Source organism: Kaistella sp. SH40-3 (assembly GCF_030686865.1).
Classification (GTDB): Bacteria; Bacteroidota; Bacteroidia; order Flavobacteriales; family Weeksellaceae; genus Kaistella.
The window spans coordinates 346,029-402,093 of record NZ_JAQYUS010000001.1 but is presented as its reverse complement, the minus strand read 5'-3'; the positions used below and the strand labels follow the sequence as shown (position 1 = coordinate 402,093).

Sequence of the window (56,065 nt, the reverse complement as noted above, 5' to 3'; positions counted from 1 at the left end):
TGTGTTTTACTAACGGATAAAGAAATGTCGAGTGTTTCCGAAATTTCTTGATGCGAGCAACCTTCGATGACATAAAGGTTAAAAACCATTCGGTAAGCATCCGGAAGTTGGTCTAAAAGATCCTGCGCATTAAAATCACAGTCCGTAATTTCGTTATGAAATTCTTCTAAAAAAGCCGGATTAATATCATCAATATAAAAAACCGTTTTGTGGCTTTTAATAAAATTCAGACATTCGTTCACAACGATTCTTCTGGCCCAACCTTCAAGATTTCCTTCGCTGCGAAAAGTTTCGATACTTTTAAAAATCTTACAAAACGCTTTGATGACACAATCTTCAGCCTGGTAAATATCGCTGACATAACTTTTGCTCACACTTAAGAATCGCTTTACATTTTGTTCATAGAATATTTTCTGCGCAGCCGGTTCCTGTTTTGTCAGGCGACTTAGCAAATCATCTTTTTTATTATTGAACAAAATTTTCATACTTATTCTATTTCTACTTTAAAGACAACAAAATTTTAAAAAGGTTACAGTCAATACTATATTTTAAATATTAAAACTGTAAGTGCTTGATAATGAATTAAAAAATCCATTTTCTTATTGTTGAAAATGGATTATGAAAATAAAATTTAAATTGAAACTTCAACCGAAGTGGTGAAGAAATCTTCCAGTTCCTGTAAAGTTTCTGGTGTAGTAATAATATCTTTTACCATTTCACCTTTGTCCAGCAAAACGATTCTGTTGCTGACTTCGGTCGTATGTGCCAAATCGTGACTCGAAATAAGAAAAGTTACTTGCTCATTTTTCGTCCAGTCTTTAATTAATTTCTTCAATTTAATTTGGGTTGAAGGATCGAGGTTGGCAAATGGTTCATCTAAAACAATAATTTCCGGAGTTCCAATTAAAGCGCCGACAATTCCGACTTTCTTTTGATTTCCTTTTGATAAATCGCGAACGTATTTTTTAGCATTTAAAATTTCACCATTGAAAAAATCTGCGAATTGTTTTAAAAACTCATCAACGTTGGCTTTATTTTGTCCACGAAGTTCGCCCAGGAAATAGAAATATTCTTCCGGTGTCAAATATCCTATTAAAAAAGTGTCGTCAATAAAAGCCGAAACTTTCTTTTTCCAGTTTTCATTTTCGTTGACTTTATTGCCATCGATTTCTATGAAGCCGGTCGTAGGTTCTATCAAATCTAATAAAAGACTGAAAAGCGTGGTTTTTCCGGCACCGTTATTTCCGACCAAACCGAAACTTTCGCCTTTTGGAATGACAAGGTTTTCAATATGAAGAACTTTTTTGGTTCCGTAAACTTTAGATATATTTTGAATTGAAATCATTTGATTAGGTTTTAGATGGTGGGTTTTAGGTGGTAGGAATTAATTACAGTAATTTTTTTTTAACCGCAAAAGATGCAAAAGTTTTATTTTAATGAAAGCCTATTAAAAGATTGCAAAAGAACAATATAAAGTAGTTTTATCATTTTGCATTCTTTTGAAAGTCTTTTTATATCATTTTTCTTTTGTCTCTTTTGCGGTTAAATAATGTAGATTTATATTTTACTCAGGCTTTTTTAAAGGATTCAAGTGTGGAATATTTTTGAGTTTTATAGACTTTAACAATGATGTCGAAGATTTTATCTCGAATCAAAAAACCGATAATTCCCAAAATGGCTAAACTCCCAACCGCTGGATAAATCCCGAAGAAATATTTAGCAACAGCAAAAACGCCCATTGGTAATATCATTTGAGGAAGCATCAACAACATTATTTTCATATTGAAATTATTTCCGCCGCCACCGAAAGATTTGCTTTTCGAATTCAGATCGATTGGTTTTTTATTAAATGCTCCGGCCAAAAGCGTGATGTAAGAATTGACACCCAAATTATACAAACCTGCCGCAAGAACCGTAAGATAAAACTCCCAACTCACCAGAACATAAGCGGAAGATAAAATAATCGAAACAAAAATCCCGATCACAATCAAAGACCATTTTCCTTTCAAATATTCTTTATACGGAACATTGGAAGTCATCATCAACGGATAATAGGAACTGTCCCAACTTGGAACTCTTTGCCCGAACATCAACATAAATCCGCCCGTTATAAAAATCCCCGTGAAGAGTTGCATAAAACTATTTTCATATCCTTTTGTGAAAGTCAGTAAACCGTAAAATAGAAAGAAAATGCTCATTGTTAAAGCCGATTTTGCGGCTTTGCTTCTCTTCAACAAACGAATATCATTATTAATGAAAGTTCCCATCACACCGTATTTATTTAAAAATGCGATGTTTTCAGTTTTCCCTTCAGCAACTTTTAATTCAAGTCCTTTATCTAAATAGAAGTTTTTATAAATTTCCTGGTAAGCAAGATAAGCCACGACGATTGCCAGAATAAGCGGAATCAAAAAGGCGCCGATATATTCGTAAAAACTATAGAAAATAATCTGTGAGTATTTTGAAAGTTCAATGATTTTAAAATATTCTAATCCTCCGAAAATGGTCATTAACCCAAAAACTGAAATCACGATGATATCTTTTCCATTCAATAAAATATTCAGAAAATTATTAAAATAGAAAACGGCAAAAATCCCAATCGTAAACATCAGTACGTGAATGATGGAATATCCACCATCGAAAATAAGCAGTCCGGCAAAGGGTAGAAGGAACAACAAGTTTCCCCAATTGAAGAAGTTAAAAAGGATTTTCAATATGGTATAATTGACCAGTTTTTTCTTCGTAATTCCTAAAGTCAGAAATGGTTTGATATTCTGAGTCGGCATTTGCTGCATAAAATAAAGAATCAGCAAATCGAAAGCCCAATAGTAAATAAAATATTTACTGAAAAGCAGAATGGGATCTGTATGTAATTTGTCTTTAGCAAAAAAGTAGAGCAGGAAAGGCATTGCGGCAAATGCAATACTGAAATACGCCATTCCGAAGAACATCAGAATTTTCATTCCAAGGTTGGCGCCGAATTGCGGATTCCGTATAAAATTTTTGAATTCGAATTGAATGAGTCTGCTGTACATCGTCTTACTTTTAAAGATAAGTCTAAAAATATGTAAAATGTTACAACTTATTTACCGAAACACAAAATAGATTATGAAACCAACAAGAATAGTGAGGATTAAGTACATTTGAAAAAGTTTACCTAAGTCAGCAGGACTTGGAACATTGTACTTTGAAATTTCTTTAATTTCCTTTCTTTTAATCCTTAAAAATAAAAAGAGATAGATAGCAAAAAAAAAGTAAAACAGCCGCGTAGAGGAAATCCATTGCGAAAAGGTTTTACTTCATCAACTCTTTCGCCTGCGAAATTGCTGCCTCGGTAATTTTACTACCTGAAAGAAGTTGGGCGATTTCCTGAAGTTTTTCATCCTGGTTCAAAGAAATAATCGTGGATTGTGTTTTCCCTGAAACTTCTCGTTTGATAACTTTATAATTATCATTTCCTTTAGCAGCGACTTGTGCAAGGTGACTGATGACGATCAACTGCATATTCTCCGACATTTCTTTCATCACATTTCCAATCTCCTCGGCAACTTTTCCGGAAACTCCAGTATCGATTTCATCCAGAATTAATGTTGGAAGTTCTGCATTTTCCGCCATTAGTTTTTTAATGGAAAGCATTACGCGTGAACGTTCACCACCAGAAATTGCAGTTTGAATGGGTTTCAAAGGAAAACCGGAATTCGCCTGAAATAGTAGTTGAATATTTTCTTTTCCGAATGGAGTAAAATGTTGAAGATCTGTTAACTGAACTTCAATCTTCGCTTTTTCTAACCCTAACTGATTCAGTAATTTTTCGGTTTTCTTAATGAAGTTTGGAATTGCTTTCTGACGATTTTCAGATAATTGATTTGCTGACTTTTCTAAATGTTCAGAAGCGACTGCAATTTTCTTTTCCGTTTGGTCAATGAGAAATTCTAATTCTGCAAAACCAGTTTGTTCATTCTGAATTTCATCCCGAATTTCAATTAGTTCTTCAACCGAATTTACTTTATGTTTAAGAAATAAAGAATTAATTTTATTTACTTGCAAAGACAGATCAGAAAGTACTTCCGGATTAGTTTCCATTTTATCGGCTTCGTTCTGAAGGTCGAAAAGGAAATCTTTAAACTCCACAAACTGCTCTTCCAGTCTTTGATTTAGTCTGGAATATTCATGAGATAACGACGCAACTTTTGATAATTTATTTTTAGCATCCAACAAAGAATCGAGAACTCCGATTTCTTCCGCATCCATTTTATTAAAAATCAGGGAAAGATTTTCAATAATCGTCTCCGCATTTTCCTGCTTGCTTAATTGATTCTGGGCTTCTTCTAAATCAAATAAATCCAGATTAACTTCCTGCAACTCTTCTAATAAAAAGACTTTGTAGTCGCTTTCTTTGTTGCCTTCAGACAGTTGCGTTTTATAATTCTCAAGTTCTTTGACCAACTTTTTATAAGTTGAAAAATCTTCTTGATAATTGACAATCAAGGTCTTGTTTTTCGAAAGTCCGTCAATCATCCGGAACTGATATTCTTCATCAAACAAATTTGAAGTTTCAAATTGTGAGTGAATATCAATCAGTTTTTCCGAAAGTTTTTTTAATATTTCTAAAGTAACGGGAACATCATTTACAAAAGCCCGTGATTTTCCGGTTGGTAAGATTTCTCTGCGGATAACCGTATTGATTTCAAAGTCCAAATCATTTTCGTCAAAGAAACTTTTGAAATTTTCATTAACAACGAATTCTGCTTCAACGATACTTTTAGTTTCGGAATTTTGAATTGATTTTACGTCTGCTCTTTCACCTAAAATCAAACGCAAGGCACCCAGAATAATCGATTTTCCCGCACCGGTTTCTCCCGTAATCACCTGTAAACCTTTGTTTAAAGTAATTTCGAGTGAATCTATGAGGGCGAAGTTTTGAATGAATATTCGTGAAAGCATATTTGAAAAATCAATTACGAAGTTTTAAAGCAAACTTCGGGCTGTAAATTTAAGACTTTAAAAGAGATTATGAAATAGATAAGTAAATCGAAAACGGCTAAAACACCGCTGTTAACAGAATTTTAACAATGTAACTCTTGAAAATTATTTTTTAATTAGCGTGAAAATGAAACCGGAAATTATTTCCACTTGTTCCATTTGCTGTCGATATCTTTCGGTGATAAAATGGTGAAAAGGGATTTCAGATCAGCCATGTTTACACTGGCATTACTTCCATTATTAAAAATATCGAAGATTTCCTGTTTTTTGGTATCGATGAAAATGTTAATAGGATAATTCATCTGGAAATTATTTTCATACGCTTTTAACTGCATCAAAGCATCTGCAATAATCTTTTTACCTGAAGTCTGATCCTGTTTACCAAGATTATCTAAACCAGCGCGGTGATAGGTATAGTAAAGGTTTCGCAATGTATTTTGTTCAGGTTTCAGCATGTTGTCAATCAGCGCACCTCTTGTCCGCGTACCTTCCATTACAGACCAGCCCGCGAAATTTTGATTCTGCGCATTATTAGAAATTTTCTGTGCTTTTTCAAACCAGGGTTGTCCGCCACGCACCTTAAAACTGTCGGCGTCATAACCTAGAATGGTGTACACATAAAAGCTGATCACATCGATTAAGTTTTTTCCTGAAAATTGTCTTTCATTAAAAACAAGGTTTTCATTTTCAGTATAATCAAAACTGAAATTGGTATCATTTAAGTTCAAAAGCGGCGATTCATAAGTCGTGTTAAAAACCGGGCGAACTGCCTGCACTACAATGCTCGCTTTGTAATTATTGCTTCCTGCTTTTTCATTAATAATGACGGCGAAATTGCATTTGATCTTTTCGAAGTTCTGCAATTTTTTTCCGGTCCAACTTGTATTGTTGATGAAATCCCGTAGGTTTTTTTCTAAAGTTTTATAAACCTGCACATTGCTCCCCGCTAATTGCTGCGTGTTGATTTGCACATTTGCCAAGAGTTCTTGAGAAAAACTCAAGTTGAAGGTTAATAAAAGGATGAATATCGTAAAAAGTTTCTTCATTATTAATTTAAAGTTTGAAAACGGAAATTTAAGGATATTATTTCAAAATCTGATCTTCCACGAAATTTAAAATATCTTTGGCTACATGCTCTTTTGATTTTAAGGGGAATTCTGTAATGGTAGATTTGGTGAGGATTTTAATTTTATTGGTTGTGCCTTTAAAACCTGCACCTTCATCCCGAAGAGAATTCAGAACAATCATATCCAGATTTTTTTTCTGAAGTTTTCCTTTCGCGTTTTCTTCTTCATTTTGAGTTTCCAGAGCAAAACCTACTAGGAATTGTTTGGTTTTTCTTTCACCCATCGTTTTTAGAATATCTGGATTTTTCACCAATTCTATCGTTAAAGAATCATCATTCTTTTTAATTTTTTCCTGGGCGATTTCTTTTGGAGCATAATCAGCCACAGCAGCGCTTGCAATAGCAATATCTGCATTTTCGTAATATTCAAAAACTTTAGCAAACATTTCCTTCGCCGAAGTTACGCGGTGAACTTCTATATTTTGATGATTGGTTTTTTCAGAACTTGGGCCTGAAATCATAATTACTTTTGCACCTCGATTGGCGGCTTCTTCTGCAAGTGAAAATCCCATTTTCCCGGAAGAATGATTTCCAATAAACCGAACAGGATCTATTGCTTCATAAGTTGGACCAGCGGTAATAAGAACGGTTTTTCCTTCTAAATTTCTATTGGAATTAAAGAAGTCTTCAATGATTTGCGAAATGGTTTCCGGTTCTGCCATTCTTCCTACGCCAGATAATCCGCTGGCTAATTCGCCATCTTCCGCCGGAATTAGATGATGCCCGAAATCTTCAGCCAATTCTAAATTTAGTTTTGTAGATGGATGTTGATACATATCTAAATCCATTGCTGGGGCAATAAACACGGGACATTTCGCAGACATATAAGTTGCTAAAACCAAGTTGTCACACATGCCGTGAACCATCTTCGATAAGGTGTTCGCAGTGCAGGGAGCCATTAAAATAACATCTGCCCAAAGTGCCAGTTTTACATGATTATTCCAGGTTCCATTTTCAGAATAAAAATCGCTGTAAACCGGATTTTTAGAAAGCGTAGAAAGCGTGAGTTTTGAAACAAACTGTTCGGCAGAAGGCGTCATTAAAACTTGAACTTCCGCACCTTTTTTTATGAAATCTCTGATGAGGTAATTTATTTTGTATGCGGCAATTCCACCGGAAATACAGATGAGGATTTTCTTACCTTGAAGTTTCATTAATTAGAATTTTTAAAGTTGAACGAATTTACTTAAATTTTTGCAAACATATTTTAATAACACAAACGATATTAAATATAAAAGTCACAAAAACAAGATGTTCTGTGACTTTTAAAATAATTAAAGAAATAAATAATTAGTTTCTTTCTTCAGTTTTTCTGTAGTAGATTTCTCCGTCTAACCATTCTTGGATCGCAATCGAAGTTGGTTTTGGAAGTTTTTCGTAATGTTTTGAAATCTCGATTTGTTCTTTATTTTCAAAAACTTCTTCTAGCGTTGAATTATGCACTGCAAATTCATCTAGTTTATTGTGAAGTTCAGAGCGAATTTCTGCATTGATCTGCTCTGCTCTTTTACCCATCACCACGATTGCTTCGTAGATAGAACCTACGTTCTCTTCGATTTTATCTCTATCGTAAGTTATTGTACTTAATTCGGCTTTAGAATCTTTTACGCTCATTTTCAGTTGGTTGTTATAATTGGAATTTGCAAATATACGGATTACTTTTTGATTTTGAAAGATGCGTTCGGAGCAGGAGTTGCCATATTAGCACTGTCTCTCTGTAATTTTTCCGATTCACGCTTGTCTTTTTCCAAATTCATATTGGCTTCCGCATCCTGCATTTTTTCTTTAAGTTCTTTATTTCTGGCTTCTACTTTTTTCTCAAGTTCAGCAAAGTTTTCTTTTTCTTTCAATAATTTAGTTCGAAGATCGATAGCCAATTGCGCATTATCGGTTCCAGGAACATCTCTTTCTACTTGTTTGGTAAAGGCTAAAGCACTTTCAATTCGGTCTTTCTTTAAACTATAAACCGAGTTTACTGCTAATTCGTATTTTGATTTTAGCATGTAATCGTAAATTTTAGAACGCAATTTTGTACTTGGAAAATCATCTAATACATTTTCAAATGCGGTACTTGCTGCTTTATACTCAGCCATTTTGAAATACTGCTTCGCGTTTTCGTAGGCTTTAAATTCTAACTTATAGGTTAATTCATCAATTAATTTATCGATGTTTTTTGACCGCTCAGAATCTGGATAGTTATTAAGGAAATTCTGCATTTCATTAATGGCTAACTCTGTACTCGTTTGATCCAGGTTATAATCCATACTTCCTTCGTAGTAGCATAATGCCGACATATATGCTGCTTCTTCTGCACGTTTATCTTGCGGGAAGGTTACCGAGAAATTCTTGAACTGGTGTCCAGCCAACTTGTAATTTCTGTCATAATAGTTTGAGTAGGCTGAATTGAAAACTACATTCGGTGCGTCATCTGTACCAGCAACGAGGTTCGAAAGTCTTTCGTATAACGCCAAGGCATCTTTCCATTTTTTCTTTTCGAATTTTTCGTTGGCTACTTTTAAAATATAGTCTTTGTCTGCACTTTTCAAGGCCAAATCCTGTTGTCTGTTACAGGCAGATAATGCAAAAAATGCGAGAGTAATAATCAAATACTTTTTCATAAATAAATTATTGCAGAAACTAATTGATTTCTAATTTCTGCGGTTTAGGGTGCAAAAATATAACTTTTTTGTCAATAGATTTTTTTTTATGATAATTTAACTAATATTTTAATGCGATTGATACCCTAAAAGCGAAAAAACAGTTACTAATAGGTTGGCTAGAACTTTTTTCTCAGATTCTTCTATATAGTTTTCTTCTTTTCCAGCAACATATAGTTCGTAGAAATTTTTATTTCGAATGACGAATAACGAAGAACCCACAATCAAAGTTAAAATGTCTTCTGGTTTTGGAGCATTGCTGAAAACTCCCGACGCAACTCCTTTTTTAATTACGTCATCTATCTTCGAAGTAAATGTGGTGTAAAACTCCAGTAAATCTTCTTTTAAATGTTCTGTATGTCGAAGTTCTTGCGTTACAAAACCGTGGAAATAATTGAATTTAAATAATTGACTTACCACATATTTTATTAATTCCTTCATTTGCATTTCTGGTTTTCCGTCTCTGATGACTTCTGCAAATTCTGCAAAACTCTCTCTGGTTTTTTGAACGCGATATTGGTAGAGGTAAGACATCATTTTTTCCTTCGAGCCGAAATAATAAGAAATCATGGCAACATTAATGTTGGCATTGGTAGAAATATCTCGCACCGAAGTTCCCTCAAAGCCTTTTTTGGCAATGAGTTTTTCTGCAACATTTAAGATATGGATTTGTTTTTCAGTAAATTTTTTTTTCATGTGTGTGTTAGTTTTTAGTAAAGTTAAATAAAATATAACACAATTTAAAACAAATGTTTAATCACTGCTTCTCTGTTTTTAGTTATTTTTGAGGATGACTTATTTTGATTTTCATCATCATCATTTTCAAAAAACGACAGGAATTTATAATTTGGGTGTCGAAGAAACGCCACCAAATCTTTATTTCTCTGCCGGAATCCATCCTAATTTAACAATGCATTATACTGAACAACAGTTCAATTGGTTAAATGAAATTACGAAACACAAAAATTGTATTGCAATAGGTGAATGTGGTTTAGATGGACTCATCAATATTGCAGATGAACTTCAGGAAGATTTATTTGAAAGACAAATTGAATTGGCAAATGAGCGAAACAAACCATTAATTATTCATTGTGTAAGAAGGTTTCCTCAATTAATTCATTTTCGGAAAAAAGCAAAAGTCCCTATGATTGTGCATGGATTTAATAAAAGAAAAACAATTGGAGAGGAATTAAAAAAACACGATTTTTATTTAAGTTTCGGAAAATCTGTTTTGCAAAATGTAAATTTGCAGGAATTTGTAAAAGAATTCCCAATCGATAAATTATTTCTGGAAACTGATGATTCTGATTTTGATATTCAATTACTCTATCAAAAAGTTTCTGATTTGAAAAATTTGAAAGTGGAAAACCTTATGGAACAAATCCAAGAAAATCTACAAATTTTTAATATTTCTCCTTTAAAATGAAAAAAGACTGGCTCGAAAGAACAGAATTATTGATTAAAGAAAGCGGTTTAGAAAAACTGCAAAAAGCGAACCTGCTGATAATTGGTTTGGGCGGTGTCGGCTCATTTGCTGTCGAATTTTTGGCCAGAGCCGGCGTCGGAAAAATGACAATTGTTGATGGTGATACAGTTGATCTTACCAATATTAATCGGCAATTACCAGCCTTAAAATCTACCTTGGGAAAACCAAAAGTAGAAATCGTTGGTGAGCGGCTTTTAGATATTAATCCAGATTTAAAACTGACGCAACTCAATCAGTTTCTGAATCCAGAAGATATGGAAACAATTTTTGATAATCAGCAGTATGATTATGTTTTGGATTGTATCGACAGTGTTTCGCCAAAGGTTACTTTAATTCTAAATGCCCGAAGAAGAAAAGTGAAAATCGTAAGTTGCATGGGCGCAGGTGGAAAAATGGATCCGTCAAAAGTTTTGGTTCGCGATATCCATAAAACCCAAAGTTGTCATCTTGCCAAACAAGTTCGAAAACGGTTAAAAAAAGAAAATATTGACAAAGGTGTTCGATGTGTTTTTTCAACTGAAATTCAGGATCAGGAAAGTTTAAAAATGACTGATGGAAGTAATTTTAAAAGGTCTTTTTACGGAACCATAAGTTATATTCCTGCTATTTTTGGATTATATGCGGCGGCAGAAGTCATTAATTATTTAATTAAAAAAGATGAGTGATTTCAAACTTCCAAAGGAGGAGAAATTGAAACATAAAAAAGAAATCGGTTTGCTTTTTGAAAAGGGCAAATGGAAAACTTGCGATAATTTACGAATCATCACTTTAAATTTAGATAAAAAACCACAAGAAGATTTTTCTTATGAAAAGCAAAAAGTGGGAGTTTCAGTTTCTAAAAAACATTTTAAAAGAGCGCACGATCGCAATAGAATCAAACGATTGCTGCGTGAATGTTACCGTTTAAACAAAGAGATTTTTGTAGATAAGTTTGGAGCAAATTCTTTATCAATGGTTTTCTGGATTTCTAAAGAAATGCCTCCTCATTTTAAAGTGGTAGAAGAAAATTTTATAAAACTTTGTGAATCAGTGAAATAAAATTTAGAACCATAGCACGGTTTTTGTAAATTTGGGAAAGATATAATTTTAAAAACAGTACAGAAAATGCTTGACAATATTCCATATTTACCTTACGTTCTCAGTGCTTTTATGGGAATTGGTTTGGCCGCCGCAACTGGATTTCGTGTTTTTCTACCGATGTTCGCCGTGAGTCTTGCTTCTTATATGGGTTGGATTCCAATGAACGAAAACTTTCACTGGCTTGCTGGTTTACCCGTTTTAATTACAACTGGAATCGCTACGATTGTTGAAATTCTTGCCTATTATATCCCTTTTGTAGATCACCTTTTAGATACGATGTCGATTCCTTTGGCAACGATTGCTGGCTCAGTTATGTTTGCAAGTCAGTTCGCAGATATGGGAACTTTTCCACAATGGGCTTTGGCTTTAATTGCGGGTGGCGGAACTGCTGCAGCAATCAGTTCAGGGTTTGCAGGAACGCGTGCTGCATCCACGGCAACGACGGGAGGATTGGGGAATTCTGTAGTCGCAACTACGGAAACGGCTGGAGCGGGTGTAATGTCGATTTTAGCTATGGCAGCGCCAATTATCGCTTTTATTGCAACAATTATATTAATTATAATCGTATTGGTTTTGGGCCGCAAACTTTGGCGAAAATTTAGGAATTTTAATACAGACCGAAATTCTAAAACAATCAATGTTGAGGCGGTAGATCGAAAAAATATAGAATAGAAAAAACCCACTTGTTTTAGTGGGTTTCTCTTTATTTGTTTTGGCGTAATTCCTTGACTTCCTTTATTTTATCATTAAAATAGGATTTTTTATCTGGATGTTTTTCAGAAAGTATTCCGAAGGCTTTAATTGCTTTGGCGTACAATTTCTGTTCAATGTAGAGGTTGGCTAAAGTCTCGGTCATCAGATGCGAAATATCATCGTTTCTTTCCTTGATTACGAAATCTGATTCTTCTTTTAATTTCGAAATTCTCGGCTCTTTTTCAATAAAGTTTTCAATGACTTTGTTTTTAATTTCCGTAATCGAAATTTCGATTTTCTCTTTGGTTTCTTCTTTAGTTCGGTCGATTTTTAACCAACTTTGCCAAGTGTTGATAAAGTCCGGAACGTTGCTTTCTTCAATTTTTTCGGCGTTTTTTTCGTCTTCTGATGCTTCTTTAATTTCTTCTTCTTTATTTAAAGCAGATACTTTTTGTGTAAAGAATGAAACATTAAAAATTGGTCTTTCTGTTGCAGGAGTTTCTTCTTTTACTGTTTCTTTTTTTTCTTTATTAATGGAGGTTTTCTGCGTTTGAACTCCTTGTTTTTTGTCAATTAAAGCATCGGGAGTATTTGTAGAAAACGACATTGGTTTCCAATCTGACCTTGTTTCTTGAATAGACTCTGCTTTTATTTCTGTTTGTTCTAACTTAATTTCTGTCACTTTATCTTCTGGCTTCTCAGCGATAATAACTTTTTCTTTCTCAGTAATCGTTTCTAATTCAGTTATTTCTGTTTTAGCTTCTTTTATTTTTGAAATTTCAAAACTTTGAGTCTCAGAGAAATTAACTTCAGCACTCTTTGCAGTTTCCTCTTTTTCTGTGGAAGTTGGTTTTTGTTTTTTGGTTGCTTTTATTTTCGCCTCAACTTCAGCAATAAGGCGTTTCATTTCCTCTTCATGTTTGTTCAAAACAGGTTTTGGCATTTCCTGAACTTCTGCTTTTTCTGGATTTGAAGCGATTTTAACCTCGGGTAAAAAATCAGTTGTCGCATGAAAACTCACCTCGCTTGCATCTTCAATAATAGGTTTTTCCAGAGAAATAAAATCTTCATTCACGATTTTTTCTTTGCTAAAGGTTTCAGCATCATTACTTTCAGTGAATTTTGGAGTTTTTTCCGATTCTATATTTTCAGAAGTAGTTTCAACTTTAACCTCAGGTAAAAAATCTGCCGTTTCGTGAAAACTAAGGTCAGCAGGATTTTCTATTAATTCTTTTTCTTCAGAAATATTTTCCTCTTTCACAATTTCTTCTGTGCTGAAATTTTCAGCATCGTTTGCTTCGGTGAATTCAGGTGATTTTTCAATAACTATTACTGAATCAGGTTTCTGAGTAACAATTTGTCCGGATTCGATTGTAGATTCTATGTCGATTGTTTCGGATTCTTGATCCAGAAAATCTTCTTCGCCTTCAAATAAAATCCTGTTTAATTCTCCATTTACGAAAACCGGTTTTGGCGCATCAATTACTGCTGCTTCAATTTTAGTAAAATTATTAGTGGATTCTTGTGAAACAACTGGTTCCTCAACAATTTTTTTTAACGAACTTTTTACCTCCTGTTTTGTTTCTTCCTTAGAATTAATCAACTGATAAAGTATTTTTTTATCGGTCGTATAGGCTGCGGTAATAGAAAGTTCATTGGCGTAATTTTCTGGTTGCAAACGATGTGTTCCTAAAAGATGTAACGCTCGCAAACTTTGAATATAAGGATGTTTGTTAATCTCACCACTCAATAATTCCAAATCTTTGATTTGAAATAATTCTGGGTTTTTTGCTAATTCTAAAATTCTTCCGTTCATCTTACCAATTGGCTACAATATCATTAAAAATTTTGTTGATTATTCTGTCGTTCACCACTTTAACTTGAGAGGATTCAATGGTATTAATATCTAAATCACTACTGAAAACCGCTTCATCAGAATAGACACGATCGAAACTTTTGTTTTCTTCACCTGCAACTCGATTTTCATAATGAACTTTCACCGTGATGGTCAGTTTATTTTGAGCTGCCTGAATATTTCCACCTGGTGCATTTACCGCACTAGAAATGGTTGTCGGTGTGATAGAGTAATCGGTGATTTCTCCTTCAATGAGAATGTCTGGTTTATCTTTTGTCCCCTTTAAAGTCGTTCGCTGTAGAAACCGATTTTGTATTGCAGTCGAAAATTCCTGTGATAAACTGGCATTCATTAAAGGCGCATTATTTGGGAAGTCTCTAATTTCAATGGTCTTTGTTTCTGGACTTAATGACGATCCAGTGAAACTGTAACAACTTGTTAAAAGAACCAGGGAAAAAGAACCAAGGAAAAAGAGCAAAAGAAAGTTAGTTTTCTTAGTCTGCAATTTTATTTCTGCAATCTGAAATTTCTTCATTAGTCTTCTAAATTATATTGTTTAATCTTTCTGTAAAGGGTTCTTTGAGAAATTCCCAATTCGTCTGCGGCCTTGTTTCTACGGCCTTTGTGTTTCTCTAACGCTTTGACAATCAGTTCTCTCTCGTTGTTTTGAAGGGAGAGAGAATCTTCTTTTGTTTCTTCTATTTCAATATCTTCCACATCTTCATAATCTTCATCTGCTTTAGAGATTACTGGACTTTGATACTGATTTTGGTTTTCAAAATAGAGCATTGAGTTCGGATTCTGCGTTTGAGTTTCCGGCGTGAAAACGCGGTTGATCAGATTTTTTTCATGATGGCTAAAATCACTGTTATCTCGATTTTTTATCAATTCCGAAGTTAAGGATTTTAAATCGTTAAGATCATTTCTCATGTCAAAAAGGATCTTGTACATGATCTCTCTTTCCGAATTAAAATCAGTCGAAGAAATACCACCTCCTTTCTGAATAACCGCTGGAAGTTGCGTCTGCATTGGGATGTATTCTGCTAACTTCACAGAATTCACCGTTCTTTCTTGCTCAACAACAGTCATTTGTTCGACTAAGTTTCTCAACTGACGAATGTTTCCAGGGAATGCATAATTTTCCAAATAATTAATTGCATCATCAGTTAAAACCAATTCCGGCATTCGGTACTTTTCCGCGAAATCGATTGCGAATTTTCTGAAGAGTAAATGAACATCTCCTTTTCGTTCGCGTAAAGGCGGCATGTCGATTTGTACCGTATTTAACCGGTAATATAAATCTTCACGGAATCTTCCGTTATGAATAGCGTTCAGCATGTTAACGTTGGTTGCCGCTACAATTCTTACATTGGTTTTTTGAACTTGAGAAGAGCCCACTTTCATGAATTCTCCGCTTTCTAAAACACGAAGTAAGCGAACCTGCGTTTGCACCGGTAATTCACCAACTTCATCCAGGAAAATAGTTCCACCATCTGCCACTTCGAAATATCCTTTTCGGGTTGAAGTTGCTCCAGTAAACGCGCCTTTTTCATGTCCAAATAATTCGGAATCAATTGTTCCTTCAGGTATTGCTCCACAGTTGACTACTATGTAAGGTTGATGCTTTCTTCTGGATTCGCCATGGATTATTTTAGGAATAAATTCTTTTCCTACACCGCTTTCTCCCATGACCAAAACAGAAATATCAGTCGGCGCGACCTGAATTGCTTTTTGCAAAGCACGGTTAAGGGCCGGATAATTTCCGATAATTCCGAAACGTGTTTTTATGGATTGTAAGTCTGTCATTTTTTTTTCTTTGAATAATATACAGTGTAAAAATTACAATGTGTTATTTAATTATTTTCTAAGATTTTTATAAAATCTTCTTTAAAATAAGTGAGAACGATGGTTTGATTTACAGCCACAACAATTTTCTTCCGCGCGTTTTCCAACAGTTCGGAAATGTTATTGATAATTAGTGTGTTCTGTAAATCTTTCATTTTTTAGCAACTCTTGTTTTATGCGATCATTGCAGCCCGACTTGAACAGAGCTCTTTTTAATTGGGGACTGAGCTTGTCGAAGTCACCAATTAAAAAAGCGGGAGTGGAAGGCGGAAATGTCTGCCCAAATACCTGTTAAACCGTTCTCCCCAAAAGCGTTCCCTGTGTATTTCCATGAACGAAAACAGAGACAATGTCGCCTAATTTCTGACCTTCTAATTTGTCGAAAACGCAAACTGCATTTTGGGAATTACGTCCTTTCCATTGGTTTTCATTTTTTCTGGAAGTTCCTTCAATTAAAATTTCGTGGTTTCTGCCAACGTAGCCTTGCATTCTTTTTCTAGAAAGTTCGCCTTGTAAAGCGATGACTTCTGCCAGTCTTCTTTGTTTAACATCAGCCGGAACATCGTCTTCCATTTTCTTTTCTGCCGGAGTTCCCGGTCGTTCGGAATAGGAGAACATATAACCGTAATCGTATTCTACTTCGCGCATCAGGCTTAAAGTTAATTGGTGATCTTCTTCGGTTTCGCCACAGAATCCGATGATCATATCTTGTGAAAATGAAACGTCGGGAATGAGTTCTTTTGCTTTATTAATTAGAGCCAAATATTCCGCGCGGGTATGCTGACGGTTCATTTTTTCCAACATTCTGTCGCTTCCACTTTGTACGGGAAGGTGAACATACTTACAGATATTGTCGTATTTCGCCATGACTTTGAAAACATCAATACTCATGTCGTGCGGATTAGAAGTGGAGAATCGAATTCTCATTTTCGGCACTGCGATCGCGACCATTTCCATTAACTGTGCAAAATTAATCGCCGTTAATTGTTGAATTTCGCTGGCTTTTTTAAAGTCTTTTTTGGCGCCACCACCGAACCACAGATAAGAATCTACGTTCTGTCCGAGAAGGGTAACTTCCTTATAACCGCTATTCCATAACTGTTTGCATTCTTCGATAATCGAATGTGGATCGCGACTGCGCTCCCGACCACGCGTAAACGGAACAACGCAGAACGTACACATATTATCGCAACCACGCGTAATCGTCACGAAAGCCGTAACGCCGTTTCCGCCTAAACGAACCGGACTGATATCAGCGTAGGTTTCTTCTTTGGATAAAATAACATTGATGGCATCCCGGCCGCCTTCAGTTTCTTTTAAAAGATTGGGTAAATCTCTGTAAGCATCAGGTCCAACAACCAAATCAACTAAATGTTCTTCTTCCAAAAACTTGGTTTTCAACCGTTCGGCCATGCATCCTAAAACTCCAACTGTTAAGTTAGGTTTTTCTTTCTTCAGATTTTTGAATTGAGAAAGTCGCATGCGAACAGTTTGTTCGGCTTTTTCACGGATTGAACACGTATTTAATAAGATTAAATCGGCTTCTTCGGGAAGAAGAGTCGTGTTATAACCTTGTTCATTCAGAATGGAAGCAACGATTTCTGAATCAGAGAAATTCATCTGACAGCCGTAACTTTCCAGAAATAGTTTTTTAGAATTCTGCGGTTTCTCTGCGATCGCAAAGGCTTCACCTTGTTTGGTTTCGTCTATATATTTTTCTTGCACCTTGATAAATTTTAGATTTTGAATTTTAGATTTTAAACTCAAAATGAGGATGCAAAGATACAAATTTCTGTGACAGAATGGCAGAGTTAGTTAATTTTCACAAAAGGTAAGTGCAACAGTAAATATTCAATTATTTTTATGGAAAATACCTTTTAATATTACTAATAATCAGTAACAGCATTCAAAGTTAACCGATATTTATAATCAACTGGATTGCCGTTGACGGTTGCAGGTTTCCATTTCTTTTTTGTGCTGAGAATTCCATTGGTAATTCGTTTATCAAATTCAATATTGGAGGAGGATTTGATCATCACAATATTCTCGATTTTCGCTTCTTTGCTAATGATGAATTCTACCATGACATTGAATCGGTCGTTCCAGTCGAAACCTCTCACGTCGATTCTGTTAATGATTCCTTTCTTAAATTCTTTAATCCCTCCGTTTTCGTAATTTCCGTACGCTGGGAAGGTAATTGCAGGAAAATATCCATCGTGATAGCGCTCAAATAAATCATCAGGGAAAATATAAAAAGTTGCTACTGCCGGTTTTGTAATTCCATCTACAGTAGCCGCTTTCCAGTTGTTTTGATATTTTGCAACTTCTCGGGCCAGGTCATAGGCACATTTGTTTTTAGCAATATTCTTCTCGTTGTGATCTTTAATAAAACTTATGGATTGGTCTGCATTGATGAGCAAGTTAAGTTGATAAAATTCACTTTTATCAGCGCATGATTTTAAATCTTTTTCAATGATCATATCATGAAAATCTTTGTAATACGATTCGTAGCCGCCGATGTACGGAACCTGATTTTTGGGATAATGCTCGAGAATTTGTGCATTTGAAAATGAAGCCAATATTAAAAATAGAAAAATAAATATTCTCATAATTTTGAAATTTGAACATTAATCATGGTCATAGACTTCTGTATTAAAAGTGATTTTATAATAGAAAATTGAATTGATGGGTTTGTTGTTTTTTTGTGCAGGTTCCCAATTTTTATGGGATTTCTTTAAAACGTAATTCAAATCATTTAGTAATAATTGATGATTTTTTACCTTAGGTTTTACATCAACGATTTTTGCCAAACCAGTATCATTAATATAAATTGCAAAAGTCATTGGGCCATTTATCGAATAATTTTGATCTACTGAATAACTCAAAGCCCGATCGAAATCTTTTTGTAATTTTTTTTCTCCAGGTTTGTAAAACGCCTCTTTATCCCAATCTTTTGGATTTGAATCTGCAGGTTTTTCTTGTGAATATAGAACTATTCCGACCAGTGAAAAGATGATTATTAGTAACTGCTTCATTAATAATTTTCATTAAATATAAAAAAAACTCTGCGATTACTCACAGAGTTTTATAAAATATAATTACGTTTCTATTTAAACATCAATACTTTCGGTCACGAAATTCAATTTAATTCGAATTCTGGAATCTACCGGAACATTATCGCATTTTGAAGGCGTCCAGTTTTTCTTGATTTTTTTAACAGCAAACTTTAAATCTCTTAAAAAGCCATCACTGTTTTCAACTTTTGGTGTGACATCCAAACCGGTTACTTTTCCATCTTTATCGATATCCATGTGAAGGTAGAACGTTCCGTTAACCACATAAATCTCTTTGTCTACATATGCGGAAATATATCTGAATAATTCCCGATTAAAAGCGGCGTCACCGCCTTCGAACTGGGCTCTTATAAATTGTGAATCATCAGAACAAGACGTTACTTTGTAGTAATCGTAAGGTTTTTTAATATCAACTCTGAAGAAATTTTTGCTTGTTTCAGAGAAAAAATAACCTTCCTGCAAATCTTCTACTTCTTGTGCATAAGAGATAAAAGATGCGAAAATCATCAGAAAAAATAGACGTTTCATAACCTTTAAATTTAAAAGTAAATTTACGAAAAACCCTTTGATAAAAAAGTTTTAGAACATGACATTTACAATACTTCAATCTGATTTTTTAGTAAATCTTCAAATTCCTCACGTCTTCTAATCAAATGTGCTTTGCCATCTAAGAACAAAACTTCGGCAGGTTTTAATCGGGAATTAAAGTTAGAACTCATTTCAAAACCATATGCACCGGCATTTCTGAAAACCAAAATATCATTTTCACGGACTTCATTTAACTTTCTGTCCCACGCAAAAGTGTCCGTTTCACAAATGTTTCCGACAACAGTGTAAATTCTTTCGGCACCTTTTGGATTAGATAAATTTTCGATAATGTGATAAGAATCGTAAAACATCGGGCGAATTAAATGATTGAAACCAGAATTAATTCCCACAAAAACGGTTGCAGTTGTTTGTTTGATGACATTTGATTTTACTAGAAAATGTCCGCTTTCGCTTACCAGATATTTACCTGGTTCAAACCATAATTCGAATTTTCTGCCGGTTTCCTGGTGATATTCAGTCAGCGCTTTTTCTACTTTTTTACCTAAAGTTTTCACATCAGTTTCCATATCACCTTCCTGGTATGGAACTTTGAAGCCACTTCCCATATCGATGTATTTTAAATCCGGGAAATGATCAGACATTTCAAACATGATTTCTAAACCTTGAATGAAAACTTCCGGATCTTTTATTTCACTTCCGGTATGCATGTGTAAGCCTTCTATTCGAAGGTTCGTCGATTTCATGACTCTGGTAATATGACGAAGTTGATGAATTGAAATCCCGAATTTAGAATCGATGTGACCGGTAGAAATTTTGTGATTTCCACCCGCATAAATGTGTGGATTTATTCTCACAAAGATCGGATAGGTATTTCCATATTTATTTCCGAACTGCTCCAGAATTGAAATATTATCAATGTTGATATGAACTTTTAACTGCATTGCTTCTTCGATTTCTAAGAGATCAACACAGTTTGGTGTGAACAGGATTTTATCATTTGTAAATCCCGCTTTCAAACCCAACTTCACTTCATTAATAGAAACACAGTCTAAACCTGCGCCTAAATTTTTGATGTATTTTAGAATATTAATATTGGTTAAAGATTTTGCAGCATAAAAAAACCGCGTGCTTTTATGAAAAGAAGACGTAAGTTTTTCATAATGAATTTTAATGCTTTCTGCATCGTAAACATAAGTCGGCGTGCCGAATTCTGCCGCAATTTTCAATAGATTTTTATCAGTCATATTATTTTATTTTTTTAATTAAAAAAAGCAGACCCCAAAAGAGCCTGCTTCACAATATTATTAAAATACCTGCCCTTAATCCACGGAGTTTGCTTTAGAGAAAAACTTTTTCCCCTTTGAAGCAACCTTTTTTATAGATGTGTGAGCGTGCATTATTTTGTTTTGCTAAATTTTTGTCAAAATTAAAATTTTTAATTTAATTCTGTACTATTTATTTTAAAGGAGTTGGAACAATTTCAAAATCACCTCTTAAAAGTCCCAGTTTTAAATCATTTTCTAAATCTGCAGTCGGAAAATCAATATCAATTTTTATAGCCGACAGTTTTTTCAAAGATTCAATTTGGGTATATAATTCGTAAAATCCGTAGGCGGTTAATTTTCCTTTTTCAAATAGTAAGAAAGATTTCTCACCTAAAACTCTTCCTGTTGACAGCCATAATTCATCTTTTTTATGAATGGTAATCAGATCTTTAAGTTTGTTAACATCTTGTAAATCACCCTTTTTATTGATGAAACTTACCGCTTTTATTCCTTGAGTAAATGATTTGAATTTTAGTAAAGGTTTTTCTGATTTCTGATTATTGATTTTATCAACGAAATATTTTTCACTTTTATGGTAAAGACCAAACGGCAATGACTCAGATTTTTTCAAACCTTTGGTTCGCATCATCAATTTTGCCAGAATATCGTTGCCGGTTAATTCGTATTGAATTTGTTCAACCTCTTCCTGAATGGTAATCCAGCGTTTGGATTTGGAGTGAAAAATGTTTTTAGAAAACTTATTGAGATCATCAACGAAATCGGAAAAAATGATTTTTCCATCTTTATCCTGAAAATAAAGAATGCCTTTTTCTGCGGGTAAATCCTGTGTAAGATCCCGAATTTTATTCAGATAAGTTTTCGCGTTGACCTCATCATGATGTTGCTGAATGATTTCAGAATCCTTGTCTTTAATCATTAATAATTTGAACAGTTCCAAAGTTGCCTTCGCATCACCGGAAGCGCGGTGTTGGTCAACCAAAGGAATACCAAGGGATTTCACCAATTTTCCAAGGTTGTAACTTTCAGCCATTGGAATCAGTTTTTTGGCTAAAGGAATGGTGTCTATTGTATTGATTTTGAAGTCATAACCTAAACGTTTAAATTCCTGCCGAAGCATTCTGTAATCAAATTCAATATTGTGACCAACCAAAGTTGTGTTTTCGGTGATTTCAACCACTCTTTTGGCTATTTCATGAAATTTTGGTGCAGTTCTCACCATTTTTGGCGATATTTTCGTCAATTTTTGCACAAATGGCGTGATGTCGCTTTCAGGATTGACCAAAGAAATAAATTGGTCTACAATGCGGTGCCCGTCATATTTATACACGGCGATTTCGATGATGCTTTCTTTACGATAAGGTGCACCGTTACTTTCTATATCAATTACTGAATACAAATTCTTCTGATTAAATTATCGTCTTTTTCCTGTGATCATTCCTAATGCAAACTTACCGAGTTCCCGGGCAAAGGTATTCATAAAAGTTTTTCCGGCTCTGCTGCCAATCACTTCCTGAAAAACATTTGGTTGCTCTTTTGTGACGGATTTCTTTACCATTGGAGCAGCATCCTGTACCGCTTGTTCCATTCTGGTAGTTAACATTTCGTAGGCGGAATCTTTATTTACGGTTTGCTCATGTTTTTTCACCAGTGCAGATTGGCTCGTTAAAGCAGCAACTTCCGAATCCGTCAAGACATCCATTCTACTTTCGGGTGAAATTAAAAAAGTATGAACCAAAGGCGTCGGAATTCCTTTTTCATCTAAAGCCGTGATAAATGCTTCTCCAATCCCCAGATTTTGAATGAGTTGTGCGGAATCGTAATATTCTGTAATCGGATAATTTTCTACCGCTTTCGAAATTTCTTTTCGGTCTTTCGCTGTAAAACCACGCAATGCATGTTGGATTTTCATTCCCAGTTGACTCAAAACATTTTCCGGAACGTCGCCCGGGATTTGGGTGATAAAATAAATTCCCACTCCTTTTGAACGGATGAGTTTTACCATCGTCTCAATTTGTGCCAATAAAGTTTTACTCGCTTCATTAAAAATAAGATGCGCTTCATCGATAAACAGGACAAATTTAGGTTTTCCCGTATCGCCTTCTTCCGGGAAGATCATATAAATCTCCGCAAAAAGAGACAGCATAAAAGTGGAAAAAAGTTGGGGTTGGCTTTGGATATTTTGAACTCTTAAAATATTTACCACTCCTTTTCCGTCGCGGGTCTGCAATAAATCATTAACGTCAAAACTCGGTTCGCCAAAAAACTCGGTTGCACCTTGCTGCTCCAAAGCAACTATTGAACGTAAAATCGCTCCCAAAGACGCTGGTGAGATAGAACCATAATTGCCTTTTAAATCTGCTTTTCCCTGGTCGTTATCCGTAAGATATTGCAGCAATTTTTTCAAATCATCGAGGTCAATTAAAGGCAAACCTTTATCATCCGAATATTTAAAAACAATCGACATGATGCTGCTTTGCGTATCATTCAAATTTAAAATTTTACTTAAAAGCAAAGGTCCAAATTCTGTAACGGTCGCACGGAGTTTTACGCCTTTTTCCCCAGAAATCGACATCAATTCTACCGGAAAAGATTGCGCTTCATAAGGCAGTTTTGTCTTGGCATACCTTTCAGAAATAATGGCGTTTTCTGTTCCCGGTTCGGCGATTCCTGAAAAATCTCCTTTGATATCCAAAACCAGCGAAGGAATTCCAGCGTGGGAAAGTTGCTCAGCAAAAACCTGGACTGTTTTGGTTTTCCCGGTTCCGGTTGCGCCGGCGATTAATCCGTGACGGTTAATTGTTTTCAAGGGAATTTTAACATCAACTTCGGTTACAACTTCGCCATCGAGCATTCCTTTTCCTAAAGTAATAAATTCGCCTTTTGGGGTGTATCTCGACGTAAGTTCCTGTATGAATTTTGCTTTATCTGCCATCTTATGTTTGTTTGAAAGGATAAAGATAAAAAATAATAAAGATTATAAATTACGTTGGATAAAATATTCCCTAATTTAGATGATGAAAATCATTTCCAATTAAGATAAAAAAGTCTTAATTTTGACCTGTCATGAAATCCATAATTACAATCATATTATCAGTCATCATTTTTGGGGCAAGTTTCCAGAATTCGCTGTTTATGATTGATTATAAAATTAATCAGGAGTTCTACGAAATTCATTGTATCAATAAAGATAAACCGAGCCTGGCTTGTCACGGTAAATGTCAAATGCAAAAGGAAAGTGAAAAAAGCACGAATCCTTTTAATCTTGTAAAATACTCGTTTGAGTTTAATATTTTACCGACTGCGCCACTTGATTACTTTGTTAAAAAACCAAATTACGTTCAGTCTGAATCTGCGGATTTTAGTTACAGAGAATTGTTTATTCCAGAAATCTCGCTCAGTATTCTACCGCATCCGCCGCAAGTATAATTTGATGTATTCCATTTACTTCTTCTTTTTCAATTGAAAATGAGGTGGGTTAACCGTCTCTTTTAAGAGGGAAAAATCTACACTCAAATTATCACTTAAATTCAAAAAAATGAAATTTTCATTCAAAACTATATTTGCCTTATTGGCAATGGCATTCCTTGTAATCTCTTGTCGTACGTCTGATGATGATCCAATCGCTGCCGTAAATCCTAATACTGAAATCGAAGGCTTATTAAAAATTAAAGAAGTCACCAACGATACGCATGTTATCGAACTGTATTCTAAATCCGGAGCAACCACTTTAGGGTATAACGATATCAAACTTCGTATTAAAAATAAATCGACCAATCAGTACGAAAAAAACGCAGCCATTACCTGGAAACCGATGATGCATATGACTTCAATGATGCATTCTTGTCCGAATTCAACGGTACAAAAAGTAACTTCTGACGGATCTTTATATTCAGGTTATATCGTTTTTCAAATGCCTGAGAATGCGACTGAATATTGGGATCTGAAAATTGATTATACAATTGGTACCACTACTTACACGGCAACTACTGTAATTAATGTTCCTGTTGAAACTAAAAAAACAGTGAACTCATTTGTGGGAAGCGACGGTGTGAAATATGTCATGGCTTACATCGACCCGAAATCTCCGAAAGTTGCAACAAATGATATGACTTTAGGAGTTTGGAAAATGCAGGACATGAATAATTTCCCTGTGGTAGATGGTTATACCGTAAAAGTAGATCCAAGAATGCCGGGAATGGGAAATCACAGTTCACCCAATAATGTTCACGCAACTCAAACTGCTGCTGGTAAATTATACAATGGTAAACTTTCATTAACAATGACGGGCTACTGGAAAATCAATTTACAATTGGTAAAAGGAGACGGAACTGTGTTGGCTGGACAAGAAGTTACAGACTCCAATCCTGCGAGCAATATCTTTTTCGAACTCGATTTCTAATTATTCATTACAAAAAATCATCAGGACTAATTATTTGAAATAATAGTAGTTAGTCTTGATTTTCTCTATTTTTTAGATGCTAAATCTTTGGTATAAAGGTTTAAAGACATCGTATTAATCAAACGCTTTATCATGAAACGAATCCTACTTGTGAATATTTTCGTTCTCCTATTTACCAATAGTTTTGCGCAACAATATTCATCAGATTCCACCAAGTCACACCATATTCAGGAAGTTATTGTGATTGGAACGACTAAAATTTCCAGCAAAGAAAACAAACCCTTAGGTTCAATTGATGAATACCTACAAAAATCTGCGAAAGTGGATATGGTGAAACGGGGCGCTTATGCCTGGGAACCGCTCATCAATGGTTTGCCGACCGAACGAACTTTAGTCACTATTGACGGAATGCGAATTTTTGGTGCGTGTACTGACAAAATGGATCCGATCACTTCCTATATCGAAGTTTCTAATTTAATGGAAGCCAGCATCAGTTCAGGTCAGGAAGGTTCTTGCCACGGAAATACCATCGGCGGTTCTATCGATTTGAAAAGAAACAAAATGATGTTTGGTCAAAAGAAATGTAACTTTAATGTCAACAGCGGTTACGAATCGGTCAATCAGCAAAAGATTTTCGGTGCAGGAACGAACTTTAAAACAGAGAAATTCTACACCGATGTTAATTTTATGACGCGTGATGCTGAGAATTATAAAGCCGGCGGTAATGTCGAAGTTCCGTATTCCCAGTTTCAAAAAATAAATGTTTCCGGAATTTCCGGAGTAAAGTTGGGTGAAAACAAATTATTAGAAGCCTCAGTTATTTATGACAAAGCCAATGATGTCGGTTATCCTGCTTTACCAATGGATGTTTCGGTTGCCGAAGCATTAATTACTTCTTTGAAATTTCAAGTGTTGCCAGAAAGTGACTTTCTGAAAAGTTGGGAAACAAAAGTTTATTTCAACACCATCATGCACAGAATGGATGATACCAAAAGACCAAACGTGCCGATTCACATGGATATGCCGGGTTGGAGTAAAACCTATGGTTATTATTCTCATTTAAAATCGGTTTTCAATAACCATAATTTATTATTGAACATCAATGGATTTTACAATAAATCCCGTGCAGAAATGACGATGTATCCTGCTGATAAAAGTGAAAAATTAATGTTCATGTTGACTTGGCCGGATGTCAGAACGCTTTCTCAGGCAATTTATCTGGAAGATCAAATTAATTTGACTCAAAATTCAAGTTTGAAATTATCTGCTTCAGTAACCATGCATCAAAATAAGGTGGAAAGTGAATTTGGTCTAAACAGTTTGCAGATTTTTTACCCGGAAATGAATGCTGAGAAAACCAGAGTTCTAAAAAGTTTCGCTGCCAATTATCAGTTTGATAAAAATGGATTTCAGGCAGGTTTCGGTTTAGGATACGGAGATCGTGCGCCATCAGTTTCGGAAGGGTACGGGTTTTATTTATTTAACAGTTTCGAGAAATACGATTATATAGGAAATCCAAATCTTAAAAATGAATCTTCATTAGAAGCAAACGCTTTTGTCGGTGTGAAAAAAGAAAAATACAGTGCTAAAGTTTCCTCTTCTTATTTTCATATTTCGAATTATATCGTCGGAAAAATCTTAGATCATCTTGTTCCGATGACAATTGGCGCTGATGGTGTTAAAGGTTACACGGCTTTAGATTATGCAACTTTATTTAATATTAGTTTATCAACAGAAGTAAAAGTTGCTGATCCTTTAAAATGGACAACACAATTTGTTTACACTCGCGGAAAAGATAATCACAATGGGAATTTGCCTTTTATGAGTCCGTTCAGTTATCAAACATCTTTGCGGTACGAAAAGAATAAATTCTCTGCAGAAGCAGCCGTTTTTGGAAACACGAAATATCAGGATTTCGCCCCGCAATATGGCGAATCTGAAACTCCGGCTTATGCGATCATCAATGCGAACTTTGGTTATTTACTTCCGCTTGGACAAACAAAACTGTACACAAAAATTGGCGTAGAAAATATTTTAGACCGAAACTTTACCACTTATTCTGACTGGAATAAAATCCCACAACCAGGACGTAATTTCTTTATTAATCTGAATTTTAGTTGGTAGCAAAAGAAGATTTAAACCTGCTAAATGTTGGTTGCTGTATAAAAATCTTCACAGAAATTTTCTGTAAATTTGTTAGATAACAAAATCGAAATATCATGAAAAGAGCAGATATCATCACCATTATCATTGAAGAACAAAAAGTGGTTATCGAAAGTTTGAAGCAGTCTGTAGAACATTATAAAATTGCGTCAGATGTGGATGAAGAAAGTACGCATGACCCGGAAGATTTTTCGAACCAGACCCAAGCGAAAGATATGCAACTTCGATTTGAGAAAATGTTGAAAGAAGCAGAACAAAACCTCGCTTTTTTAGAGGGTGAACTTAAACAGTCACATGATAAAATCGAAAAAGGAACGCTTATAGAAACCGATCAGAGTTTTTTATTCGTCGGCATTTCTGTTCCTCCTTTCAAATTTGAAAATAAAGAGGTCATTGCCTTTTCTGACCATGCGCCGGTTTTCCAAAACATCAAAGGGAAAAGTAAAGGCGATACCGTTGAGGTTGGGTCAAAATCACTTCAAATTATTGCCTTCAGTTAAATGCTGGATTCGCTTCTGTAACTTCGGTCACTGTCTATGCAAAAATTAAAGAGTATTTTTGCTAAAATTAATTACATGGAGTTATTAGGATATTTTTCGGCAATCGTTATTGGTCTCGTTATGGGCTTGATAGGAGGTGGCGGAAGTATTTTAAGCGTTCCTATTTTCGTTTATATTTTCGGTTTTGATCCAGTAACTGCGACAACACTTTCGCTTTTTGTGGTAGGTATTACAAGTTTAGTTGGGTCGGCAGGATTCGTGAAAGAGAAAATGATTGATTTTCAAACGGCTTTAATTTTTGGTATTCCGTCTGTTTTGGGCGTGTTATTTTCAAGGAGACTGGTTTTGCCTTATTTACCCGAATACATCATTAACCGTTGGGGAATTACTTTAACGAAAGACATGTTTCTACTTTTGTTATTTTCTATTTTAATGTTGATTGCCTCAGCAAAAATGATTAGAAAAACCGAAAGCCCATCGGGAAGAAAACAAAACGGAAATAATTACACTATTTTAATATCTCAAGGACTTTTAGTTGGAATTATTACAGGATTAATCGGAGCCGGCGGTGGATTTTTAATCGTACCTGCTTTAGTAATGTTGATTGGATTACCAATGAAAAAAGCAGTCGCAACATCATTATTTATCATTGCAATGAATTCGATTCTTGGTTTCCTCAGCACCATGAAAATGGTTGCACACGACTGGACTTTTCTTATCATCTTTTCATCGTTATCAGTCATTGGAATTTTTATAGGAATAGTCTTGGCAAAGAACATAGATGGTCGAAAATTAAAACCCGCGTTTGGTTGGGTCGTCCTGTTAATGGGATTATTTATCATTATTAAAGAAATATTTATTAAACAACAATTAGCAATATGAAGAAGTTATTGATTTTTACATTAGGACTGTTTTTATTAACAGCCTGTAAAAAAGAACAAGAAAACACGACCAACTCTACTGAAGTTTCTAAAGATCCGAACGCAGTAAGTTTAGTTCAGGAAACCACCAAATTGAAAAATGACAAAGGGGAATTGATGGCTGTTACTTATTTTGCGCAAGGTGATAATATTGCCGTGAAATTAGAGCAAGAAGGTAAACCAGAAGAAATTCTAATTGCTAAAAAAATCAATAGCAAAGGTGAACCCGTTTTCGCTAATGAAAAAATGATGTGGGAAGGCGCTCTTGGAGCAGGCGGAAAATTGACTGATGGTCAAGGTAATGCAACTCAATACAGAGAAATCGACGAAAGTAAGTAAAAACGGATTTCTTAATTTAACTAAGATGAAATTGCTTTAAAATCTTAATTTTTTTTGATTGTCCGTAAATAATAATTTGTAATTCGTTGCGAACTTTGTTAAGTGAAACGCCTTTGCGAACTTTAAAAACGTGCGAAAAAAAGCATTTTTTTTAATAAAACTTTGCGTCTTTGCGTTTAAAATTTTCATTATTATTGAATACGGATATACATTTAATTTTTAAATAAATTTTAAAGTGTAAAAAATTGAAATAGATGACAGTAGAACAAATTTATACAGGATGTCTCGCTCAGGGAGCGTATTATATCGTTTCTGAAAATGAGGCAGCGATTATCGATCCATTAAGAGAAACTAAACCTTATACCGATCGGTTAGAAAAAGATGGCGTCAAATTAAAATATATTTTTGAAACGCATTTCCATGCAGATTTTGTTTCCGGACATGTGGACTTATCCAAAAAAACGGGCGCGCCAATCGTTTACGGACCGACAGCAAATCCCGATTTTGATGCAATCATTGCAGAAGATGGACAAATTTTTGAAATCGGAAAAATAAAGATTAAAGTATTGCATACTCCAGGTCATACCATGGAAAGTTCAACCTATCTTTTAATTGATGAAAACGGAAAAGAAACTGCAATTTTTAGTGGAGATACTTTGTTCCTAGGTGATGTTGGAAGACCAGATTTGGCTCAAAAAGCAGCAAGCATGACTCAGGAAGAACTGGCTGGAATTTTATACGACAGTTTACAAAATAAAATAATGCCTTTAGCAGATGATATCACGGTTTATCCAGCACACGGTGCGGGTTCTGCTTGTGGTAAAAATATGCAAAAGGAAACCGTTGATACTTTAGGAAACCAAAAGAAAACCAATTACGCACTGAACCAACCCAACAAAGAATCTTTCATAAGAGAAGTTTTGGATGGTTTATCTGCACCGCCAAAATATTTCGGAATGAACGTGGCTTTAAATAAAGGAGGTTACGAAGATTTCGATGTTGTTCTTAAAAAAGGAAGTCATCCTGTTTCTGCGGAAGATTTTGAAGCAGTTGCAGAAGATTCTGGTGCTTTGATTTTAGATACGCGAAATGCTGCAGATTTCCATAAAGGATTTGTTCCCAATGCTATCAATATTGGTTTGCAGGGAGATTTTGCACCTTGGGTTGGAGCCATGATTTATGATGTGAAACAACCGATTTTATTGGTAACTGATTTAGGCGCTGAAGAGGAGGCAATCACGCGTTTGGCACGAGTCGGTTTCGATAACGTGATTGGTTATTTAGAGGGTGGTTTTGAATCTTGGAAAAATTCAGGAAAAGAAGTTGATTATGTTAATAGAATTTCTGTTCAGACTTTTGCAGATCAGTTGACAGAAGATTCGAAAGTAATCGATGTAAGAAATGAAACTGAATATGCGGCAGAGCATGTGAATGAAGCGTACAGCAGACCTTTGGTTGATATTAATGAATGGGCATCAACATTAAATAATGATGAACACTTCTTCTTGCATTGTGCGGGTGGTTACAGAAGTATGATTGCTGCAAGTATCTTAAATTCAAGAGGAATTAGAAACTTCTCTGAAATAGAAGGCGGTTTTAACGCGATTAAACAAACGAGCGTTCCAAAAAGTAATTTTGTTTGTCAAAGTAAAACGTTAAACTAATGAGATTAAAAACTTTTTTTATTATAGGTGCGATTTCAATAGGATTGTGGTCTTGTAAAACAGCAAGTCCAGTTGCAGAAGGCTCTCGCGCAGAGATTAAAGAATTGGTAATGAGTCCAGAAACAACTTTGGTTGATGTTCGGATTCCAGAAGAGTTTTTAGAAAAAACAGCCGAAGGAGCGGTTAATATTCCTTTAGCAAAGATTGAAGATAATCTCGATTTCTTCCGAAAGCAAAAGCAAGTGGTTTTATTTTGCAACAGAGGAAGACAATCGGAAGAAGCCATTAAAATTTTAAAAAAGAACGGAATTACCAACGTTTACAGTGGGAAAACCGTTCAGAATATTGATGCAATAAAAAACGAAAGGAAATGAAAAATATATTAGACAATATTACTTTTAGTAATGATAAGGCAAATGTTTTTCCATTAAAGAAAACTGATGAAATTAAATACTTCGCAGTAGCGTTGGGAAAAGGTGCAACGTTGAAAAAACACAAAGCGCCAGTTCCGTCGACCTTAGTAGTTTTAAAAGGGAAGATTAATTTCTTGATTCAGAATGAGGAAATCAAGCTAAAGCAATTTGATGTTTATGAAATTCCCGTAGATGTGGAGCACGAAGTAGTTGGTCTTGAGGAGGAAAATATTTTCTCTGTTGCACAGGAACTGTAATGAAAGAAAATTCTTCAGATCAAAATAATCTCGGTAAGAACTATTGGGACGAAAGGTGGGAAACCAGACAAACCGGTTGGGATATCGGTTATTCCTCACCTGCGATTGAAGAATATGTTTTGCAATATCAGAATAAAGAAGCAGGCATTTTAATTCCCGGTTGTGGAAATGCGTATGAAGTTGAATTTCTCTGGAATCTTGGGTTCAAAAACATAACCGTTTTAGATATTTCATCAAAAGCAGTTGAGATTTTAAAAGAGAAATATAAAGATAGGGAAGGTGTTACAGTTATTTGTGAAGACTTCTTTAAACACCATGGAAATTACGATCTCATAATTGAACAAACTTTTTTCTGTGCAATAAATCCCAATTTAAGAACGCAGTATGCAGAGAAAATGCATGAGTTGCTTGATGAGAATGGAAAAATAATCGGGGTGATGTTTAATAAAACTTTCGAAAAAGCGGAACCTCCGTTTGGCGGAAGTATTCCAGAAATATGAATCTGTTTTTAGCAAATATTTTCAAATTCAAAAGATGAAAGAATGTTAAAACAGTATCGGATCCAGAAAAGGAAGTGAAATTTTTATTAACCTTAAAAAGCAATAATATGAAAACAAACATGGGCGGGTTTGACCGGATTTTACGATTCGCGATTGCTGCAATTATCGGTTATCTTTACTACGCTCATATCATCTCAGGAACTTTGGGAATTGTACTTGTTGTGTTGGCTGTGGTTTTCGTACTAACAAGTTTTATTGGTTTTTGCCCGCTTTATACTTTCTTTGGAATTAATTCCTGCAAAAAAAAAGTAAAATTAAAATGATGAATTTTTTAGTAAAATATAAATTAGGAATAGTCGGAATTATCGTTGGTGGAATTTTAGGATTCTTACTATCATTTTATCGGCTGTAATACAGGAACTTGTGCCATTACTTCCAAACCATTTAACTCAACTGCTTATGGAATGGTGATGGGTTATTTAATGTTTTCGGTATTTCAAAAATCTAAAATAAAAGAATGCTTAATTTTATTAAAAAACTATTTGCTGGTAATTCAGTAGATTATAAAGAACTATTTATTGCTGGTGCACAAATTATTGATGTGCGAACTCCTGCTGAGTTTAGTAACGGTCATATCAAACAATCGACAAATATTCCTTTGCAAAAACTGCAAAGTGAAATGAAGAAACTCGATTTGAAAAAACCAATCATCACTTGTTGTGCAAGCGGAATGAGAAGTGCTTCGGCCAAATCGATTCTTCAGCAAAATGGTTTCGAAGTCTATAACGGCGGCGGCTGGAGTTCACTTCAAAATAAATTGAACAAATGAAAAGTTTATTACAAAACTGGACTTTAAGCAGATTCCTTTATTTGGCTGCTGGAATATTTTTTGTACTCATCGCAGCAAATGATCGCATTTGGTTTATGATTCCGTTTGGATTATATTTCATGGCGATGGCAATATTTAAGTTTGGCTGTACTGGTGGCTCTTGCCAGGTTCCATTAAAAAAGGAAGAAAAGCATTTGAACTAAATATTTAGTTGAAGAAATTAATAGTCATATTTATTATCTTATTTAAAGTTATGTCACAAAAATTTAAAGAACTTATCGATTCAGAACGTCCGGTATTAATTGATTTTTTTGCAACATGGTGTGGACCATGTAAAGTACAATCTTCAGTTTTAAATACCGTAAAAGAGAATGTTGGCGAAATGGCCAGAATTGTAAAAATAGATATTGATCAATTTCCATCAATCGCTTCAGAATATGGAGTTCGTGGGGTTCCAACTTTAGCCGTTTTCAAAAAAGGGGAATTGCTTTATAAAGAAAGCGGGGTACATGATGTGAATCGACTGACTGATCTTTTAAAAAGATTTGCTTAATCTTATCGCAGTAAAAACTCATCACGATCCGACAGAAAAGGAAAATTATTTCTAAATTCCTTAAGTTTTACAGCGTCTAAATTTGCTGTAACTATATTGTTATTTGTTGTGGAAATTTCTGTTCCATCAGCGGAAAAACAATAAGAGCTTTCAGGATATTCTAAATTGTTTCCATCAATACCGATTCTGTTCAAGCCAAAAACGTACGCTTGATTTTCGATGGCTCTTGCTTTTAACAAAGTTTTCCACGCATCAATTCTACTTTTTGGCCAATTGGCAACATATAAAATACCCTCGTAATCTCCATTGTTTCTGGAAAAAACAGCGAATCGTAAATCGTAACAAACCTGCAGCAAAATTCTCCAGCCTTTGTAGTTGACAATTATTCTTTCATTTCCGGCGCTGTATTTCTTATCTTCTCCAGAGTAAGAAAAAAGATGCTTTTTATCGTAAGAAGAATAGTTTCCACTAGGTTCTACAAAATAAAATCTGTTCAAAAACTTCCCTCCTTCACAAATAGAGGCACTTCCACAAACTGCAATATTCTTTTCTTTCGAAAACTTTTTCATCCACTCTAAAGTTTCCTCATTTCGATCCGCAATTTCTTCAGGCTTCATATAGAAACCAGTAGAAAACATTTCTGGTAGCATAATTACATCTGCTGATGTTTCTTTGAAAGCACTTTCGATTTGTTTGAAATTTTCAGTTTTATTTTTCCAGATGATATTTAAATTTAAACCGCTAATTATTAAATTATTCATGATTGTTATTTTGTAAAAGAAACTGAAATGTACAAATTTTATCTTAAAAAAGTTAAAGAAATCACAAATTGGTCTAATCTTTGAATGTTAAACTTTATCATTGAAAATAACATTAAAAATTTAAACATTATGAAAAAGGTACTATTGGTATGCGCAATGTTCTTTTTAGGACAAATGGCATTTGCTCAAGCTTGGCAAGGAAAAGGAGACCAAAAAATCCAAGTTGGATTAAACGGTTGGGGTTACGGAACGGGAATTACCGCGACTTACGATTATGGTTTGTCTAAATTAATCTCTGTGGGTGCTGGGGCGAATTTCTTTTTTGACCATAGTGATGATAAATATGAAGATGATGACTTTGGAGTATTTGGAAGATTAAACTTTCACTTACAGGAGCCATTAGGACTTCCTTCAAACTGGGATATTTATCCAGGTGTAGATTTAGGTCTTTTAGGTAAAAGCGGAACATACTTCGGAGCACACTTGGGAGTGAGATATTTCTTCAACAATAACGTTGGTATTTTCCTTGAAGCAGGAAATAATGGAGCAATTGGTGTTTCTTTCAACTTGTAAGAAATTCAGGCATATAACACAAAAGGTTCTCATTTTGAGAGCCTTTTTTATTTGGCATACTTTTGATAATTTGTATCTTCGCAAATCTTTAAAATAATTTAAATACATTCAATGACGTTAATACAGTTATTTCAATTTATATTGAGCATCTCAATTCTAGTCGGTCTTCACGAATTAGGACATTTTATTCCCGCTAAACTTTTCAAGACTCGAGTAGAGAAATTCTATCTTTTTTTTGATCCATGGTTTTCATTATTCAAAACAAAAATTGGTGGTACAGAGTACGGAATCGGTTGGCTGCCTTTTGGTGGTTATGTGAAAATTGCCGGAATGGTAGACGAAAGCATGGATACCGAACAGTTAAAACAGCCTGCGCAACCTTGGGAGTTTCGTAGCAAACCAGCCTGGCAACGTCTAATCATTATGATGGGTGGTGTAACTGTTAACTTCTTTTTGGCTTGGTTCATCTATTCTTCGTTAAGTTATTTTAAAGGAGAAACGTTCCATGATCTTTCTAAATTCGAGAACGGGATTTCAGTTTCACCTGCTGGACAGAAAATGGGATTAAAAAGTGGTGATAAAATTCTGAAAATTGATGGAAAACCAGCCGAAAGGATGGAGACTTCTACTATTAATATGCTTTTCGCTAATAAGGTAACGGTTCTTAGAAATGGTAAAGAAGTTACTTTTCCTATTAATGAGGATGGTGTAGCTGATGTTTTGGCAGAAAACGAAACTAAGTTATATTTCGGACCTCGTTATCCAGTGGTTATAGACAGTCTTTTCCCAGCAGGTGGAGCAAAGGCAGCTGGTTTGTTAAAAGGTGATAGAATCGTAGGAATTAATGGCAAGGCAATTGGTTTCTTTGATGAGTTGCAACCACAACTTGCTCAATTCAAAAATCAAGACATTGTTTTAGATATTCAAAGAGATAACACGGCTGCTGTAGAAAAGGTTAATGTAAAAGTAAGTAATGAAGGAAAACTTGGTTTCTCAAATGATACTTCACTTCCGCAAAAAGAGTTTGAAAAAACACAGGTTACCAAACGATATTCTGTTTTGGCAGCAATTCCAAGAGGTCTAACCAGAACAATCGATGTTTTGACAATGCAAATCAAACAATTTAAAATTGTTTTCAATACTAAAACACAAGGTTATAAAAAAGTTTCAGGTCCAATAGGAATTATCAAGCAAATGCCAGAAACGATCAACTGGGAGTTTTTCTGGAGTTTTACAGCGATGTTTTCAGTGTGGTTGGCTTTCCTTAATTTAATTCCAATTCCAGGATTAGATGGTGGACACGTGGTTTTCACGCTTTGGGAAATGATTACTGGGAAACCAGTACCGCAAAAAGTTTTAGAAAATGCACAGGTTATTGGAGTTGTTTTTCTAATGGGACTCATGGTTTTGATCTTTGGAAACGATATTTTAAAATGGATTACAGGAAAATTTTAAAAATATTTGAAAATAATTTTGGCAATTCTAAAAAAGTTTTTATATTTGCAAACGCTTAGCGCAAAGAGCAACACTCCTCTTTAGCTCAGTTGGTTAGAGCATCTGACTGTTAATCAGAGGGTCCTTGGTTCGAGCCCAAGAAGAGGAGCAAAACCATCACAGAAATGTGATGGTTTTTTTGTTTTGAATTTAAAGTTGCAGAGTTATAACTTACATATAAACAATACTTTGAACATTTTTTTTAATTAAGTAAAAGATGTTTGAAGTATTCTTACGTTCTATTTTCAAATTAAAAAGACATATTCTATTCTAAAAAGGATCGAGATTATTTTTATAGACGTCTGGAACAAAGATGTTTTTAAAGGCACAGCAGCAATCTTATTCAATTGCGGAATAAATTTAGTTTTTCAACAAATTTAAATTTTGAAGATTAAAAGTCTATTTTTTTAATCCTTTCTTAAATAAAAAAACCACCATTAATTAAAATGATGGTTTCAATAAAACAGAATTCAAGTTTTATTTCTTCTTCATGGCTTTCGCAATATTCACTATTACTTTTACAGCTTTCTCCATTGATTCCAGGCAAACATATTCGTAAGGTCCGTGGAAGTTAATTCCGCCCGCAAAAATGTTCGGACAAGGTAAACCCATGTAAGAAAGTTGTGCGCCGTCTGTACCGCCGCGTATGGCTTTTATTTTGGGTTGAATGTTCGCGTCTTTCATTGCCTGTTCTGCAATATCTACAATATGCATTTTGCCTTCAAACTGCTGCTTCATATTGCGGTACTGGTCTTTGATTTCAATTTCTGCAGTTCCAGCACCAAATTTTTTGTTGAATTCTGAAACAATATCAGTCATGAATTTTTTTCTCGCCTCAAATTTCTCGTTATGGTGATCACGAATGATGTATTGAATTTTGGCTTCCGAAACTTCAGATTTTAAATCAGTTAAATGATAGAATCCTTCAAATCCTTTTGTCGTAGAAGGTGTTTCGTTTTCTGGAAGCATTTTAATGAATTCTGCGGCAAGTAAAGAAGCGTTAACCATTTTACCAATCGCATAACCTGGGTGAACACTTAAGCCGTGAATTCTCACCACTGCGCCGGCTGCATTGAAGTTTTCATATTCCAATTCACCCACTTCACTTCCGTCCATGGTGTAAGCCCATTCTGCACCGAATTTTTTCACATCAAATTTATGGGCACCGCGACCGATTTCTTCGTCAGGCGTGAATCCAATTGCGATTCTTCCGTGTTTAATTTCCGGATGTGCTAAAAGATATTCTGCTGCGGTTACGATTTCTGCAACACCTGCTTTATCATCAGCACCGAGCAAGGTGGTTCCGTCGGTTGTGATTAAAGTTTTGCCAACATAATCTTTTAAAGTTTCAAATTTTGAAGGTGAAAGAATAAATCCAGTTTCTTTATTCAAAATTAAATCTCCGCCATCATAATCATCCCAAATTTGTGGATTCACATTTTCACCACTGAAGTCTGGCGAGGTGTCATAATGCGCTATAAATCCAACAACAGGTTCATTGTCGTTTTCTAAATTAGAAGGAACATAAGCGTAAATATAGCCGTGTTCATCCATAGAAACATCACTTAGTCCAAGCGTTTTTAATTCTTCGAAGATATATTTGGCAATATCCCATTGCTGTGGAGTAGAAGGTGTGGATTCACTTTCGGGATCGCTGGTAGAATATATTTTTACATAATTAATGAAGCGGTTCTGTAACTTCAGTTTCCAATCGAGGTTAAAATCTATGGTCGTCATAATTGCATATTTTTAACAAAGTTAAAATTTTACACTGATGATATGGTAAATAGGTCGAAATTATTTTAGTCAAATTAATAAACAGATTTTATTTAAATAATTGTAAATCAGTCGTTTAAAATGATTTTAAATTTATTTAAAGGTTTTTTAAAGTTTTGGTATATTTGAGAAAATCAAAAAATCAAAATGTTTCTAACCGAATGTCCACGTGATGCAATGCAAGGTTGGGGTGAATTCATCCCGACTCAAAAGAAAATAGACTACATTAATTCATTAATGGAAGTAGGTTTTGATGTGCTCGATTGCGGTAGTTTTGTATCTCCAAAAGCAATTCCTCAAATGGCAGATTCAGGAACCGTGATTGATGAAATTGATAAAGGCGTATCAAATACGAAGCTTTCAGTAATTGTTGGGAATTACCGTGGTGCAGAAAAAGCATTGGATCATCAAGCGGTTGATATTGTAGGTTTTCCTTTTTCTATTTCAGAAACTTTTCAACACCGAAACACCAATAAAAATCAGGAAGAAGCCTTTAATGATATTAAAAAGATTACCGAAATTTTAGAATCGGATGGTCGGATTTTGAACGTTTATTTTTCAATGGCTTTCGGGAATCCTTATGGTGAAATCTGGAAAGCAGAAGACGTAAATTATTGGGCGCAAAGATTTAATGATATTGGTGTTAAAAATATTTTACTTTCAGATACAACCGGAACAGGAACATTAGAACAAATTGAATTGCTCTTTAAAACCATTCCTGCAAAATACCCTGAAATTGATTTTGGAGCGCATTTTCATAACCGTTATGAAGATTCTTATAAAAAATTAAAAGCGGCGTACGATAATGGTTGTCGCAGATTTGATTCTGCAATTAAAGGAATTGGTGGTTGTCCAATGGCGAAAGATGATTTGGTGGGAAATATGCCGACCGAACAAGTCATTAATTTTATGGCGGTAGAAAAAATTGAACATTCCTTAAATTTGCTCAATTTCGAAAGTGCATATAACAAAGCAAAAGATATTTTTCATTTTTAATAATGATTAAAGTATGATAGATGTTTTGTGTTAAAAGTTAAACGAATACGTTATCTTTATCGTAAAATAAACGCAAAACTATGACTGCAACAATTACTTATTTAGGCGACTTCAAGATTATTTCGAAACACGAAAAATCCGGTGCTACAATTACGACCTGTGCACCATTAAGAGAAGGTGGCACTTCTGAATTTTTTTCGCCTTCTGATATATTTGGAATTTCTTACGGCCAGTCGATGTTGATGGCTGTAGCGGTTTTAGGAGAACCGAGAGGAATTTTTATTACTGGAGCAACCTGTGAATTAAAAAAATCTACCTATCCGGAACCGAAAAGAATTGGGACCATTTTCTGTATTGTAAGAATCCCTGGGAAATTTACTGATGAACAAAAGAAATTCATCGAAGAAACTGCGCTAAGTTGCCCTGTTGCCTTATCGATACATCCCAGCGTACAGAAAACTGTAATGTTTGAGTTTGAAGGATAAATCTAAAACTAAATTAAAAAAAGAATGCTGGAAATTTCCAGCATTCTTTTTTATATCATTCCCAATTCAAACCGGGCTTCTTCGCTCATCATGTCTTTGTTCCAAGAGGGTTCAAAGGTGAGTTCCAAATCGACTTCAACCACATCTTCAACTTCGCTTACTCGCTCCCGAACTTCTGCGGGTAAACTTTCTGCAACCGGACAATTGGGTGTTGTTAAAGTCATGATCACTTTCACTTTTCCTTCTTCAGAAATTTGTACGTCATAGATTAATCCTAATTCGTAAATATCAACCGGGATTTCTGGATCATAAACGGTTTTGAGGGCTGTAATAATATTTTCGCCGATCTCGGCAATTTTGTCTTCTGTATATTTCATCTACTTTGGGAACGTTAATTTTCGCTTTTTTCTAATAAATCTTCCTGACGCATGCGCCGAAAAACATTTGCCAAAGTTAAGACATCTTTTTCACAATATTGAACGATTCTAAATAAGTCTTTCTCTATATAATAGATTGATGCTACCATTGACCCATCAATATCGTCCTTAGGGGTTGGGATTCCGAAGAGGTGAGCCAGTAACTCTAAGGAGATAAAAGATTTATAATCCCCGAATTTCCAAAGTTCCATGGTGTCTAAATGTGGAATTTCCCACGGTTTCTTTCCGAACATTTGAAATGGCAATGGAGGTTGCATTCCATTAATCAAAAACCGACGTGCAATCCAGGGAAAATCGAACTCTTTCCCGTTATGAGCGCAAAGAATAACATCACGAAGTTTTGGTCTGTTGAAGATTTCTCCAAATTCTTCCAGTAACTTCTTTTCATCGTCACCGTAGAAACTTTTAATCATCAACTTTCCATTTTTTTCTAATATCCCGACTGAAATACAAATGATCTTACCAAATTCCGCCATAATTCCACCTCTTTCGTTGTAAAATTCTTCTGCGGTGAATTCTTCTTTTCTTTGAAATCTCGTTTTTTTATCCCAAAGATATTGGCCGGTTTCATCTAAATCTTCCCAGTTGCCATATTGTGGAACGGTCTCAATATCCAGAAATAATACTTTTTCTAAAGGAATATTTTGAATCATAATTATAGTTTTTATTGAAAGTTTTGTTATCCGATCGCTAATCCATTTTTTACCGGAAATGTTGTGGTAAGAATTGTTACGTCCTTATTTTCGCCAATAACTCCCAATACCAAGCATTCGCTGAAGAAGTTGGCAATTTGTTTCTTTGGAAAATTAACAATAGCGATGATTTGTTTTCCGATGAGGTCTTCTTTTTGGTATAATTCGGTAATCTGTGCTGAAGATTTTTTAATTCCTAAATCACCGAAATCGATTTCTAACTGATAAGATGGATTTCTTGCCTTAGGAAAATCTGAAACGGAAATAATTGTTCCGCTTCTTAAATCAATTTTTTCGAAATCATTCCAGGATATTTCAGGTTTTATCATTCCAGAAATTTTTATTTTACAGAAACGATATAGTCATAAACCATTTGATGTTGAGCGTCGTTTAAATGTGCTTTTGGTGCCATTGAGTTCATAATTCCTACCCAATCTTGTGCATTGTGATCAGCAGGGTTTGGCAAGTCATGACATTTCCCACAAGAGTTATAGAAAATGGTTTTACCTTGGGCAAGATATTCTGCGGTAATTGTTTTAGTTCCTGCAACTCCTGTTTTTGGGCTGCAAGAAAACATCAATCCGATTGCTCCAAATGCTGCGATTAAGAAAGTATAACTTGGTTTTGATGGTGTTAATTTCATGACTTTATTTTTTATTGTTCATTCAAAAATAGGCAATTTTCTTTTTAGATTTATTTGAATTGAAATAATCATCATTCAAAAGAAATTTTTGCAGAAATGTTGATTACTTAATTTCACAAAAGAATTGTATTTTTGAATGAATGAAAACTCCTTCTAACCAAGAACTGATAAAAGGGATACAGTCCGGCGACAAAAGATTGCTCGGGAAAGCAATCACGTTGGTGGAAAGTAAAAAAGTGGAACACCGTAAACAAGCCGAAGAACTTTTAAAAGAAATCTTACCCTTCACGGGAAAGTCAATCAGAGTCGGAATTACAGGAGTTCCTGGTGCAGGAAAATCAACCTTCATCGAAAGTTTCGGAAAGTTGGCGATTCAGCACGGGAAAAAAGTTGCGGTCTTAGCAATCGATCCCAGTTCTTCTTTAAATAAAGGGTCTATTCTAGGCGATAAAACTAGAATGGAAGAATTGTCGAAGGAGAAAAACGCCTTTATCCGTCCAAGTCCGACTTCTGGATTTCTGGGTGGAATTGCTAATGCGACATTTGAGTCGATGTTGATTTGTGAAGCGGCAGGTTATGATTTTATTTTAATAGAAACCGTGGGTGTTGGTCAAAGTGAAGTTTTAGTTTCCGATATTACGGATGTTTTTTTATTCTTAAAGGTTATAGGTGGTGGCGACGAACTTCAGGGAATAAAACGGGGTATTATGGAAATGGTAGATCTTATTTTCATTAATAAAGTAGAAGAAGAAAACCGCCTGAAAGCAAAAAACACGAAAGTTGAATTAATGCGAGCACTTCATTTTTTACCATCAAAAGAAAAAAACTGGAAAGTTCCTGTACTGCTTGGTTCTGCTTTGAACAATACAGGTTTAGAAGAGGTTTATGAAAAGATTGAAGAGTTTATCGATTTGAAAATAACCAATCATTCCTTTGAAAAAAAACGCCGAATGCAAGCAGAGAAACGCTTCGATTATTGGGTTCAGGAATATATTTTGCAAAAAACAAAATCTGATAAATCAACCGAAACCTTTTACGAAGAGCATAAAAAAAATGCTTCTGAACTGAAATCAAATCCAAGTACAGAAGCAAAAATTTTTGTTGAGAAATTATTAAAAAAATAAATTACTTTTTTGCAATTACATTTTTGTTCCTTACATAACCAAAATACGAAGTTGATTTTTGATCACCAGGTTCAAATACAACGTTAGTCTTACCGTCTTTGAAAACTTCCATTTTAATTGTTATCGGATTATTGCTGTCTTTAGCAATGATTGTTAAAGCAGTGTTGCCTTTTTTATTGATTGTTTTATCCACCGTAAAATCAGAAGAAGTAAAGTGAATCAATCTGTAATCCCAAGTCATATCTTGAATCGTTCCTGATGGACTTGTCTTTGTGTCTTTTAAGCCATAAAATGCAGGAAGAGTTACCATCAACTCATCTGTTGTAACAGTAATCTTATAACCAGAATCTAAGGGTGCAGATTTAGGACTAACAAAGACTTTGCGTTCACGAAAGTTTGGAGGATTGTTCCATGAGTTTCCATTTTGTTTTATTTCTTCTATGTTGTAATTGAAACCATCTTGTTCTCTCTCAGTTGCAATAAAACTAAAGTTTTCTGTTTGTAATGGGTAAACCACTTTTTTCGAAATTGCATTATTTTTAACATTGCAGGAGATTGTCATTGATAACAATACTACATATACGATTATTGAAGATAAATTTCTCATAAAGTGGTTCTTTTTTATTAATAATGTCGTTTAACTAAACTACACCTTTAATTTGAAATAAAAAAATCTTATTTTTTCACAGCAGTATTCGCCATGATATGTCCATCATAAGAAATAGATTGTCTGTCATTGGAATCAATCCATACATAGGCTTTACCGTTTTGAAAAACTTCCATATTAATGGTAATAACGTTTTGCTGATCTTTTGTGACGATGGTGAAAACTGAACTTCCTTTTTTACCTTCTTTTTTATTAATGGTAAAATCTTTCGAAGTGAAGCGGTAAGAATTTTTGTCGGGATCCATGTTTGAAGTGTACATTCTGCCAAAGTAAGGTAAAGTCACCTCCAGTTTATCTTTTCGGATTTCGATCGAATACCCGTAATCCAAATCCATCATTCGGGAAGAACTGCCACCCGGAAGTGAATTCATAACATTGATAACATCGAGATTATTCGGATTTGCATGTTCTGCCATAAAGGTAAATTCTTGGCTTTCTAATAAAGATGCAATATTTGCAGGTGAAATATTACTTTGTGTACTGCAGGAAAAAGGAATTAGAAGAGTAACTGCTAGGAAAAGTATTTTTACTAAATTTTTCATTATAATTTTTTAATAAAGATGCAAAAAAATATGCAATATTGCCATGATTTTTTTAATTGGAATAAAAATTGTGTAGACCCTAGAAATCAAAATTTACTGCTATGAAAAAAATAAATAAATTATTAGGAATAAGTGTAATGTCTGTAATGATGGTGGCTTGTACTACCAATCCAATTACAGGACGTTCTTCTTTACAATTGGCCAATAATCAAGAGATTACAGCGATGGCTCTTCAGCAATATAAGCAGGCCTTATCACAGGCAAAAGTTATTTCTGGAACGACCCAAGCAAAAAGCGTTCAGAATGTTGGTTTAAGGATTAAGAATGCAGCCAATAATTATTACCGAGGAATTGGTAGAGAAGGAGATTTGGCGAATTACCAATGGGAATTTAATTTATTAGATGATAAACAAATAAATGCTTGGTGTATGCCAGGTGGGAAAGTAGCAGTCTACACTGGGATTTTGCCTATTACTAAGACAGATACTGGTTTAGCAGTAGTATTAGGTCACGAGATTTCTCACGCACTTGCTGGACATGGTAATGAAAGAATCTCTCAAGGAATGATTGCAGAATATGGAGGAGCAATTTTAGGAAGCACTATTTCTAATGGTCAATTGGCGGCAATTTTTCAACAAGCATATCCAATTGGAGCACAGGTCGCATTATTAAAATATGGAAGAAGTCAAGAATTAGAAGCCGATGAAATGGGACTTTACTTAATGGCAATGGCAGGTTATGATCCAAGAGAAGCACAACCATTCTGGCAAAGAATGGAAGCAGCCTCTACAGGAAACAGACCTCCAGAGTTTCTTTCTACTCACCCGAATCCTGATACCAGAAGAGCGGATTTAGAAAAACATATGCCAAAAGCATTAGAGTATTTTAAAGCAGCAGGCGGCAAAATTTAACACTATTTACTATTTATAATAAAACCTTTCCGAAAATTTCTTAAATTTGGAAAGGTTTTTTAATAAGACATTATGAAAAATTTACACTTTATAGGATTTCTTCTTCTTGGTCTAGCGTTTTTGCTTTACTATATGCTCCCTGAATTTTCTTTCGTAAAACTATTCGAACCGATTATTTTAATGGGCATTCTTGCTGGAATTGGCATCGGTTTAATAATCGGAAGTATTGTAGGATACATCAGCAAAGGAACAGCCCTGAAACAAGAACAAAAAAGGAAAGAACTAATCCAACTTCGAAAAGAAAAAGAAGATCTGGAAAAGCAAGCTGCTGAATTGGCAAGGCAACAGACTACTTCTTATACAACGATAGAAGAAAATAAAAATCCTCCGAATTATTAATTCAGAGGATTTTTTTATTTGTTAAAGTTCGATTTTAGAATTCATAACCCAAACCCACCATAAATAAACTTGGTCGGCTATCGTAACGGATTGTTTCGTTGGTGTTGTTATTAATGAAATTTCTCTGATCTTTTGTAAACGCACCTTCGTATTTTGCATTTACAATTAATTTTTGAAGTTGAACTTGTGCACCGAATTGATAACCTATTGTAAAGTCCTTGGTTGCATTTTCTTTAAAATCCTTATACTGATTATCTGTCGAAAGGTTATAAGAAGCAACAGGTCCTAAAAATACTCCCAGGTTGTCTCCTAATAATTTATATCCCAAGAGAGCCGGTACATCAATTCTATTACTTTTAGCTTCAACAGTTGCAACAGTTTCATTAGTAATTAGATCTGGTACATCAAATTCTGTTTTGAAAGTGGTGTAATAGATTTCCGGCATTAAAAATAGTGAAGCTGGTAAATTTACTTTTGCAGAAAGACCAACGTTGAAGCCTGCGCTGTTTTTTCCAGAGTCGTTATATGCTTTTACAGCTGATCCTTTAATACTTTCCCAAGATGGTTTATCTGTAGGGAAAAGTAAGTTTGCTTTTGCTGCGAATTTAATCTGTGCAGAAGTTAGGACACTTGCACCAATTAAAGCGATGCTAAAAAATTTATTCATTAGAATTAGGTTTTGTTATTATATTGTCGATTGACGTTTTATTTGTTTTCATGAAATAATCTCGTAATTCCTTAAACAACTCTGATGAATAAACGAAATCAATAAGGTTTTTATTGCCTGCATTGATCAGAATGTCTTTATTGCCTTCCCATTCCTTAATCCCAAGTCGAAGATAAATGATCTTTTCTCCAATAGTCATCACCGAGTTCATATCGTGTGAATTAATGATGGTTGTGGTATTATATTCTTTGGTGATTTCTAAAAGTAAATCGTCGATAATGTTAGAGGTGTAAGGATCTAGTCCTGAATTCGGTTCATCACAAAACAGATATTTTGGATTGTTCACAATAGCTCTTGCAATGGCGACCCTTTTTTGCATTCCACCCGAAATTTCAGAAGGATATTTCCGGTTCGCTTTTTCTAAATGTACGCGTCCGATTACATCGAAAACACGTCTTTTCTTTTCCCTAAAAGTAAGATTGGTAAACATGTCCAGAGGGAAAGTAATATTTTCTTCCACAGTCATCGAGTCGAAAAGTGCACTGCCTTGAAATACAGTTCCGATTTCTGACCGAAGTTGTTGTTTTTCATCCCGAGACATATTATTAATATCCCGACTATCAAATAGAATTTCCCCTGAAGTCGGCTGATAAACATTGAGTAAACTTTTTAGAAATACTGTTTTTCCAGAACCACTTTGACCGATGATGAGGTTTACTTTCCCAGTTTCAAAGGTGGTTGAAATACCTTTTAGAACCTCGACTTCATCAAATTTTTTCTTTAAATCTTTTACTTCTATCATCAGCTAAGGAACATTTGAGTTAATATTAAGTTCATGATAATAATGGCAACAATGGTCCACACTACTGCTTGCGTACTTGCGCGACCAACCTCCAGCGAACCACCTTTAACATTATAACCAAAATAAGCGGGAATTGTTGCAATTAAGAAAGCGAATACTGCAGTTTTAAAAAAAGCATACCATATAAAATGCTGTGGCATATACATTTGTATTCCAGTAATGTAATCTGCTTTGCTCCAGTTTCCCGTGGCGGTTCCAGCAAGATATCCGCCCCAAATCCCAAAAACAATACTGATCGCAATGAGTAAAGGGTTGAAAATTATACTGGCTAAAATTTTGGGTAAAATAAGAAAGTTTGGAGAGTTAACTCCCATAATATCTAATGCATCAATTTGTTCCGTAACTCGCATTGTTCCAATACTTGATGCGATATAGGAACCTACTTTACCAGCTAAAATCACCGATATGATTGTGGGTGCAAATTCTAAAATCAAAACAACTTTTGTGGCATAACCAATAAAAGAGTTTGGTATAGGAAATGAGGAAGCACTGAAATTATTAAACATTTGAATGGCAACAACCGCACCTACAAATGTAGAAGTGAAAAGAACTAATCCGAAAGAATTAACGCCCAGATCGTAGATTTCACGCATGAATAATTTGCCGAAAATCGATGTCTTTTGAGGTTTCTTTAATGTCTTTGACAAGAGAAGGAAATATGCGCCAACTTGGCTCAACAGATTTTTTAACATGGGGCAAAATTAGTGTTTTTTATTTTTTAAAGGAGTTTTTAATTCGCATTCTTATCTCCGCCGATTACTAAGAAGACTGTTTTCAGAATAATAACCAGGTCCAAACTCAAAGTCCAGTTTTTTACGTAGAACGCATCTGCAAGAATTCTTTTTTGCATTTCAATATGCATATCACCAGCATCGCCACGCAAACCATTAACCTGTGCTAAGCCCGTAACACCAGGTTTTACTAAACTTCTGATGGAGTAACGGCCGATTTTTAATTTGTAAAAATCATCAACCAAAAGCATATGAGGTCTAGGTCCAACAACAGACATTTCTCCTTTAAATACATTGATGAATTGTGGCATTTCATCTAAACTTGTTTTCCGTAAAAAGCGCCCAATTTTGGTGATCCGTTTATCGTTCTCTTCTGTTGTTTTGGAACTTGAATGGCCATTAACACACATGGTTCTGAATTTTATACAATTAAAAACTTCGTCGTGATAACCATATCTTTTTTGTAAAAAGAAAACAGGACCCTTGCCGTCCAACTTAATTAAAATTGCAATAATCGGAAATAACCATGTACAAATCAGTAGGAGTATAATGACAGAAAATAAAATATCGAAAGTTCTTTTTATGACAATATTCGTGAGGTAATTTAAAGGGAATTTTGAACGAACCAATATAGGCTGCGTCTCAATATATCCTAAGTCATATTGAAAGAAAATATTTTTAATAACGCTCGGAATCAATGAGATACGAACTTTGTGCACTTCTGCCAATCTGTGAATTTCTGCTTCGTCTTCTTTTTCATAAGGGCTAAATTCTGTAGAAAGATAAAGGGTGTGAATGCCGTGTTCTTTCCAGAATTTTACTAGTCGGTCGAAATTAAATCGGTCTTCGGGAGGATAATCGTTAATCTTAAAACCATAATCTTTCCGTTCTGTTAAAATGTTTTTTAATATTTGAGAAGAGGCATCATCTGAAAGAAACATAATGTTCCTGTAGTTGAGACCTTTTGTTCTGATATACTTTAAAGCAAAAAATAGGGTAGATTTAATAATGAAAAGCAGAAAAAATAAACTGACTGCAATTAAAAAGCGATCCTGCTTTAGAAACTCATTATTGCTCACTTTCGCTAACAGAATTACTCCGAAAATAAAGATGAAAATGTGCGTTACCAATCGCTCCAAATAAATGGTATAGGTAATGTTTCTGGCGATGGAATATAATTTTGTTCTGCTACTTAGTAATATCCAGTAAAATATTAAAAGAGTAATTGATAGCACGTTCTGCTCCCATAATTCTTCCCCAAAGAAGATGTCATTATTTCTAAGAAAAAAGTAGACAAATACGGCCGCTATCACAATGACATCGAGGACGATAAAAGAAACTTTGAAATATCGAGAATATCGAATTCTTTGCATGCCGCACTTTAACTAGAAGTAAATCTAATATAATTTATGGAATATTCAAATACTTGTGCGTTTGTACCGAGGCTTGCCACTTTGGATTAGCCAAAATAAAATCGGTGATTTTCGGGTACATTTCTTCTCTTTTACTCCACTCACTTTGTAGATAAAGTTTACAGTTTTCTGAAATTTTTGCTGCCTGTTCTTCCGCAAATTTGAAATCACTATTGTTAAAAATAATCATTTTCAACTCGTTGGCTTTCGCATAAATTGCGGGTTTTGGCAGACCTGTTTTCTTTGGTGAAAGCGTAATCCAGTCCAAAGTTCCCGACATTTCATACGCCCCGGAAGTTTCAATATGAATCTCACAGCCGAGTTCTTTTAACTTATTGGTTAAGATTTCCAGATTCCACATTAAAGGTTCACCACCTGTTAAAACGATGGTTTTACAAAAACTTGCGGCGGTTTCTGCAATCTCTTCTGTATTCATCAAAGGATGTAAATTCGGATCCCAACTTTCTTTTACATCGCACCAATGACAGCCAACATCGCAACCTCCTAATCTGATGAAATAGGCGGCTTTTCCGGTGTGGGCGCCTTCACCTTGTATCGTATAAAAATGCTCCATCACTGGGAGCATTTTACCTTCTTTTAATAAAATATTTTCTTCTTCTTTAATCATTATATACTGAAGTTTTATAAGCCAAAATAGTGTTTTTCATCAACATGGCTCTCGTCATAGGACCGACTCCACCTGGAACAGGCGTGATCCAACTCGCTTTTTCTTTGCAACTTTCAAAATCTACGTCTCCGATCAGAGAGTACCCTTTTGGAGTTTCATCTTCAACCCGGGTAATTCCCACGTCAATAATGATGGCACCATCTTTAATCATATCTGCTTTTAAGAAATTAGGATCACCTAAAGCAGTAATAATAATGTCTGCTTTTTTGGTAAATTCTTCGATATGAGGAGTGTAAGAGTGTGTTAAAGTTACGGTTGAATTTCCCGGGAAATCTTTTCTTCCCATTAGAATACTCATCGGTTTTCCAACAATTCTACTTCTACCTATTACTACGCAGTGTTTACCTTTGGTATCTATTTTATATCTTTCTAATAAAGTCAAAATCCCAAATGGAGTTGCCGGTAAAAAGGTATCCATTTCCAAAGCCATTTTCCCGAAATTTTCCGGGTGGAAACCATCGACATCTTTTCTAGGATCAATCGCCATAATGATTTTCTCCTGATCAATTTGTTTTGGTAAAGGCAACTGAACGATGAATCCATCAACATCTTTAGACTTGTTTAGTTCATCAATTTTTTCCAAAAGTTCTGCTTCAGAAACCGTACTTGGAAATTCTACCAGCGAAGATTTAAAACCGACTTCTTTGCAATCTTTGATTTTGTTATTTACATAGGTCATGCTCGCACCATTTTTTCCAACCAGAATTGCTACCAAATGTGGTGGACGTCTGTGATTGCTAACGATTTTTTCTACGTCAATGCGGATTTCTTCCTTAATTTCCTTGGAGACTTTCAGTCCATCGAGAATTTGTGCCATTTCGTTTTTACTTTAGATTTATTTTAGATTTACTTTTTCTCCTGATAATAATTGATCAATCCATTGGTAGAAGAGTCATGAGAGGTTACCGGTTCTGAATTTTTTAATTCTGCTAAAACTTTTCCTGCCAAAACCTTTCCTAACTCTACGCCAAACTGATCGAAACTGAAAATATTCCAGATGATTCCCTGAACAAAGATTTTATGTTCGTATAATGCGATTAGTTGCCCTAATGAATAAGGAGTTAATTCATTGAATAATAAGGAGTTTGTCGGTGTATTTCCGTGGAAGACTTTGTAGTTGACCAATCGGTTTACTTCCTCTTCTGAAAGTCCGGTTTTCTCTAATTCTGCTCTTGCTTCTTCCTCGGTTTTTCCAAAAGCCAATGCTTCTGTTTGGGCAAAAAAGTTCGCCAACAGTTTATCCTGATGATCAGAAACCACGTTGCAGGATTTGGCATAAGCAATAAAATCTGCCGGAATTAATTCGGTTCCCTGGTGAATCAACTGATAGAAAGCGTGTTGACCGTTCGTTCCCGGTTCTCCCCAAATAATTGGTCCGGTTTCATATTCTACAAATTCACCATTTCTATCCACACATTTTCCGTTACTTTCCATATCTCCCTGTTGAAGATAAGCGGCAAAACGATCTAGGTATTGCGAGTAAGGAAGAATTGCATACGTTCCAGCATCGAAAAAGTTTCGGTACCAAATTCCCGTAAGCGCCATGATCACTGGAACGTTTTCTGTAAAATCTGCCGTTTGAAAATGAACGTCAGTTTCGTGCGCTCCTTTTAATAATTGTTCAAAATTTTCATAACCTACGGAAAGTACGATGCTTAAACCGATTGCGCTCCAAAGAGAATATCTTCCGCCAACCCAATCCCAAAATTCGAAGATGTTTTCTTCCGCAATTCCGAATTTTTTCACCGCTTCAATATTCGTAGAAAGTGCCACGAAATGTTTGGCTACATCTTCCTGTTTTCCGGCTTTCAAAAACCAATCTTTCGCAGATTCTGCGTTGGTCATTGTTTCCTGAGTCGTAAATGTTTTAGAAGCGATAATGAAAAGGGTCGTTTCTGGATTTAAGTTTTTAGTGACTTCGGCGATGTGATTTCCATCAACATTAGAAACGAAATGAAGATCCAGTCTTGTTTTAAAATGTTTCAAAGCAGAACAAACCATTACTGGTCCTAAATCTGATCCGCCAATTCCGATATTGACAACATCGGTAATTTCTTTTCCTGAAAAACCTTTGTGTTCACCGGAAATAATTTTTTCCGAAAAAGTTTTCATCTGGTTCAAAACCCTTTTAATTCCCGGTTTTATATTATCGCCATCGACCAAAATTTCTTTGTCTGAAAAATCTCTTAACGCTGTGTGAAGAACTGCTCTTCCTTCTGTTTCATTAATTTTCTCTCCAGAAAACATGGCTTTAATTGCAGATTTTAAATCGCATTCTTCGGCTAAATTTTGCAAAAGGTCAAAAGTCTTTTTATCGATTAAGTTTTTAGAATAATCGAAAAGATAATCTTGTCTTTTAACTGAAAATTGATTGAAACGTTCTGGATTATATTGAAATAAAGTGCGCAGTTCAAAATCGTTTTGAGCAAATTGTTCTTGTAGATTTTTCCAGGCGTTGGTTTGGGTAGGATTTATTTTAGGTAACATTTTAAAAATTTTTAAATGAAAGATTTAGATAGTAGAAGTTTTAAAATCCCAGCAAATTTACGGAAAAATAAAACCTCCGAGAAAATTACGGAGGTTGATTTTAAAGTGGTGTTTTTTTAGGAATTAGAATCTGGATTTTCCAATTTAAGTATGCTTTTTCTTCTTCTGAAAAAATAAAGTACGATTGAGCCGATCAATAATATTGGCCAAATCACGACCATAGCAATTACGAGTTTCTGAATCAAATAAAAGCCTTCCACAAAAGCGTTTTTTATATCGTAGAAAAAATTGAATTTGTATTTATTATCAATGTTTGTGGTATTTATAACCGCGATTTCAGCGATGCGAAGTTTGGGTTCTTTTAAATAAATGTCTACCGTACTGTATTTCAGATTATCCGTCATTTCTAAGGTGGCGACTTTTTGGTAATTCCCTTCAGAATTATTTTCGTCATTCATTTTCACCTTGTCTTTATTGGTTTTTAGTTGAGAAATATTTCCTGCAGTTTTCTCATTCCTTTTGGCTTCGAGTTCAGCAAGTTTTATATTGGCGGTTACCTCTTCAGCGGTAATGTTTCTGGAATTTAGAAATAGTTTTTTATCATTAATGAAAGTTAAGAACGCTCCCAACTTTTCCGTGGGAACGCGGACTTCCATATTGTTTTCGGTTTGAAATTTTCGAACCAGTGTTGCGTTTTCATCAGAAGTGTTGAAGGTGTCTTCGGAAACAATCTGAGAATTTAATCGGCTTGAAGTCACAAAACCGCCTAAATCCTGTAAATGTTTTTCAATGGAAATAGTGGCGTCATAAACATCTTTAACTTCCATATTTATATCGCCGGACTTGATGAACTGCTTATCTTTAACCTGTAATGTTGCGACCGAGGAAATACTGTCGGAAATTTCTGAAGTCGTAGTTTGGTCGATGGCATTTGATTTTTCATAATCACCAAAAGTTTCTGTCTTATTGCAAGAAAAAATCGTTGCTAAAAGTAAAGAACCAATGACGATGTTAAATGTTGGAGATTTCATAACGGATTTTTTTATTGATTAATTAAATCAAATGTCCGTCTGAATTTTTTGTAAAGTTTGTAAATGAATTTTATACTTCTTGTAAAATCAATTTGCAATACAAATCACTGATAATTAGAAAACTAATTGATTTATTCTTTTTCTTCGATTGTAATTTTCTTGGTGATTTTATATTTTCGCCGTGTTTTATTAAGTTTGCTTTCTTCGCCCAAAACTTTTCCCCAAGGTTGTAAACCTTCCACTCTTTCAAAAATAATTTTTAAAATCGCTAAAAAAGGAATACTTAAAAACATACCTGAAATTCCCCATAATTCTTCCCCAATCAAAAGTCCAATGAAAGTAAATAGCGCATTGATTTTCACTTTAGATCCCACGACAAGAGGAAGTGTAATATTTCCGTCGATTGCATGAGTCACGAGATATCCGATCAAAACGAAAAGCGTGTGTTGTCCGCCAGTGGCGAAAGAAATTAAGCAGGCAATTAAACACGAAAATATAATTCCGATATAAGGAATCACATTAAGTAATCCCGTTAAAACACCTAACAGAATTGCATATTTCACGCCCAATACGGAGAGTAAAACACTGGTAAAGATGCTAACAATAATGATTTGAATGAATAATCCCGAAATATATTCTTTAATAATTTTTTGAATTTCCATAATTCCTTCATTTACTTTTTCAAAATGTTGGTTCTGAAATATCGAAATAGTAAATTGATAAAGAATTCTTCGGTAGTTTAAAATGAAAATAAAAAATAAAGCGCTGAACAGGAAAAATGCCATTGTTGACGAAAACATGGAAACGGTAAATCCTAAAATAAGCCCTGTGGATGACAGTAGTTTTTCTAACGCCTGATTGATATAGGACATCTGCTTATCAAAATTCACATGGAAATTTTGAGAAACCCAAATTTGTAATTGGGTAAATGATTTAGAAACCTGGGCCTTTAAAACAGGAAAGTCATTTGCAAAATCACTAAGTTGTGTGGAGAAAAAATAAACCAATCCAGACAAAACCACCATCATAATTAAAAAAGATGAAAAGGTAGAAATGGTTCTAGCAAACCGAAGTTTTCTCTCTAAAAAATTAGCAAAGGGAAGAAATAAAAGCGCCATTAAAATCGAAAAAAAGAGTGGTGCCAAAACACCTTTGCCGATTTTCGCCAAATATCCCAAAGCCAAAATGCTGATGAGCACCAAAGGAAGTCTTAAAATAAATGGAAGTTTAATTTCTTTCATGACACAAAATAACGATAATTTTTCTTTTTTTAATAAAAAAACGCTTCAAAATGAATTGAAGCGTTTCTAAGTTTATTATTTTTCGATTGCCAAATCAATCACTTCGCTCATTCGCTGTACATAATTGATTTTTAAATTTTTAAGATAATCTTTTTTGATTTCCTCAACATCTTTTCGGTTGGCTTCACAAAGAATGATTTCTTTAATTCCGGCTCTGGCGGCGGCGAGAAGTTTTTCTTTGATCCCGCCTACCGGAAGAACTTTTCCTCTTAAAGTAATTTCGCCCGTCATTGCCAAATGAGATTTTACCTTCTTGTTTTTGAAACTCGACACGATAGACGTCAACATTGCGATTCCGGCAGAAGGGCCATCTTTCGGTGTTGCACCTTCCGGAACGTGAACGTGAATATTATTTTTCTGAATATCTTCAGACGGAATTCCCAATTCTTTATGTTTGGCTTTAATGTATTCTAGAGCAATCGTAGCCGATTCTTTCATCACATTTCCGAGGTTTCCAGTCATGGTTAAGTTTCCTTTACCTTCACTCAAAATACTTTCGATAAAAAGAATATCACCACCAACCTGAGTCCACGCTAAACCGGTTACAACACCGGGAACTCCTGTGATTTCAGACAAACTTTTCGGACGCGGAACTCCTAAAATCTCATCCACTTTTGCAATGGTGATTTTTGGATCGTATTCTTTTTCCATCGCGGTTTGCAAAGCAACCCATCTTGCAATGGAAGCGATTTGTTTTTCTAAACCACGAACGCCGCTTTCAGAAGTGTGTGCATCGATAATATGCGTCAATTCAGCATTTCCAAGTTTAAAAGATTTGGAGTCTAAACCGTTTTCTTCCTGTTGTTTTTTTAGAAGATGGCGTTTTGCAATTTCTACTTTTTCTTCTAAAGTATAACCCGCAATCTCGATGATTTCCATACGATCCAATAGTGGTCTTTGAACCGTTGAAAGTGAATTCGCTGTTGCAATAAACATGACTTTCGACAAATCGTAACCCAACTCCAAAAAGTTATCGTAGAAAGAGTTATTCTGTTCAGGATCCAAAACTTCTAATAGGGCAGAACTTGGATCACCATGAATTCCCTGTCCGATTTTATCAATTTCATCTAAAACAATAACCGGATTGCTGGTTCCTGCTTTTTTAATGGACTGAAGAATTCGTCCGGCCATCGCACCGATATAAGTTTTGCGGTGACCACGGATTTCAGATTCATCATGAAGTCCGCCTAATGAAACGCGGATGTATTTTCTGCCTAAGGAATCAGCAATCGATTTCCCCAATGATGTTTTACCAACTCCCGGAGGACCAACTAAACATAAAATCGGAGATTTCATATTGTTCTTCAGTTTCAGAACCGCCATGTGTTCCAGGATTCTTTTCTTAATGTCTTCTAAGCCGTAATGCGCTTTATCCAAAACTTTTTCGGCTTTGATGATATCGAAAACATCTTTCGAATATTTCTCCCAAGGTAATTCTGTAAAGAAATCCAAATAGTTTCTTTGAACATTATAATCCGGGGAATTTGGGTTTTGTCTTTGAAGACGGTTAATTTCTTTTTTGAAATGCTCTTCAACTTCAGCATTCCACTTTATTTTTTTTACTTTTTCCAAAAACTCTTCAACATCAGATTCGGGGCCGCCGCCCAACTCTTCCTGAATGGTTCTTATCTGTTGATTCAGAAAATATTCTCTCTGCTGTTTGTCAAGATCTTTTGATGTTTTATTGTGAATCTGACTTCGCAATTCTAATTTGCGATATTCATCATGCATTAAAAGATAACATTTTTCGGCACGAATCATTAAACTTTTTTCTTCTAACAATTTTTGCTTTTCGTTCGGGGAAAAATTACCATTAGAACAGATAAAGTTCAGCAAGTCTTCATTGTCAGAAATGTTTTTAACAGCAAAAGTAGCAGCGTTCGGAATATTCGGATCGATGTCAATAATTTTCAGCGCCAAAGCTTTCACATTTTCCAGCAATGCCTCATACTCCTCTTTTTTCTTGGTCGAAGTGTCTTTTAGTTTAGTAACTTCTGCTTTGAAATAAGGTTTTGTACTGGTAAACTGTTTTACTTTAAATCTTTGGAAACCTCTGGTAATAGCGGTAATGTTGCCTTCCGGAAGTTTAATTATTTTAATGATTTTCGCCAAAGTTCCAACTTGAAACAAATCCTCGGTTGTAGGGTTTTCAATACTGGAATTATTTTGGGCCAGAATTCCAATGTATTCGTTATTCCGTTGTGCCTCTTCTAAA

63 protein-coding genes and 1 tRNA gene (2 of these 64 only partly in view) are annotated in these 56,065 nt (G+C 34.9%); 26 read left to right on the top strand and 38 right to left on the bottom strand.

Going from position 1 to position 56,065, the window contains the following annotated elements; genetic code table 11:
• The 9 genes from PUH65_RS01835 to PUH65_RS01795 form a co-directional block, all read right to left on the bottom strand.
• Positions 1-485, bottom strand: partial view of an RNA polymerase sigma factor gene (locus PUH65_RS01835; RefSeq protein WP_305518151.1) — the 5' portion only. 82 nt of this gene lie to the left of the window's left edge; only the first 485 of its 567 coding nucleotides appear in the window; its start codon is at positions 483-485; its stop codon lies beyond the left edge, outside the window.
• A gap of 146 nt (positions 486-631) precedes the next feature.
• A complete protein-coding gene (locus PUH65_RS01830; RefSeq protein WP_305518150.1) occupies positions 632-1,345 on the bottom strand; it encodes an ABC transporter ATP-binding protein in 714 nt (237 codons plus the stop codon).
• Positions 1,346-1,568: 223 nt separating this feature from the next.
• Entirely contained in the window at positions 1,569-3,035 is a 1,467-nt protein-coding gene (locus tag PUH65_RS01825) for a DUF5687 family protein (protein WP_305518149.1), read from the bottom strand.
• Positions 3,036-3,294: 259 nt separating this feature from the next.
• Positions 3,295-4,944, bottom strand: coding sequence for a DNA repair protein RecN (locus PUH65_RS01820; RefSeq protein ID WP_305518148.1), 1,650 nt, complete (start codon positions 4,942-4,944; stop codon positions 3,295-3,297).
• A 179-nt stretch (positions 4,945-5,123) separates the two neighbouring features.
• Positions 5,124-6,029, bottom strand: coding sequence for a DUF4835 family protein (locus tag PUH65_RS01815; protein ID WP_305518147.1), 906 nt, complete (start codon positions 6,027-6,029; stop codon positions 5,124-5,126).
• 37 nt (positions 6,030-6,066) lie between these two features.
• Positions 6,067-7,263, bottom strand: coding sequence for a bifunctional phosphopantothenoylcysteine decarboxylase/phosphopantothenate--cysteine ligase CoaBC (gene coaBC / locus PUH65_RS01810; protein ID WP_305518146.1), 1,197 nt, complete (start codon positions 7,261-7,263; stop codon positions 6,067-6,069).
• Positions 7,264-7,399: 136 nt separating this feature from the next.
• Positions 7,400-7,723 (bottom strand): DNA-directed RNA polymerase subunit omega, encoded by a 324-nt coding sequence (locus PUH65_RS01805; protein ID WP_305518145.1) that lies wholly within the window; start codon positions 7,721-7,723, stop codon positions 7,400-7,402.
• 41 nt (positions 7,724-7,764) lie between these two features.
• Positions 7,765-8,727 carry an outer membrane protein assembly factor BamD gene (locus PUH65_RS01800; RefSeq protein WP_305518144.1) on the bottom strand — a complete coding sequence of 321 codons (963 nt, stop codon included), beginning with the start codon at positions 8,725-8,727 and terminating at the stop codon, positions 7,765-7,767.
• A gap of 108 nt (positions 8,728-8,835) precedes the next feature.
• On the bottom strand, positions 8,836-9,462 hold the full coding sequence (locus PUH65_RS01795) for a TetR/AcrR family transcriptional regulator (protein ID WP_305518143.1): 627 nt from the start codon (positions 9,460-9,462) through the stop codon (positions 8,836-8,838).
• Positions 9,463-9,556: 94 nt separating this feature from the next.
• On the opposite strand from PUH65_RS01795, the gene PUH65_RS01790 reads away from it, so the two are divergent.
• The 4 genes from PUH65_RS01790 (at position 9,557) to PUH65_RS01775 (ending at position 12,004) form a co-directional block, all read left to right on the top strand.
• On the top strand, positions 9,557-10,192 hold the full coding sequence (locus PUH65_RS01790) for a TatD family hydrolase (protein WP_305518142.1): 636 nt from the start codon (positions 9,557-9,559) through the stop codon (positions 10,190-10,192).
• Entirely contained in the window at positions 10,189-10,917 is a 729-nt protein-coding gene (locus PUH65_RS01785; RefSeq protein WP_305518141.1) for a tRNA threonylcarbamoyladenosine dehydratase, read from the top strand. The genes PUH65_RS01790 and PUH65_RS01785 overlap by 4 nt, the downstream gene beginning before the upstream one ends.
• Entirely contained in the window at positions 10,910-11,290 is a 381-nt protein-coding gene (gene rnpA / locus PUH65_RS01780) for a ribonuclease P protein component (RefSeq protein WP_305518140.1), read from the top strand. The genes PUH65_RS01785 and rnpA overlap by 8 nt, the downstream gene beginning before the upstream one ends.
• Positions 11,291-11,356: 66 nt before the next feature.
• Complete coding sequence (locus PUH65_RS01775; RefSeq protein WP_305518139.1) at positions 11,357-12,004, top strand: DUF4126 domain-containing protein; 648 nt, start codon at positions 11,357-11,359, stop codon at positions 12,002-12,004.
• A gap of 31 nt (positions 12,005-12,035) precedes the next feature.
• On the opposite strand, the gene PUH65_RS01770 is transcribed toward PUH65_RS01775, so the two are convergent.
• The 11 genes from PUH65_RS01770 to PUH65_RS01720 form a co-directional block, all read right to left on the bottom strand.
• The gene (locus PUH65_RS01770; protein ID WP_305518138.1) at positions 12,036-13,841 is read right to left on the bottom strand and encodes a hypothetical protein; all 1,806 of its coding nucleotides are present in this window, start codon (positions 13,839-13,841) and stop codon (positions 12,036-12,038) included.
• 1 nt (position 13,842) lies between these two features.
• Positions 13,843-14,415 carry an LptE family protein gene (locus tag PUH65_RS01765; protein ID WP_305518137.1) on the bottom strand — a complete coding sequence of 191 codons (573 nt, stop codon included), beginning with the start codon at positions 14,413-14,415 and terminating at the stop codon, positions 13,843-13,845.
• Positions 14,415-15,686 carry a sigma-54-dependent Fis family transcriptional regulator gene (locus PUH65_RS01760; protein ID WP_305518136.1) on the bottom strand — a complete coding sequence of 424 codons (1,272 nt, stop codon included), beginning with the start codon at positions 15,684-15,686 and terminating at the stop codon, positions 14,415-14,417. Before PUH65_RS01760 ends, PUH65_RS01765 begins: the two co-directional genes overlap by 1 nt.
• Before the next feature lie 47 nt (positions 15,687-15,733).
• Positions 15,734-15,880 (bottom strand): hypothetical protein, encoded by a 147-nt coding sequence (locus PUH65_RS01755; RefSeq protein WP_305518135.1) that lies wholly within the window; start codon positions 15,878-15,880, stop codon positions 15,734-15,736.
• Positions 15,881-16,016: 136 nt separating this feature from the next.
• Entirely contained in the window at positions 16,017-17,450 is a 1,434-nt protein-coding gene (miaB, locus tag PUH65_RS01750; protein WP_305518134.1) for a tRNA (N6-isopentenyl adenosine(37)-C2)-methylthiotransferase MiaB, read from the bottom strand.
• Positions 17,451-17,611: 161 nt separating this feature from the next.
• A complete protein-coding gene (locus tag PUH65_RS01745; RefSeq protein WP_305518133.1) occupies positions 17,612-18,334 on the bottom strand; it encodes an energy transducer TonB in 723 nt (240 codons plus the stop codon).
• A gap of 18 nt (positions 18,335-18,352) precedes the next feature.
• Entirely contained in the window at positions 18,353-18,760 is a 408-nt protein-coding gene (locus tag PUH65_RS01740) for a hypothetical protein (protein WP_305518132.1), read from the bottom strand.
• 75 nt (positions 18,761-18,835) lie between these two features.
• Positions 18,836-19,327, bottom strand: coding sequence for a hypothetical protein (locus PUH65_RS01735; protein ID WP_305518131.1), 492 nt, complete (start codon positions 19,325-19,327; stop codon positions 18,836-18,838).
• A gap of 65 nt (positions 19,328-19,392) precedes the next feature.
• A complete protein-coding gene (lysA, locus tag PUH65_RS01730) occupies positions 19,393-20,592 on the bottom strand; it encodes a diaminopimelate decarboxylase (protein ID WP_305518130.1) in 1,200 nt (399 codons plus the stop codon).
• Positions 20,593-20,803: 211 nt separating this feature from the next.
• A complete protein-coding gene (locus tag PUH65_RS01725) occupies positions 20,804-22,030 on the bottom strand; it encodes a PolC-type DNA polymerase III (protein WP_305518129.1) in 1,227 nt (408 codons plus the stop codon).
• Between the two features lie 15 nt (positions 22,031-22,045).
• On the bottom strand, positions 22,046-23,566 hold the full coding sequence (locus PUH65_RS01720) for a helicase HerA-like domain-containing protein (protein WP_305518128.1): 1,521 nt from the start codon (positions 23,564-23,566) through the stop codon (positions 22,046-22,048).
• 131 nt (positions 23,567-23,697) lie between these two features.
• On the opposite strand from PUH65_RS01720, the gene PUH65_RS01715 reads away from it, so the two are divergent.
• The 14 genes from PUH65_RS01715 to PUH65_RS01650 all read left to right on the top strand — a co-directional run bounded on the left by PUH65_RS01715 (position 23,698) and on the right by PUH65_RS01650 (position 33,171).
• Positions 23,698-24,060, top strand: a complete 363-nt coding sequence (locus PUH65_RS01715; protein WP_305518127.1) for a hypothetical protein — start codon at positions 23,698-23,700, stop codon at positions 24,058-24,060.
• Positions 24,061-24,169: 109 nt separating this feature from the next.
• Positions 24,170-25,033 carry a hypothetical protein gene (locus tag PUH65_RS01710; protein ID WP_305518126.1) on the top strand — a complete coding sequence of 288 codons (864 nt, stop codon included), beginning with the start codon at positions 24,170-24,172 and terminating at the stop codon, positions 25,031-25,033.
• 132 nt (positions 25,034-25,165) lie between these two features.
• Complete coding sequence (locus PUH65_RS01705) at positions 25,166-27,157, top strand: TonB-dependent siderophore receptor (protein WP_305518125.1); 1,992 nt, start codon at positions 25,166-25,168, stop codon at positions 27,155-27,157.
• A 95-nt stretch (positions 27,158-27,252) separates the two neighbouring features.
• Positions 27,253-27,696 carry a hypothetical protein gene (locus tag PUH65_RS01700; protein WP_305518124.1) on the top strand — a complete coding sequence of 148 codons (444 nt, stop codon included), beginning with the start codon at positions 27,253-27,255 and terminating at the stop codon, positions 27,694-27,696.
• A 75-nt stretch (positions 27,697-27,771) separates the two neighbouring features.
• Positions 27,772-28,578 carry a sulfite exporter TauE/SafE family protein gene (locus tag PUH65_RS01695; RefSeq protein ID WP_305518123.1) on the top strand — a complete coding sequence of 269 codons (807 nt, stop codon included), beginning with the start codon at positions 27,772-27,774 and terminating at the stop codon, positions 28,576-28,578.
• Positions 28,575-28,955 carry a hypothetical protein gene (locus PUH65_RS01690; protein ID WP_305518122.1) on the top strand — a complete coding sequence of 127 codons (381 nt, stop codon included), beginning with the start codon at positions 28,575-28,577 and terminating at the stop codon, positions 28,953-28,955. Before PUH65_RS01695 ends, PUH65_RS01690 begins: the two co-directional genes overlap by 4 nt.
• A 254-nt stretch (positions 28,956-29,209) precedes the next feature.
• Positions 29,210-30,619, top strand: coding sequence for a rhodanese-like domain-containing protein (locus tag PUH65_RS01685; RefSeq protein WP_305518121.1), 1,410 nt, complete (start codon positions 29,210-29,212; stop codon positions 30,617-30,619).
• Entirely contained in the window at positions 30,619-30,993 is a 375-nt protein-coding gene (locus PUH65_RS01680) for a rhodanese-like domain-containing protein (protein ID WP_305518120.1), read from the top strand. Before PUH65_RS01685 ends, PUH65_RS01680 begins: the two co-directional genes overlap by 1 nt.
• Complete coding sequence (locus tag PUH65_RS01675; protein ID WP_305518119.1) at positions 30,990-31,289, top strand: cupin domain-containing protein; 300 nt, start codon at positions 30,990-30,992, stop codon at positions 31,287-31,289. Before PUH65_RS01680 ends, PUH65_RS01675 begins: the two co-directional genes overlap by 4 nt.
• Positions 31,289-31,789, top strand: coding sequence for a methyltransferase domain-containing protein (locus tag PUH65_RS01670; RefSeq protein ID WP_305518118.1), 501 nt, complete (start codon positions 31,289-31,291; stop codon positions 31,787-31,789). The genes PUH65_RS01675 and PUH65_RS01670 overlap by 1 nt, the downstream gene beginning before the upstream one ends.
• A gap of 107 nt (positions 31,790-31,896) precedes the next feature.
• The gene (locus PUH65_RS01665) at positions 31,897-32,112 is read left to right on the top strand and encodes a DUF2892 domain-containing protein (protein WP_305518117.1); all 216 of its coding nucleotides are present in this window, start codon (positions 31,897-31,899) and stop codon (positions 32,110-32,112) included.
• 194 nt (positions 32,113-32,306) lie between these two features.
• A complete protein-coding gene (locus PUH65_RS01660; protein WP_305518116.1) occupies positions 32,307-32,618 on the top strand; it encodes a rhodanese-like domain-containing protein in 312 nt (103 codons plus the stop codon).
• Positions 32,615-32,821, top strand: coding sequence for a hypothetical protein (locus PUH65_RS01655; RefSeq protein WP_305518115.1), 207 nt, complete (start codon positions 32,615-32,617; stop codon positions 32,819-32,821). The genes PUH65_RS01660 and PUH65_RS01655 overlap by 4 nt, the downstream gene beginning before the upstream one ends.
• Before the next feature lie 50 nt (positions 32,822-32,871).
• Positions 32,872-33,171, top strand: a complete 300-nt coding sequence (locus PUH65_RS01650; protein ID WP_305518114.1) for a co-chaperone YbbN — start codon at positions 32,872-32,874, stop codon at positions 33,169-33,171.
• A 2-nt stretch (positions 33,172-33,173) separates the two neighbouring features.
• Here the strand turns inward: PUH65_RS01650 and PUH65_RS01645 are convergent, their stop codons facing one another.
• Entirely contained in the window at positions 33,174-33,932 is a 759-nt protein-coding gene (locus tag PUH65_RS01645; protein ID WP_305518113.1) for an amidohydrolase, read from the bottom strand.
• Between the two features lie 129 nt (positions 33,933-34,061).
• Here PUH65_RS01645 and PUH65_RS01640 point away from each other — a divergent pair, with 129 nt between their 5' ends.
• From PUH65_RS01640 to PUH65_RS01630, 3 genes are all read left to right on the top strand, one after another.
• A complete protein-coding gene (locus PUH65_RS01640; protein ID WP_305518112.1) occupies positions 34,062-34,505 on the top strand; it encodes a DUF6646 family protein in 444 nt (147 codons plus the stop codon).
• Between the two features lie 111 nt (positions 34,506-34,616).
• Entirely contained in the window at positions 34,617-35,960 is a 1,344-nt protein-coding gene (gene rseP / locus PUH65_RS01635) for an RIP metalloprotease RseP (protein WP_305518111.1), read from the top strand.
• 74 nt (positions 35,961-36,034) lie between these two features.
• Positions 36,035-36,108, top strand: a tRNA-Asn gene (locus PUH65_RS01630).
• Positions 36,109-36,476: 368 nt separating this feature from the next.
• Here PUH65_RS01630 and pepT read toward each other — a convergent pair.
• On the bottom strand, positions 36,477-37,736 hold the full coding sequence (gene pepT / locus PUH65_RS01625) for a peptidase T (protein WP_305518110.1): 1,260 nt from the start codon (positions 37,734-37,736) through the stop codon (positions 36,477-36,479).
• A 186-nt stretch (positions 37,737-37,922) separates the two neighbouring features.
• Between pepT and PUH65_RS01620 the strand changes: the two genes are divergently transcribed.
• The gene (locus PUH65_RS01620) at positions 37,923-38,771 is read left to right on the top strand and encodes a hydroxymethylglutaryl-CoA lyase (protein ID WP_305518109.1); all 849 of its coding nucleotides are present in this window, start codon (positions 37,923-37,925) and stop codon (positions 38,769-38,771) included.
• A gap of 80 nt (positions 38,772-38,851) precedes the next feature.
• Complete coding sequence (locus PUH65_RS01615; protein ID WP_305518108.1) at positions 38,852-39,256, top strand: OsmC family protein; 405 nt, start codon at positions 38,852-38,854, stop codon at positions 39,254-39,256.
• Positions 39,257-39,306: 50 nt separating this feature from the next.
• Here PUH65_RS01615 and PUH65_RS01610 read toward each other — a convergent pair whose 3' ends face one another.
• Genes PUH65_RS01610 through PUH65_RS01595 form a run of 4 tightly spaced genes read right to left on the bottom strand, consistent with a single transcriptional unit; the run spans position 39,307 to position 41,028 of the window.
• A complete protein-coding gene (locus PUH65_RS01610) occupies positions 39,307-39,633 on the bottom strand; it encodes an SUF system Fe-S cluster assembly protein (protein ID WP_305518107.1) in 327 nt (108 codons plus the stop codon).
• Positions 39,634-39,647: 14 nt separating this feature from the next.
• Positions 39,648-40,346: a 3'-5' exonuclease gene (locus PUH65_RS01605; RefSeq protein WP_305518106.1), complete on the bottom strand. Its 699-nt coding sequence runs from the start codon at positions 40,344-40,346 to the stop codon at positions 39,648-39,650.
• A gap of 26 nt (positions 40,347-40,372) precedes the next feature.
• Positions 40,373-40,714: a tRNA-binding protein gene (locus PUH65_RS01600; protein ID WP_305518105.1), complete on the bottom strand. Its 342-nt coding sequence runs from the start codon at positions 40,712-40,714 to the stop codon at positions 40,373-40,375.
• A gap of 11 nt (positions 40,715-40,725) precedes the next feature.
• Positions 40,726-41,028 carry a cytochrome C gene (locus PUH65_RS01595; protein WP_305518104.1) on the bottom strand — a complete coding sequence of 101 codons (303 nt, stop codon included), beginning with the start codon at positions 41,026-41,028 and terminating at the stop codon, positions 40,726-40,728.
• Positions 41,029-41,168: 140 nt separating this feature from the next.
• Here PUH65_RS01595 and meaB point away from each other — a divergent pair, with 140 nt between their 5' ends.
• Complete coding sequence (meaB, locus tag PUH65_RS01590) at positions 41,169-42,152, top strand: methylmalonyl Co-A mutase-associated GTPase MeaB (RefSeq protein WP_305518103.1); 984 nt, start codon at positions 41,169-41,171, stop codon at positions 42,150-42,152.
• A 1-nt stretch (position 42,153) separates the two neighbouring features.
• On the opposite strand, the gene PUH65_RS01585 is transcribed toward meaB, so the two are convergent.
• Together PUH65_RS01585 and PUH65_RS01580 are read right to left on the bottom strand one after the other, a co-directional pair.
• Complete coding sequence (locus PUH65_RS01585; RefSeq protein ID WP_305518102.1) at positions 42,154-42,759, bottom strand: DUF4251 domain-containing protein; 606 nt, start codon at positions 42,757-42,759, stop codon at positions 42,154-42,156.
• Between the two features lie 68 nt (positions 42,760-42,827).
• The gene (locus PUH65_RS01580; RefSeq protein WP_305518101.1) at positions 42,828-43,361 is read right to left on the bottom strand and encodes a DUF4251 domain-containing protein; all 534 of its coding nucleotides are present in this window, start codon (positions 43,359-43,361) and stop codon (positions 42,828-42,830) included.
• Positions 43,362-43,462: 101 nt separating this feature from the next.
• Between PUH65_RS01580 and PUH65_RS01575 the strand changes: the two genes are divergently transcribed.
• A complete protein-coding gene (locus PUH65_RS01575) occupies positions 43,463-44,272 on the top strand; it encodes a M48 family metallopeptidase (protein WP_305518100.1) in 810 nt (269 codons plus the stop codon).
• A gap of 72 nt (positions 44,273-44,344) precedes the next feature.
• Entirely contained in the window at positions 44,345-44,671 is a 327-nt protein-coding gene (locus PUH65_RS01570; RefSeq protein WP_305518099.1) for a hypothetical protein, read from the top strand.
• A 34-nt stretch (positions 44,672-44,705) separates the two neighbouring features.
• Here PUH65_RS01570 and PUH65_RS01565 read toward each other — a convergent pair whose 3' ends face one another.
• The 10 genes from PUH65_RS01565 to lon all read right to left on the bottom strand — a co-directional run.
• Positions 44,706-45,338, bottom strand: coding sequence for an outer membrane beta-barrel protein (locus PUH65_RS01565; RefSeq protein WP_305518098.1), 633 nt, complete (start codon positions 45,336-45,338; stop codon positions 44,706-44,708).
• The gene (locus PUH65_RS01560; RefSeq protein ID WP_305518097.1) at positions 45,331-46,140 is read right to left on the bottom strand and encodes an ABC transporter ATP-binding protein; all 810 of its coding nucleotides are present in this window, start codon (positions 46,138-46,140) and stop codon (positions 45,331-45,333) included. The genes PUH65_RS01565 and PUH65_RS01560 overlap by 8 nt, the downstream gene beginning before the upstream one ends.
• Positions 46,140-46,892, bottom strand: a complete 753-nt coding sequence (locus PUH65_RS01555; RefSeq protein ID WP_305518096.1) for an ABC transporter permease — start codon at positions 46,890-46,892, stop codon at positions 46,140-46,142. The genes PUH65_RS01560 and PUH65_RS01555 overlap by 1 nt, the downstream gene beginning before the upstream one ends.
• A 38-nt stretch (positions 46,893-46,930) precedes the next feature.
• A complete protein-coding gene (locus tag PUH65_RS01550) occupies positions 46,931-48,304 on the bottom strand; it encodes an exopolysaccharide biosynthesis polyprenyl glycosylphosphotransferase (RefSeq protein WP_305518095.1) in 1,374 nt (457 codons plus the stop codon).
• A gap of 34 nt (positions 48,305-48,338) precedes the next feature.
• On the bottom strand, positions 48,339-48,971 hold the full coding sequence (locus PUH65_RS01545) for a 7-carboxy-7-deazaguanine synthase QueE (RefSeq protein WP_305518094.1): 633 nt from the start codon (positions 48,969-48,971) through the stop codon (positions 48,339-48,341).
• Positions 48,964-49,848 (bottom strand): bifunctional 5,10-methylenetetrahydrofolate dehydrogenase/5,10-methenyltetrahydrofolate cyclohydrolase, encoded by an 885-nt coding sequence (locus PUH65_RS01540; RefSeq protein ID WP_305518093.1) that lies wholly within the window; start codon positions 49,846-49,848, stop codon positions 48,964-48,966. The genes PUH65_RS01545 and PUH65_RS01540 overlap by 8 nt, the downstream gene beginning before the upstream one ends.
• 29 nt (positions 49,849-49,877) lie before the next feature.
• On the bottom strand, positions 49,878-51,518 hold the full coding sequence (gene pgi / locus PUH65_RS01535; RefSeq protein WP_305518092.1) for a glucose-6-phosphate isomerase: 1,641 nt from the start codon (positions 51,516-51,518) through the stop codon (positions 49,878-49,880).
• Between the two features lie 116 nt (positions 51,519-51,634).
• On the bottom strand, positions 51,635-52,549 hold the full coding sequence (locus PUH65_RS01530) for a DUF4349 domain-containing protein (RefSeq protein ID WP_305518091.1): 915 nt from the start codon (positions 52,547-52,549) through the stop codon (positions 51,635-51,637).
• Between the two features lie 131 nt (positions 52,550-52,680).
• Positions 52,681-53,790 (bottom strand): AI-2E family transporter, encoded by a 1,110-nt coding sequence (locus PUH65_RS01525; protein WP_305518090.1) that lies wholly within the window; start codon positions 53,788-53,790, stop codon positions 52,681-52,683.
• A 75-nt stretch (positions 53,791-53,865) separates the two neighbouring features.
• Positions 53,866-56,065, bottom strand: the 3' portion of a protein-coding gene (gene lon, locus PUH65_RS01520; protein ID WP_305518411.1) for an endopeptidase La. 206 nt of this gene lie beyond the right edge of the window; only the last 2,200 of its 2,406 coding nucleotides appear in the window; its start codon lies off the right edge, out of view — the gene reads right to left on this strand; it ends in the stop codon at positions 53,866-53,868.

Excerpts from the sequence above, each read along its gene's own strand:
- PUH65_RS01830 (WP_305518150.1), bottom strand. The coding sequence starts at position 1,345 with ATGATTTCAATTCAAAATATATCTAAAGTTTACGGAACCAAAAAAGTT.
- PUH65_RS01735 (WP_305518131.1), bottom strand. The coding sequence starts at position 19,327 with ATGAAACGTCTATTTTTTCTGATGATTTTCGCATCTTTTATCTCTTAT.
- PUH65_RS01770 (WP_305518138.1), bottom strand. The coding sequence starts at position 13,841 with ATGAACGGAAGAATTTTAGAATTAGCAAAAAACCCAGAATTATTTCAA.
- PUH65_RS01525 (WP_305518090.1), bottom strand. The coding sequence starts at position 53,790 with ATGAAAGAAATTAAACTTCCATTTATTTTAAGACTTCCTTTGGTGCTC.
- PUH65_RS01700 (WP_305518124.1), top strand. The coding sequence starts at position 27,253 with ATGAAAAGAGCAGATATCATCACCATTATCATTGAAGAACAAAAAGTG.
- rseP (WP_305518111.1), top strand. The coding sequence starts at position 34,617 with ATGACGTTAATACAGTTATTTCAATTTATATTGAGCATCTCAATTCTA.
- PUH65_RS01655 (WP_305518115.1), top strand. The coding sequence starts at position 32,615 with ATGAAAAGTTTATTACAAAACTGGACTTTAAGCAGATTCCTTTATTTG.
- coaBC (WP_305518146.1), bottom strand. The coding sequence starts at position 7,263 with ATGAAACTTCAAGGTAAGAAAATCCTCATCTGTATTTCCGGTGGAATT.
- PUH65_RS01575 (WP_305518100.1), top strand. The coding sequence starts at position 43,463 with ATGAAAAAAATAAATAAATTATTAGGAATAAGTGTAATGTCTGTAATG.
- PUH65_RS01610 (WP_305518107.1), bottom strand. The coding sequence starts at position 39,633 with ATGAAATATACAGAAGACAAAATTGCCGAGATCGGCGAAAATATTATT.
- PUH65_RS01795 (WP_305518143.1), bottom strand. The coding sequence starts at position 9,462 with ATGAAAAAAAAATTTACTGAAAAACAAATCCATATCTTAAATGTTGCA.
- PUH65_RS01650 (WP_305518114.1), top strand. The coding sequence starts at position 32,872 with ATGTCACAAAAATTTAAAGAACTTATCGATTCAGAACGTCCGGTATTA.
- PUH65_RS01670 (WP_305518118.1), top strand. The coding sequence starts at position 31,289 with ATGAAAGAAAATTCTTCAGATCAAAATAATCTCGGTAAGAACTATTGG.
- PUH65_RS01720 (WP_305518128.1), bottom strand. The coding sequence starts at position 23,566 with ATGGCAGATAAAGCAAAATTCATACAGGAACTTACGTCGAGATACACC.
- PUH65_RS01785 (WP_305518141.1), top strand. The coding sequence starts at position 10,189 with ATGAAAAAAGACTGGCTCGAAAGAACAGAATTATTGATTAAAGAAAGC.
- PUH65_RS01565 (WP_305518098.1), bottom strand. The coding sequence starts at position 45,338 with ATGAATAAATTTTTTAGCATCGCTTTAATTGGTGCAAGTGTCCTAACT.
- PUH65_RS01825 (WP_305518149.1), bottom strand. The coding sequence starts at position 3,035 with ATGTACAGCAGACTCATTCAATTCGAATTCAAAAATTTTATACGGAAT.
- PUH65_RS01600 (WP_305518105.1), bottom strand. The coding sequence starts at position 40,714 with ATGATAAAACCTGAAATATCCTGGAATGATTTCGAAAAAATTGATTTA.
- PUH65_RS01555 (WP_305518096.1), bottom strand. The coding sequence starts at position 46,892 with ATGTTAAAAAATCTGTTGAGCCAAGTTGGCGCATATTTCCTTCTCTTG.
- PUH65_RS01560 (WP_305518097.1), bottom strand. The coding sequence starts at position 46,140 with ATGATAGAAGTAAAAGATTTAAAGAAAAAATTTGATGAAGTCGAGGTT.
- PUH65_RS01605 (WP_305518106.1), bottom strand. The coding sequence starts at position 40,346 with ATGATTCAAAATATTCCTTTAGAAAAAGTATTATTTCTGGATATTGAG.
- PUH65_RS01740 (WP_305518132.1), bottom strand. The coding sequence starts at position 18,760 with ATGAAGCAGTTACTAATAATCATCTTTTCACTGGTCGGAATAGTTCTA.
- PUH65_RS01820 (WP_305518148.1), bottom strand. The coding sequence starts at position 4,944 with ATGCTTTCACGAATATTCATTCAAAACTTCGCCCTCATAGATTCACTC.
- PUH65_RS01815 (WP_305518147.1), bottom strand. The coding sequence starts at position 6,029 with ATGAAGAAACTTTTTACGATATTCATCCTTTTATTAACCTTCAACTTG.
- PUH65_RS01580 (WP_305518101.1), bottom strand. The coding sequence starts at position 43,361 with ATGAAAAATTTAGTAAAAATACTTTTCCTAGCAGTTACTCTTCTAATT.
- PUH65_RS01595 (WP_305518104.1), bottom strand. The coding sequence starts at position 41,028 with ATGAAATTAACACCATCAAAACCAAGTTATACTTTCTTAATCGCAGCA.
- PUH65_RS01800 (WP_305518144.1), bottom strand. The coding sequence starts at position 8,727 with ATGAAAAAGTATTTGATTATTACTCTCGCATTTTTTGCATTATCTGCC.
- PUH65_RS01765 (WP_305518137.1), bottom strand. The coding sequence starts at position 14,415 with ATGAAGAAATTTCAGATTGCAGAAATAAAATTGCAGACTAAGAAAACT.
- PUH65_RS01775 (WP_305518139.1), top strand. The coding sequence starts at position 11,357 with ATGCTTGACAATATTCCATATTTACCTTACGTTCTCAGTGCTTTTATG.
- PUH65_RS01550 (WP_305518095.1), bottom strand. The coding sequence starts at position 48,304 with ATGCAAAGAATTCGATATTCTCGATATTTCAAAGTTTCTTTTATCGTC.
- PUH65_RS01755 (WP_305518135.1), bottom strand. The coding sequence starts at position 15,880 with ATGAAAGATTTACAGAACACACTAATTATCAATAACATTTCCGAACTG.
- PUH65_RS01805 (WP_305518145.1), bottom strand. The coding sequence starts at position 7,723 with ATGAGCGTAAAAGATTCTAAAGCCGAATTAAGTACAATAACTTACGAT.
- meaB (WP_305518103.1), top strand. The coding sequence starts at position 41,169 with ATGAAAACTCCTTCTAACCAAGAACTGATAAAAGGGATACAGTCCGGC.
- PUH65_RS01680 (WP_305518120.1), top strand. The coding sequence starts at position 30,619 with ATGAGATTAAAAACTTTTTTTATTATAGGTGCGATTTCAATAGGATTG.
- PUH65_RS01640 (WP_305518112.1), top strand. The coding sequence starts at position 34,062 with ATGAAAAAGGTACTATTGGTATGCGCAATGTTCTTTTTAGGACAAATG.
- PUH65_RS01545 (WP_305518094.1), bottom strand. The coding sequence starts at position 48,971 with ATGATTAAAGAAGAAGAAAATATTTTATTAAAAGAAGGTAAAATGCTC.
- PUH65_RS01675 (WP_305518119.1), top strand. The coding sequence starts at position 30,990 with ATGAAAAATATATTAGACAATATTACTTTTAGTAATGATAAGGCAAAT.
- PUH65_RS01660 (WP_305518116.1), top strand. The coding sequence starts at position 32,307 with ATGCTTAATTTTATTAAAAAACTATTTGCTGGTAATTCAGTAGATTAT.
- PUH65_RS01685 (WP_305518121.1), top strand. The coding sequence starts at position 29,210 with ATGACAGTAGAACAAATTTATACAGGATGTCTCGCTCAGGGAGCGTAT.
- PUH65_RS01690 (WP_305518122.1), top strand. The coding sequence starts at position 28,575 with ATGAAGAAGTTATTGATTTTTACATTAGGACTGTTTTTATTAACAGCC.
- rnpA (WP_305518140.1), top strand. The coding sequence starts at position 10,910 with ATGAGTGATTTCAAACTTCCAAAGGAGGAGAAATTGAAACATAAAAAA.
- PUH65_RS01585 (WP_305518102.1), bottom strand. The coding sequence starts at position 42,759 with ATGAGAAATTTATCTTCAATAATCGTATATGTAGTATTGTTATCAATG.
- PUH65_RS01530 (WP_305518091.1), bottom strand. The coding sequence starts at position 52,549 with ATGAAATCTCCAACATTTAACATCGTCATTGGTTCTTTACTTTTAGCA.
- PUH65_RS01540 (WP_305518093.1), bottom strand. The coding sequence starts at position 49,848 with ATGGCACAAATTCTCGATGGACTGAAAGTCTCCAAGGAAATTAAGGAA.
- PUH65_RS01570 (WP_305518099.1), top strand. The coding sequence starts at position 44,345 with ATGAAAAATTTACACTTTATAGGATTTCTTCTTCTTGGTCTAGCGTTT.
- pgi (WP_305518092.1), bottom strand. The coding sequence starts at position 51,518 with ATGTTACCTAAAATAAATCCTACCCAAACCAACGCCTGGAAAAATCTA.
- PUH65_RS01760 (WP_305518136.1), bottom strand. The coding sequence starts at position 15,686 with ATGACAGACTTACAATCCATAAAAACACGTTTCGGAATTATCGGAAAT.
- PUH65_RS01645 (WP_305518113.1), bottom strand. The coding sequence starts at position 33,932 with ATGAATAATTTAATAATTAGCGGTTTAAATTTAAATATCATCTGGAAA.
- PUH65_RS01615 (WP_305518108.1), top strand. The coding sequence starts at position 38,852 with ATGACTGCAACAATTACTTATTTAGGCGACTTCAAGATTATTTCGAAA.
- PUH65_RS01665 (WP_305518117.1), top strand. The coding sequence starts at position 31,897 with ATGAAAACAAACATGGGCGGGTTTGACCGGATTTTACGATTCGCGATT.
- lysA (WP_305518130.1), bottom strand. The coding sequence starts at position 20,592 with ATGACTGATAAAAATCTATTGAAAATTGCGGCAGAATTCGGCACGCCG.
- pepT (WP_305518110.1), bottom strand. The coding sequence starts at position 37,736 with ATGACGACCATAGATTTTAACCTCGATTGGAAACTGAAGTTACAGAAC.
- PUH65_RS01620 (WP_305518109.1), top strand. The coding sequence starts at position 37,923 with ATGTTTCTAACCGAATGTCCACGTGATGCAATGCAAGGTTGGGGTGAA.
- PUH65_RS01715 (WP_305518127.1), top strand. The coding sequence starts at position 23,698 with ATGAAATCCATAATTACAATCATATTATCAGTCATCATTTTTGGGGCA.
- PUH65_RS01705 (WP_305518125.1), top strand. The coding sequence starts at position 25,166 with ATGAAACGAATCCTACTTGTGAATATTTTCGTTCTCCTATTTACCAAT.
- PUH65_RS01710 (WP_305518126.1), top strand. The coding sequence starts at position 24,170 with ATGAAATTTTCATTCAAAACTATATTTGCCTTATTGGCAATGGCATTC.
- PUH65_RS01695 (WP_305518123.1), top strand. The coding sequence starts at position 27,772 with ATGGAGTTATTAGGATATTTTTCGGCAATCGTTATTGGTCTCGTTATG.
- PUH65_RS01790 (WP_305518142.1), top strand. The coding sequence starts at position 9,557 with ATGACTTATTTTGATTTTCATCATCATCATTTTCAAAAAACGACAGGA.
- PUH65_RS01745 (WP_305518133.1), bottom strand. The coding sequence starts at position 18,334 with ATGAGAATATTTATTTTTCTATTTTTAATATTGGCTTCATTTTCAAAT.